The organism is Cyanobium sp. Cruz CV13-4-11 (assembly GCF_024346055.1).
GTDB lineage: Bacteria > Cyanobacteriota > Cyanobacteriia > PCC-6307 > Cyanobiaceae > Cyanobium.
This window is the reverse complement of sequence record NZ_JAGQCH010000003.1, coordinates 1-55,321: the sequence shown is the minus strand read 5'-3', so window position 1 is coordinate 55,321 and position 55,321 is coordinate 1. Positions and strand designations below refer to the sequence as shown.

The following is a 55,321-nucleotide window of genomic DNA, read 5'->3' as shown; positions in this document are numbered from 1 at the left end:
GACGCCACCAACTACACCGCTTACCAGGACTGCAACCTCTGGAAGGACCTGGCCAGCGACTTCGTGCTGCAGGTCTGGCGCACCTACAAGCTGGCCCCCGGAGGCCTGGACATCGCCTTCCTGGCGGACTGCTGGCCGGCGGCGGTGACCGCCCTGGATTATCTGAAGCAGTTCGACGTGAACGACGACGGACTGCCCGACAACGGCGGCGCCCCGGACCAGACCTTCGACGACTGGCCCCTGCAGGGGGTGAGCGCCTACTGCGGCGCCCTCTGGATCGCCGCCCTGGAGGCGGCCCTGGCCATCGGCCAGCAGCTGCAGCTGGAGCTGGGGCTGGACACCGCCGAGGAGCAACGGCGGTTCGGCGGCTGGCTGGAGCAGTCCCGAAGCCACTTCGATGCCCTGCTCTGGAACGGCGAGTATTACAAGATCGATGCCGGCAGCGGCACCCCGGTGGTGATGGCCGACCAGCTCTGCGGTGACTTCTACGCCCGCCTGCTGGGGCTGCCGCCGGTGGTGGCCGACGAGCGGGCCCTCTCGGCCCTTCAAGCGATCCGCCAGGCCTGCTTCGAGTCCTTCGAGGGGGGCCGCCTCGGGGTGGCCAATGGCCTGCGCCGCGATGGCACCCCCCTCGATCCCAACGGCACCCATCCGCTGGAGGTCTGGACCGGCATCAACTTCGGCCTGGCCGCCTACTACCGGCTGATGGGACAGAGCGGCACCGCCTTCGCCATCACCGGCGCCGTCGTGGGCCAGGTGTACGAGGGGGGCCTGCAGTTCCGCACACCGGAAGCGATCACCGCCGCCGGCACCTTCCGCGCCTGCCACTACCTGCGGGCCATGGCGATCTGGGCCCTCTGGGCCACCCACACCGGCTGGCAGCCGATCCCCGGGGCGGAGCGCCAGCCATGAGCGAAGCCGGCCGGTTCAGGCCACGGATGGCGGGCCTCCTGGCTCTGCTGCTGGGCACCCTGCTGATGCTGGCCGTGGCGCCGGCGCCGGCCCTGGCCCAGCTGCATGCCCATCCGGATGGCAACGGCACGCCGGTGGTGCGCAGCCTGGAGAGCCTGCGCGACCTCGACGACCAGAGCTGGCAGGTGGTGGCCTATCGGGAAGGGCCACCGGGGGGGGCGCTGCGGCTGCGGATTGTGGGCTACCCCGGCAAGGTGCGCCTCGACCATCCCACCGCCCTGGAGGTACGCAGCGGCCGTTTGCTCTGGGCGCTTGAGGATGTGACCCTCAGCAGCGCCGCCCTGGCCGGAGACACCCGTTCGGCAGCGGCCGAGTTCGATCTGGCGCCGCTGCTGGCCGATCTGGAGCAGAACCGTCCCCTGCGACTGCGGTTGCCGCGGGTGTTCAGCGAGCTGGCGGTGCCGCCCTACGTGGTGGCGGAATGGCGCAGCCTGCTGGACGCACCGGCCGCGTGAGCGGGGCCCCCTCCTGGCAGCCATGGATGGCCAGGGCCCTGCAGCTGGCCGCCCTCGCCCAGGGGCGCACCAGCCCCAACCCCCTGGTGGGCGCGGTGGTGCTCGACGCCGACGGCCAGCTGGTGGGGGAGGGCTTCCATGCCCGCGCCGGAGGGGCCCATGCGGAGGTGGGAGCCCTGGCCCAGGCCGCTGAGCGGGCCCGGGGCGGCACCCTGATCGTGACCCTGGAGCCCTGCTGCCACCACGGCCGCACACCCCCCTGCAGCGAGGCGGTGCTTGCCGCCGGCATCGCCCGGGTGGTGCTGGCCATGGCCGACCCCAACCCCCTGGTGGCCGGCGGCGGCATCGCCCGGCTGCGGGCGGCGGGCCTGGAGGTGATCGAAGGGGTGATGGAAGCCGAGGCCCGCCAACTCAACCGGGCCTTTCTGCACCGGATCGCCACCGGCCGGCCCCTGGGGATCCTCAAGTGGGCGATGAGCCTGGATGGCCGCACGGCCCTGCCCAACGGTGTCAGCCAGTGGATCAGCGGGCCCGACGCCCGTGCATGGGTGCACCGCCTACGGGCCCGCTGCGATGCGGTGATCGTGGGAGGCGGCACAGTGCGGGCCGACGACCCCCTGCTCACCAGCCGGGGACAGCGCACACCCGAACCGCTGCGGGTGGTGCTCAGCCGCGGCCTGGATCTACAGGCAGCGGCCCGACTCTGGGATACGGCGACGGCGGCGACGCTGCTGGTCCATGGGCCAGAGGCGCCACAGGATCGCCGCGACCGGTTCGATCGGCTGGGGGTGGAGCGCCTTGCCCTGGAGATCTGCGAGCCGGGGGCCCTGGCCCTCGCCCTGGCCCGGCGGGGTTGCAACCAGGTGCTGTGGGAATGCGGCCCCGAGCTGGGGGCGGCGGCCGTGCGCCAGGACTGCGTGCAGCAGCTGGCGGCGGTGATCGCGCCCAAGCTCCTCGGCGGCCTTCCGGCCCGCACGGCCCTGGGGGATCTGGGCCTGGAACGCCTGGACGGGCGCTGGGCCCTGCAGGGGTTGGAGCTCCGCTGGCTGGGCCCGGACCTCCTCTGGCAGGGGCGCTTGGACGGGGACGCGCTCAGCGCAGCTCCGGGTGCAGAGGATCCCCCTTGAAGGGCCCCTCGACGGCACTGGTGATCCAGCCGCCATAGAAGCCGCCGGGCTGGGGGATCACCAGCTCCCCATCCACCCAGCAGCCGTCCATCAACGCCGGATAGCAGGCCAGCCAACCGGCCAGGGGAGCAAAGGCCTGGGTTGGAGAGGGGTAGGACCAGAGGGCCCGGCGCAGGCGCCGCTCGGAACCATCCCCGCCAGGCGCCACGAGATCGAAGTAGCTGGCCACGCCCTTCCATTCGCAGAAGCTGGAGCCGGCCGCGGGCTCCAGCAGGGTCAGGTCCACATCCTCTGGAGACAGATAGAAGACCGGGGGGTGGAAGGTTTCGAGGACCCGCAGGCTGCGGTGGCTGTCGCATACCACCCGCCCCATGGCCTCCACCCGCACGTGCTGACGGCAGACCAGCAGCGCCGGGGGGCGGGGATAGGCGGCAACGCGCTCGGCCATGGGATCAGCCGGGAATGAAGTGGCGCAGCCGTCTGGCCTCGGCGCCGGCACGGGCCTGGAGCTCCTCATCACTGAGGCTGGCCTCGGCCCGCTGCTGGGCGGCGATCACATCCGCCTCGTCCACAGCGAAACCGGCGCCGCGGGCCAGGGCCAGGAAGGCCGCCAGATCAGGGGGGTCGGCCGGGTCGTGGAGGCGGCGATCGAGGGCGGCATCGGCCCGGGCGTGGGCCAGAAAGGCATCCAGCTGGTCGAGGCTCATGGGACCGGCATCAGGGCCTGTCCTCTCTAGCTGCCAGCGGGAGCGTCCGGGGCCAGACCGAGCAGATCCAGCTGCACCGTCGCCGCCGGGCTCGGCTCCAGCTTCACCGCCTCCCAGGCCGCCGGATCCCAGGGGGCCATCAGGGGTTCCAGGGCCCGCAGCTCCGGTCCGTCCGCGGAGGCCAGCCAGGCCTCCTCCAGCCCGTCGGGGATCACCACCGGCATGCGGTCGTGGACCCGGGCCAGCAGGTCGTTGGGGGCGGTGGTGAGCACCACGCAGGTCTCGAGTTCACCCCCATCACTCCCCAACCAGCGCTCCCAGAGCCCGCCGAGCCAGAAGGGGCGCTGGTCCCGGCGGCGGAACAGCCAGGGCTGCTTGAAGGGCCGGCCTTCCAGCGTCTTGGCTTGCCATTCGTAGAAACCATCGGCGGGGATCAGGGCGCGCCGGTGGCGCCAGGCGCCCCGGAAGAAGGGTTTCTCCCCCACCGTCTCGCTGCGGGCATTGATCGGCCGGCGGCGGGCCATCGGGTCGGGGCACCAGTCCGGCACCAGCCCCCACAGGGCCAGGGCCACCTCCAGGCGTCCATGTTCCTGGCGCTGCAGCAGCACCGGCTCGCCCGGCCGCACCTGGGGCCGGGGGGCGTAGTGGGCCTCCAGCCCCGGCGGCATCGGACCCTTCAGCCGGGGCAGCAGCCGATCGAGGCGGGTGGCCAGGGAGTAGCGGCCGCACATGGGGGAGGGGGGGGCCGAAGGGGCGGGCGTTCGGTTCTCCCGACCGGGGGGCGGAACGGCCGGTGACGACCAGACCTAGCTTGGACCGATACGCCGTTTTGCGCAGCATGGCCATCCGTCAGGACGACAACCGCCCCACAAGGCGGTTCGGAATTGTCAATCTGCTCCTGATCGGTTTCGGCGTGCTGTTGCTGTTCAGCAATTTCCTGCCCAATCCCGCCACCCAGGTGCCCCGGGTGCCCTATTCCCTGTTCATCGACCAGGTGAACGACGACAACGTCAAACGGGCCTACATCACCCAGGACCAGATTCGCTACGAACTCACCAAGGCCCCTGAGGAGGGGGCCCCCACGGTGCTCTCCACCACACCGATCTTCGACATGGAGCTGCCCCAGCGGCTGGAGCAGCACGGTGTCGAGTTCGCCGCGGCACCGCCGAAGCGCCCCAGCTTCATCACCACGGCCCTGAGCTGGGTGGTGCCGCCGCTGATCTTCATCCTGGTGCTTCAGTTCTTCGCCCGCCGCAGCGGCATGGGCGGCGGCGGCGCCCAGGGGGCCCTGAGCTTCACCAAATCAAAGGCGAAGGTCTACGTGCCCGATGAGGAGTCCCGGGTCACCTTCGCCGATGTGGCCGGTGTCGACGAAGCCAAGACCGAGCTCACCGAGATCGTCGACTTCCTCAAGACCCCCCAGCGCTACATGGACATCGGCGCCCGCATCCCCAAGGGCGTGCTGCTGGTGGGCCCTCCGGGCACCGGCAAGACCCTGCTCTCCAAGGCCGTGGCCGGTGAAGCCAGCGTGCCCTTCTTCATCATCTCCGGCTCCGAATTCGTGGAGCTGTTCGTGGGGGCCGGCGCTGCCCGGGTTCGCGATCTGTTTGAAGAAGCCAAGAAGAAGGCGCCGTGCATCATCTTCATCGACGAACTCGACGCCATCGGCAAGAGCCGCTCGGGCTCCATGGGCGTGGTGGGCGGCAACGACGAGCGCGAGCAGACCCTCAACCAGCTGCTCACCGAGATGGACGGCTTCACCGCCCAGGACAAACCGGTGATCGTGCTGGCGGCCACCAACCAGCCCGAAACCCTTGATGCCGCCCTGCTGCGTCCGGGCCGTTTCGACCGCCAGGTGCTGGTGGATCGCCCCGACCTCTCCGGGCGCAAGATGATCCTCGACATCTACGGCAAGAAGGTGAAGCTGGCCGAGGGCGTGGATCTCGACAAGATCGCCCAGGCCACCAGCGGTTTCGCCGGCGCCGACCTGGCCAACCTGGTGAATGAAGCGGCCCTGCTGGCAGCCCGGGTCTACCGCACCACGGTGGAGCAGGCCGACCTCAACGAAGCCATCGAACGGGTGGTGGCGGGCCTCGAGAAGAAGAGCCGGGTGCTGCAGCCCGATGAGAAGAAGGTGGTGGCTTACCACGAAGTGGGCCACGCCATCGTGGGGCACCTGATGCCCGGCGGCAGCAAGGTGGCCAAGATCTCGATCGTCCCCCGCGGCATGGCGGCCCTGGGCTACACCCTGCAGCTGCCCACCGAGGAGCGCTTCCTGAATTCCAAGGAGGATCTCGAAGGCCAGATCGCCACCCTGCTGGGCGGCCGTTCCGCCGAGGAGGTGGTCTTCGGTGAGGTGACCACCGGCGCCGCCAATGATCTGCAGCGGGCTACCGACATCGCCGAGCAGATGATCGGCACCTACGGCATGAGCGAGACCCTCGGCCCCCTCGCCTACGACAAGCAGGGCGGCAGCCGCTTCCTGGGCAGCAACTCCAACCCCCGCCGGGCTGTGAGCGACGCCACCGCCCTGGAGATCGACAAGGAGGTGCGCGGTCTGGTGGACCGGGCCCATGACCGGGCCCTGGCGATCCTGCACCACAACCGCGAGCTGCTCGAGACCATCTCCCACAAGATCCTCGAGAAGGAGGTGATCGAAGGAGATGAACTGAAGGAGCTGCTGACCTCCAGCCGCCTGCCCGATGCGCCGGTGCTCGAGGCGGCCGCCGTGTGACCCAGGACCAACCCGGCCGACAGGCTGTCTCCGACGAGCCGTGCGTCCAGCCATGAATCACCAGAGGATCCAGCTCGCCTTCATTGCGCTGCTGATCCTCTTTTTTGTGCTGGCCGCCGGTCACGGTCTCGGCGGCAATTCTTCCTACTGGTCAGATGAGCTCTGGTCGGTGTCCGCCAGCAGGGCCGACTGGGGCGTGCTGCTGCGGGACTGGCTGATCCCCGACACCCACCCGCCCCTATACCAGATCTTGCTGAAGCTCTGGATCGGGCTGAGTGGCAGCGGCGAAATGACCACCCGGAGCCTGAGCCTGCTGATGGCCGGCCTTGCCCTGGTGGCAACGGCCCTGTTCACGACGGGACGGGGAGCAGGAAGCCGGCTTGTGAGCGTGGCATTTCTGGGCACGAGCCCAGCGTTTCTCTTCTATGCGCAGGAATCCCGCAGCTACGCCACCTCCCTGGCCCTTTCGGCGGTGATGCTGGGGGCGGCCCTGGAACTCCGGCAGCGACGGCTGACTGGTTCCAGCAACAGTGCCCTGGCCCGCTGGAGCGACCCGGCCCTCCGAGCGCTGTTCAGCGGTGCCTGCCTTCTCCTCTCCCTCACCCACTACTTCTCCCTGCTGTTCGTCCTGGTGGTGGTGGGGTTGGGCTGCGCCGAGGGTCTGATCCCGCGTCGGCGCAGGGAGGTGCTGCCCCTGCTGCTGGCCCTGCTGGCGTGGCCCGTGGCCCATCTGCTGACCAGTTCGTTCTCGAACAAGCTGCAGCGTCTGGACTGGATCCAGGTGACGCCGATCAGCGGTACTTTCACCGAATTCACGAACGGCACCCTGCCGCTGCTGGCCCCGGGGCGGGCCGGGCAGGAGTTGCTGCTGCTGATCGCCCTGGGGGTGGTCGTCGCCCTGGTGTTCGTCGTCTCGGTGGTGCGTCGCCACCGCCCTTCCGTGGCGCCGGCGGCGCCAAGCCCGGCCCTGGGGGAAGCCCGCTTCCTGCTGCTGTCAATCGGTGTCTTCCTCGGGCTCATGCTGCCCATCGACCTGATCAAGCCGCTGTCCCAGGCCAGGTACTACATCGTGCTGCTCCCTGCCGTGGCCTACCTCTTTGGCAATGGCTGGGAGCTGAGCCGGCGACTCGGCCATGGACAGCGGCTCGCCCTGGCCAGCCTGCTGGCGGTCTGGCTGCTGCTGCAGTGGCAGCTGGGCCAGCGGGAGCTGGCCCATAAACGGGTCCCCCTGCAGAACTACAAGCTGATGGCCGCCTTCGTCGAGCGCAGTGGCATCTGCGACGGGGGCTGCCGCAGCCACGGCTGGCGGCTGGACGCCCTCAGCCCCCTCTACTTCCGGCCCGGCCAACTGCGGCCGATGCCGGACGGCTGGCGGGACTCTGGTGAACCCCTTGAGCGACCCTTCCTGGGCTTTCAGCTTGCCCTCGACGACCTGCCCGTCCTTCGTGCCGCCAACCCCAACCTGGCCTGCTGGGAAGCACCCGGAGCCTGGCGGTCCTCCCCCTTCATCCTGCTGCCCCGCACCAGCCCGGTGCAGCCCGCGCGCCACGGCCTGCGCCCCTGCCCTTGACGTCGGGGGGGTCGATCTCGCATAAGGGTTCTTTGGGACGTGGGCCATGGTGTCCCCCTCAGCCCCGCTCGCCGCCCTCAAGGGCCGCGATCTGCTCTCCTCGGCCGACCTCGACGGCCCCCAGACCTTCGCCCTGCTCGAGCTGGCCCGCCAGCTGAAGGGCGGCGAACGACGCATCGATCTGGCCGGGCGGGTGCTGGGGCTGATCTTCTCCAAGGCCTCCACCCGCACCCGGGTGAGCTTCATCGTCGCCATGGCCAGGCTCGGCGGCCAGACGATCGACCTCAACCCGGCCGTCACCCAGGTGGGCCGGGGCGAGCCGATCGCCGACACCGCCCGGGTGCTGAGCCGCTACTGCGATGCCCTGGCGATCCGCACCTTCGCCCACGACGACCTGGCCGCCTACGCCCACTGGGCTTCGATCCCGGTGATCAACGCCCTCACCGACCTGGAGCACCCCTGCCAGGCCCTGGCCGACGCCCTGACGATCCAGGAGCGCTTCGGCCACGGCCTTACCGACCTGCACGGCCTCACCCTGGCCTACGTGGGCGACGGCAACAACATGGCCCATTCGCTGATGCTCGTCGGGGCCCTGCTGGGGATGGACGTGCGCATCGGCAGCCCGGACGGTTTCGTCCCCAGCCCGGCGGTGGTGGCGCAAGCCCAGGCCCTCGCCGGCGGGCGCAGCTCGATCACGGCGCTGCAGGACCCGGTGGCGACGGCCCGGGGGGCCCATGTGCTCTACACCGATGTGTGGGCCTCCATGGGGCAGGAGGAGGAGCAGGCCCAGCGGGAGCAGGCCTTCGCCGGCTGGTGCCTCGACGAGGACCTGCTGGCCGAGGCCGATCCGCGGGCGATCGTGCTGCATTGTCTGCCTGCCCACCGGGGCGAGGAGATCAGCGCCGGTGTGATCGAGGGGGCCGCCAGCCGGGTGTTCGACCAGGCGGAGAACCGCCTGCACGTGCAGCAGGCCCTGCTCGCCACCCTGCTGGGGGGCGCCGGCGGCTGAGGGCGGCTGCGGCAGGCTCCGGACGGCGGCGGCAGGCCCGGCCCTGGACAAACCGCGCGCGGGATGGCAGAAAGGGACTGGTTCATCCGTACTGCCCGTGGTCGCCACCACCCAGGAGCTCACCAAGGCTCAACGTGAGCTCTATGCCTGGCTCGCCGACTACATCGGCAGTCACCGCCACAGCCCGTCGATCCGCCAGATGATGGAGGCCATGGGCCTGCGCTCGCCGGCGCCGATCCAGAGCCGCCTGCGCCACCTGCAGCAGAAGGGCTGGATCACCTGGCAGGAAGGCCAGGCCCGCACCCTGCAGCTGCTCGGCGAGAGCCGGCTGGGCATCCCGGTGCTCGGGGCCGTGGCCGCCGGCGGGCTGGTGGAAACCTTCGATGACGTCCAGGAGCACCTTGATCTGGCCCCGGTGCTCGACACCCGCGGCCTGTTCGCCCTCACGGTCAACGGCGACTCGATGGTGGAGGCCCACATCGCCGATGGCGACGTGGTGCTGATGGAGCCGGTGGCCGACCCCTCCCGGCTGCGGGAGGGCACGATCGTGAGCGCCCTGGTGCCGGGCAGCGGCACCACCCTCAAGCATTTCCACCGCCAGGGATCCCAGGTGCGCCTGGAGGCCGCCAATCCGGCCTACGCACCGATCCTTCTGCCCGCCGACCAGGTGAGTGTCCAGGGCCGCCTGGTGGCGGTCTGGCGTCAGGTCTGAAGGGATCGGGCCCGCACCACCACGTTGTAAGCTCCACAAGCATCGGTTAGCCGGTGCATCAATGGGGCCATAGCTCAGCTGGTAGAGCACCTGCATGGCATGCAGGGGGTCAGCGGTTCGAATCCGCTTGGCTCCATCCCCTGAAAACCCCGGCCCTGCTGGGGTCTTCTTATTTTTGGGATGTCTCTCCCATGGCGAGATTCTCTATGCGGTCGTATAGGCGGTCGGAAAGCAGCTCGTACGCCTCTCAGCGCTTCGGGGCCGTCGAGCCCCGCTCAATCACCAGCTCCACCCCCATCCGCGGCCATCGGGGCCCCTCGACCGGTGGACCCTTTCCATTGGGAGCTCTCCGTGTTGTTGCTCATGGCCGACACGACAAAGCCCGTCGACGAGGGCCACCGGGCTTGGATCGTGTGGTTGTGGGGTCGGAGCCGCTGGCACTGGCGTGGTTACGCAGGCCGGTGAGCTGCAGATCGGCGTTGGCCGGATTAGCGTTTTCCTGCAGCCGCTGGGCCTGGGTTGTCCCAGCAGGCGGGGGCTGACAGGTGCCTTTTCATCATGCAAGCTGAGCGCCATGACTCAGGCCACCCCCACCGCTGCAGCGCCCTCGCCCCGCGGCCCCTTGCAGCGGTTGCAGTCGCGTTGGCACGGGCTGAGCGATCACAGCCAGGTGGGTGTGAGCCTGGCGGGGGTGGGTGGCGTGCTGGTTCTGTGGGCCCTGTTCTGGCCAGTGCCCACAGAGGTGGAAGGCATGGGCGTGTTGATCTATCCCGACAACGCCGGCATCCTCAACGCCCGTGCAGGCGGCCAGGTGCGGGAGGTGTTCGTCAAGGAGGGACAGTCGGTGGCGCGCGGCCAGGTGCTGATGCAGCTGTATCTGCCGGTGCTGGAGCGCCAACTCGACCAGCAGCGCGGCAACTTGCGCCAACTGCAGCGGCACAATGCCCAGCTCGATGAGCGCGATGCCCTGCGGCTGCTCACCGAGAAGCGGGCCCTGGAGACGTCCCTGGCCAAGTTGTCCGACGATCGCCGCCGCTACGGCGAACTGCAGTCGACCTACTCCAGCAAATTGCGCAACCTCGATTGGCTGGCCCAGCGCGAGGTGGTGGCCCCGCTGTCTTCTGAGGTGGTGTCGGCAGAGCAGGGGCTCACCAGCACCAGCGTGAATCTCGATGACGTGAAGATCAAAGAGAAGAACGTGGTGACCAACTATCAGCAGGTGAAGCTCAATATCGAAACCCAGGCCCTGCAGCGTCGTTATCAGATCGACGATCTCAAGCGTCAGATCCAGGTGACCGAAGCCAAGATCGCCTACGACGGCAAGGTGCATGCCGACCGGGACGGCACGATGTTGGACCTGCAGGTGATCGCCGGCCAGACCGTGGGCACCGGCCAGCGGCTGGGCACGATCGGTCGGCCTGAGCAACCCAGTGCCAAAGACCGCCCGCTGCGGGTGGTGTCCTACTTCGCGCCCGCCGATGCCCGCCGGCTGCACCTGGGGCTGCCCGTGGAGGTAGTGCCGCAGTGGAACCAGCGCGGCCGCTTCGGCGGCATTGTGGGCAAGGTGACGCAGGTGCTCACCCTGCCCGCCACCGAAGACGACATCTCCACCACCACCGGCAACGCGCAACTGGCCCAGGCGCTGACGAAGAACGGTCCGGTGATGCGCACTGAAATCGAGCTGGAGCGCGATCTCTCCAGCGTGGATGGCTACCGCTGGACCCTCTCGGGGGGGAGTGGCGTGTTCCCGATCCGCGACGGCCTCACCGTGTCCACCCATGCGTACGTGGAGTGGCGCTCGCCGATCAGCTATGTGATTCCTGGCCTGCGCTCCCTCACCGGTGGCTTCCGCACCCGTTGGATCGACCTGCGCTGGGACCAGCCCTCCCTGCGCCAGCCCAACACCGTTCCATGAGATCCCCTGTGAAGTCGCCGTCCCTTCCCCGGATCCGCAATCCCTTGCTGCGCCAGGAATTTCCCTGGCTGGTCAGCGAGGTGGTGCTGCTGCTGATCCTGTTCAACTCCAACCCACCGGAACTTTGGTTCTGGCTGGTGGTGCTGCTGGTGATGCTACTCTATCGCGTCGAGCGTTGGTGGTCGTCGCGCCCAAACGCCTGAACCCTGAGCTCACACGGGTATCAGCCCACAATGGCGCGCCATTGGCGTTCGGTGCTCTCCATGGTGTGATCCATGCGGTTGAGCACCATCAACTGAGCGGCCACCCGTTGCAGTTGCTCGGGGCTTAGCCGCCTGTAGGCAGCCTTGGATTCGGGCGACTGCAGGGCCTCCAAGGACAGCGTCGAACGCGGCTGGCTCGGCGGTGGCTGTAGTTGGGTTGAATCGCTCAGTTGCTGTCGCCAGCTCAGCAAACGCTCGACCACACCCTGCACAAAAGCCAGGCCTGCGTCGTAGTCGCCCTGGAGACCCCAGCCCTGCCAGTCGGCATTCGGTTGGCGCCGCAGCTCGTCGAGGTCCAGGATCAGGGCCTCGCTGGCCTGGTCCAGCAGCGCCCACATCCGTGCCACTGGATGCTGGCTCGCCAGGGTGCCCAGTTCCAGCAGGGCACCCTGGCGTTGGTCGCGCAGGCCCTGCAGGCTGGTGCGCAGGCCACGGATCTGCTGCCCCAGCTGGCGGCGGCGTAGCGCCTGGGATTGGATCGCTTCGGGCGGGTGCTGAACCACCTGCAACAGGGTGTGTCCCAGATCCACCAGCAGCTGCAGCAGCCCCTCGCGCTGCTGGATCCGGGCTCTGGACGGCCAGAACAGACGCAGGCTGAGCAGGGCCATCAGGATGCCGAACGCGGTCCATAACAGGCGCAGGGGGATCCAGCTGTCGAGCTGCTGGTCATGCGTCAGCCAGCCCATCACCACCACAAAGCAGCAGACCCCGTAGCCCACGGTGAGCCGCAACGAGCCGGCGATCAGCCGGGCCAGCAGCAGGGCCAGTGGCAGGCCCACCACCAGCGGCAGCGGCCCCAAGGCCCGGTAGCCGAAGAACACCACCATGGCGCCAATGGCGGTGCCAACCAGGCGCTGACGGCCGAGTTCGAGGGTGTTGCCGTAGTTGCCCACGGTGACGCTCAGCACGGCGAGGGAGGCGTAGAGCGCGAAGGGCACTCCGGTGAGATTGGCGAAGCCGTTCACCACCGTCACAGTGGCAGCGAGGCGCAGGGTGTCCCGCAGGGCTGGGCTGGTCATCCCTGCGGGGCCGAGAGCTGGGTCAGGCCCGCGCTGAGCAGTGCCCGGCTGTGGAGGAGCTGTTCCAACACATGGCACTGCTGGCCGATGGCCAGCAGCAGGGGCTGGGGGGCGCCCAGATGCCCGGCTTCTTCCAGCCAATCTTGAGCTGGGCTCGAGAGGGTTGGCGCTGGAGCGGCGGTGGGCTTGGTTTGCAAGGTCCCGGCGAGGCTGGCGAGCGCGCTGCGGAGCAGGGGCTGGGGGTTGCCTGCCGGCAGGGGCGTGTCCAGCTGCCGTAACAGGGGCTCCAGCAGCAGCCACTGGCGTAACACCTGTCGCCAGATGCTGCCGGCCTGGGCCCAGCGCGACAGCCGGTGTTGGGTGTGGGCGGGCCTGGGATGGCCCTGGTTTTGGTCGCGGAGCTGTTGCAAAAGCTGAATGCTGGGCAGCAGATCCTGGGAGCGCAGGACAGCTGGGGGCTCACCGCCGCGATCTAGCCACTGCTGCATGGCCAGGATCTGGGCCTCGAGTTGGCTGGCGATCCGGGCTTCCAGGGCAGGGAGCTGTTGCAGGGGGCGGCGCGGCCAGAGGGCCCAGGTGGCGATCTGCGCCATCAAGATGCCCACCACTGCCGCGAAGGCCAGCTCAAAAATCGTCGCCCAGTTGAACTGGTTGCCGCGGTGCATCAGTTCCACGGCCCAGCAGCTCAAATACCCCGTACTCAGGCCTTTGAGCAGCCCCAGGCTGCGCACCAGCACGCCGGTGAGCAGGATGGCCAAGCCCAGCACGACCCAGCTGGTGGATATCTCTTGCAGCACGATGGCCGTGAGGAGGCCGATCAAGGCGCCGGCCACCAGCTGGCCGATGCTGCGGGCGGGGGTGAGGTCATTCTCATTCACGGACAACACAGCCATCACCAGAGCCAGGGGAAGCAGCTGGTTGCGCCCTGACCAGAACATGATCCCGATCGTCAGGGTGCTGGCCAGCCAGATGCGCAGACTGTTGCGCCAAAGAGGGCTCAGGGAGGGCCGGGCGGCAGCCATGGGGTGTCGCCCGTTCAAGGTTGGGTGGCGGGGCTGCTGCTGAGTTGCAGCTGCAGTTGGGGCTGGATCGGCAGATTGGGATCGCGCGGCATCGGCAGCAGTTCCTTCAGCAACTTCGCATAGGTGATGTTCACGTTGACCGTGGCATTGATCCGCCGCACCAGGCTGTTGATCAGGCGGTCTTGGGTATTGGAGAGATTGAGCTCGCTGTCGAGGCCGGTTACGTAGCGCAGACGCACATCACGGAAAGCCTCCAGGGCAGCCGCCACGCCGCGGCGGGCCGAGCTGAGCTTGGCCAGGCTGGCTTCGTGGTTGAAGAAGGCCTGCTCGATTCTCAGGCGGATGTCGTTGCGGCTGGCGGCGAATTGCTGGGCGGTGGCCTCCGCCTGCTTGGTGAGCGCCCGGGCCTGGCCGGCCGTGGTGCCGGCGTCAAACAGCAGCCAGGTGAAGGTCAAACCCACCGACCAGTCCGAGCCGCTGGTGGTGCTGAGGGGCAGGGCGGTGGAGCCGCAGCAGCCGCCGCCGCCAAGATCAAAATTGCTCAGGCTGGTTTGGGAGCTGCTGCCGCCGCCGCTGGCAAACAGGGAAAGTTTCGGCAGCAGACCTGCCGCAGTGGCCTGGCTCTGCTGGGCCAGGGCCGTGCGGGTGGCCAGGATCGCCTCCAGCTCCGGATTGCCCCGGTAGGCAGCCAGCAGGCTGGCTTCGAGATCGAGCGGCCAGCGGGGCTGCACCACGATCGGGTCGCTGGGGGTGGGGGTCACGTTGGCCGGCAGGTTGAGCAGCACCGCCAGCTGCCGGCGTGCCACTGCCCGATCAGCCAGGGCCTGGATCAGGGTTTCTTCATCGGCGGCCTGGATGGCGCGCCGCCGCAGCACATCGAGCCTGGGCACCAGGCCGGCCTGCTTGAGGTCGAGGGTGTCCTGCAGGATCACCATGTCGTTGCGCAGGTTGGCGTCGTAGACACGCACCAGCTGCTCGTCCTGCTGCAGGGAGTAGTAGGCCTCACTCACCTGCAGCTGCAGGGAGCGCAGTTGGTTGGCGTAGGTGTTGCGCTGCTGTTCCAAGCTGGCGCGAGCCGCGCGAACCGTGGGCGTGCGGGCGAAATCCAGCAGGGCGTAATTGAGCTGCAGGCCGCCCTCCAGGCCCCATTCCCCTGAGGTGGCTGCCACGGAACCGCCGTTGGGCACGTAGAAGGGGCCGGCGGTGGGAATGGATGTGCCATTGGGACCGGGGGTGAGCAGCCCATTGGGTGCAAACAGCGGGCCAAAGCCCAGGTTGTCGTTGGGTTTGTTGGAGGTGGTGGTGCTGCGGCTGCCCTCGTAGCCACCATTGGCAAAGGCGCTGATCGTGGGCCAATAGCTGCCCATGGAGGCCTGGAAGCGGGCCAGGGCAGCGGCCACCTGCTCCCGCTGGGCTTGCAGGCTGGCGCTGTTGGCAAAGGCGATGGCCAGGGCCTGTTCAAGGCTGAGGCTGGCGACGCTGCCGGCCTGGAGTTGCTGGGGGGAGGGCAGATCCAGGGGCGGACCGGCCACGGCGTCGGCCGGTTGGATCGGGCCGGTGGCGGGTTGGTTGGCCCGGATCAGGTTGGCGGGCAGCTCAGGAGTGCTGAGCACGTTTCCCACCGGGGGCTCGGGCTCACTGGGGAGCAGCTGATCGAGCGCCCGCAGTTGCGCATCCAGCTTTTGCCAGCTGCGCTCCAGCAGCTTGGTGCTCTGGGGCTGGCCTGGGGGCCGAGCCAACGCAGCCGGGGCCAGCTGGGCAGGGATGAGACCGAGCCACAACAGGACCAGGACGCGGTTGCGCATTGCCACGGTGATGGTGATCAGCGCCTTGGTCGACGTAGTTTGATTGGCGCAGCGGCTCTGCTGAGCTGGCGGTGTTCGGCTTCAGGGGCGGCAGCTGGCTGGCCCGGTTTGCCCAGCGTCCTCGGCTTGCCCAGCACACCGGCGATCAGGATGGCCAGATAGAGCTGGCCCACGATCGTGATGCCCACGCTGGCGGTGAGGCTGGTGAGGTTTCCGTTCTTCAGCACAGGGCTGCCGATGGTGGTGAGACTGGCGAAAGCGGCCCCGAGCATGGCCAGCGCATGGCCGATGCCATCGGGCAGGGCGTGCCCATGGTCCTGCAGGTTGAAGGCCGCCGGGTCGAGCACCAGCAGGGAGTTGAGCACGATGCCGCCGGTGAATCCAACCAGCAGATAACCGGCCGTGGCCCCCAACAGCAGGTCGCCAGTGAAGGTCGGTTCTTCGGCCAGGGCATTCACCAGACCCCACAGCACCATCAGCATCAGGCTGAGCCATGTCACCAGATGGATCACGCTCAGCTGCACGGCCAGGGTGGGGTTGAGCACCAGGGCCGCCTGCCAGATCAGTTCCATGCCCAGGGCCAGGATCCAGTAGTTGACTAACCGCTTCCGGCGCAGCAGCACCTTCTGGACGCGGCGTTCGAGGGCACGGGACATCGATTCGGTTGGCGTTGGCGGGAGGCGGTTGTGCGGGAGCAGGGGTGAATCCAGCAAGACCCCCACCCCGGAGATCACGAGGTAGAGCACGCTGACCAGCCGTGGTGCCTGTTCCAGGAGGCGCAGGCCCACCAGGGCCAACACCTGAACGGCCAGAAGGCCTCGGTAGAAGGCATGGCGCTGTTGCAGCAGGCGGCTGATCAGGGCCATCGGCTTGGTTCAGGTCCTTCCCAGAATTGTCGACCAGTGCGCTTCGCCATCGCGGATGCGGTGCTGCTGGGCCCAGGCCGTGTCGGAGTGAAAGGCCAGCTGCGGGGCGGCGTGGTGATGGAGGGGCGGGTCGATGGCGTGAGCAGCCTGTAGGGCTGAAGCGTTGGGCCATCCAGCCTGCGATCGATGGGCAGCGGAGTGAGGCGCGAAACAGTCAGTGACAAGCAGTCATTGACTGATGAGCGATGAAACACTGCGCTCAGAAGGAATGGGCGTTGTGATGTGATGACGACGAGCCAGAAAGCCCGGATGGGATGGTCTGAAGGGCCAGGTTGGTTCCGTGCCCTGCCATGGGCCCCTGCTGGCTGTTCCCTTGGCGGATGGGGCGTGGGCGGAATCTGGGCGGTACTGGCGGCCCGTCAACCCCCTGCCCGTTGCCTCTTGGCCACCCGACCCCTCTGGCCCCGATGGTGGCAACCCTGTGCCAGCGGCCTCGCCGCAGCCCTGGCGCTGCTCGCCCCATCCATGGGCCGGGCTCAGGGGATCGTGGAGCCAGGCAACAGCTCCCTGGCGCCGATCGATCGGGAGGCCTTCCGCCAGCAGTACGGCCAGGAAGGCCTGTTCCGGCTGCGGCTTGGGGTAGAAGCGGCCGAACAGCCTCCCAAGGCTGGAGCCGCTCCCCAGCCCTGCCCCGCAGCCAGCTGGGCCGGCTCATTGCAGAAGCAGCGCTATGCCGCAGCGATGGGCCTGCGCAAGTACTACGCCGCCGGCGAGGCCCTGGGGGAATGGCGGCGGCTGTGTCCCGCCACGCCCTGAATCACATTGAGGTTGTGGAACCCCGCCTCACTCACTCGCCGCCTTGGTGCGCATGGCGGCCTCCAGGCTCCTGATCTCTTCCGGCGACAGCTTGGGCCGATCGAGCTTGATGGTGAGCTTGTCGAGGTTGCCGGTGAAGCGGAACGGCGGTTTGTAGTCGGCGTCGTTGACGCCGGTGAGGGTGTCTGAGCCGATATCAAAGCTCTCGTCCCACTGGAGGATCATCGGCAGGGTTTTGGCCATGGTCTTGGTGGCCACCACCTTGCCGTCCACCTTGAGGGTGCCGGTGCCGGGGCGGCCAACGCCGCTGAAGTCGTTGAAGGCCAGGGTGCCGGCCCCCTTGCCGTCATAGACAAAATCGAACTCCACCTTGTGTTTGCCGGGCGTCAGCGGCGCGGTTCCCTCCCACTTGAGGCGCTCCAGATCCACCATGTTCCAGACCCACACGGGCTTGCTGTTCTTCAGGTAGAAGCCGTAGCCGCCGAAGCGGCCGCCGGAGGTCAGCAGCATGCCCTCGGCGCCGCTGGCCGGCACCTCGATGTCAGCCGTCACGGTGTAGGACGTGTTGAGCAGGATGGGCGAAGCGCCCTGGGGCAGCCCCACCATCGGATGGGTGTAGACGAATTCGCTGCGGCCGGCGGTGATGTTGGGCCGGGGGGCCACAATCCGAGCCGCCACCGAAGCATCGAGCGGGAACACCTGGTACTTGTTGGCCTCGGTGATGAAGGCCGCCTTCATCTCCTTCAACTTGCCGGGGTTCTGGGCCGCCAGGTCGGTGGTCTGGCTGAAATCAGTGTTGAGGTTGTAGAGCTCCAGGGTCTGGTTGTTGAGCGGATCCGGGTTGGCAGGGCCGAAGGCGTCCCAGGGGGCCCGGTTCACCTTGGTGCTCAACAGCCAGCCCTTGTCGTAGAGGGCCCACTGGCCGAACATCTCGAAGTACTGGCGCTCGTGCCTTGAGGGCGCCTTGGCATTCTTGCCATCGAAGGTGTAAACGAAGCTCGTACCCTCGATCGGTTTCTGGGGGATCCCATCCACCACCTCGGGCGCCCGCAACCCCGCCGCCTCCAGGATCGTGGGCACCACGTCGATGACGTGCACGAACTGCTCCCGCAGGCCGCCCCTGTCCTTGATGCGCGCCGGCCACGCCACCACCATGTTCTGGTTGACGCCACCGAGACGGGAGGCGTTCTGCTTGAACCAGCTGAACGGGGTGTCGAACGCCCAGCTCCAGCCCGCCGACATGTGGTTGTAGGTGAGATCGGTGCCCCACACGTCGTAGAACTTCATCTGCACCTCGAGCGGCAGCTTGTTGAGGCCGTTGAAGAAGGCCACCTCGTTGGGGGTGCCCAGGGGGCCGCCTTCGGCGCTGGTGCCGTTGTCGCCGTTGATGTAGATGATCAGCGTGTTGTCGAGCTTGCCGAGGTCATCGAACTGCTGGATCACCCGACCGATTTCGTAGTCGCTGTAGGCGGCGTAGGCGGCGAACACCTCCACCTGGCGGATGAACAGTTTCTGGGCCTCCGGGCTCAGTTTGTCCCAGGGCGTGATCACATCGGCGGGCCAGGGGTCGAGCTTGGCGTCCTTGGGAATCACGCCGAGTTTCTTCTGGTTGGCGAAGATGCGCTCCCTCAGTTTCTCGTAACCGTCATCGAACAGATGCATCGCGTGGATCCTGTCCACCCACTCCTTGGTGGGATGGTGGGGCGCGTGGGTGGCTCCGGGGGCGTACTTGATGAACAGCGGCTTGCTGGGGTTGATCTGGTGCATCCGCGCCATGTAATCGATGGCGTCATCGGCCATCTCTGTCACCAGGTTCCAGGTGCCGGGCTCCTTGCCCTCAAAGGGATAGATCTGGGTGGTGTTGCGGAACAGGTTGGGCTGCCACTGGTTGGCGTCGCCGCCCACGAAGCCGTAGAAGTATTCGAAGCCCATCCCCGTGGGCCACTGGTCGAACGGGCCGCTCTGGCTGGCCTGGAAGGCGGGCACGTTGTGGTCCTTGCCGAACCAGGCGGTGGAGTAGCCGTTGTCCTTGAGCAGGCGGCCGATCGTGGCCTTGTCGCGCTCAATGATGCTGTTGTAGCCGGGGAAGCCCGTCGACTGCTCCGAGATCACCCCGAAGCCGGCCGAGTGGTGGTTGCGGCCGGTGATCAGGGCGGCGCGGGTGGGGGAGCACAGCGCCGTGGAGAACATGCGGTTGTACCGCAGCCCGGCCTTGGCCACGCGCTCCATCGCAGGGGTGGGGATCACGCCGCCGAAGGTGCTGGGTACGCCGAAACCGGCGTCGTCGGTGATGATCAGCAGCACGTTCGGCGCGCTCGCCGGAGGCGTGATCCGTGGCGCCCACCAGGGCTTCGACTGCAGCGCCCCGTCCTTGATCACACCACCGAAGGGGGGCGCCGGGGCCGGCAGCTGGTTGCCGGGAATCGTGGTGGTGCCATTGGGGGCTCCGGGCGTGCCGGTGATCTTCTGGGCCAGGGCCGGCACGGCGCTGAACGACCAGCCCACCAGGGCCACGGCGAGGCACGCCGGCACCAGCCGCCGCAGCAGGCGGCCGAACGTGATGCCGAGGTTGCTCAGGGGACGCTCAGGCATGGGTCGTCAGGGCAGGGGAAACGAGTCGGAAACCGATGTGGGAGGTGCCGGTGTCGGGGCTTTCGGCCTCCCGGGCGGCGGGCCGGTAGCGGCTGCAGAAGTTGGGGGCGCACAGGAAGGATCCCCCCTTGATGACGTGCTTGGCCACCCCGGGCTCCCGCGGATCGCTGCTGGCGATGCGGTCGGCCAGCAGCGGATCGTCCTGGCCGGCGAGGCGCTCGTGGCCAGGGAGGTACCAGTCCGCCGTCCACTCCCAGACATTGCCGGTCATGTCCTGGAGTCCGTAGCCATTCGGGGGGAAGCTGCCCACCGGAGCCGTGCCGAGGTAGCCATCCTCTGCGGTGTTGCTGACGGGGAACTCCCCCTGCCAGGTGTTGGCCAGGCCCGCTCGCCAGCGGTCGCCCCAGCTGAAGGCCCGATCCCGCAGTCCGCCCCTGGCGGCGAATTCCCACTGGGCCTCGCTGGGCAGGGCGGCACCGGCCCAGGCCGCGTAGGCCTCCGCATCCGCCAGCGACACCTGCACCACCGGATGGTCGAGCCGGTCGTCGATGGAACTGCCGGGGCCCTCGGGGTGGCGCCAGTCGGCCCCCGGCACCCACTGCCACCAGCTGAGCTCACCCAGGGGCTCGCCGGGGGAGGGCGGCCGGAACACCACCGAGCCGGGGCGGCGCTCGGCGGCGGAGAGATCCGGAAACTGCTCCTGCGGCAGGGGCCGCTCCGCCTGGGTCGTGTAGCCGGTGGCGGCCACGAAGGCGACGAAGGCGCGGTTGGTCACCTCCGTGCGGGCGATGCAAAAGGGCTGCAGCCGCACCGGCGCCTTCGCTTCCGCCTCCTCCGGCAGGCGGCCCGCCGCACCGATCCGGTAGCTGCCGCCCGGGATGGGGGCCATCGACGGCGGACAGCTGTCCGACGCCAGGGCAGGGGCGGGCCCCAGCAGCAGGACTCCCATCCCCATCGCCAGAATCAGCAGGAAGGCCAGCGCCAGAGAGCTGACCTCAGGACGATGCACAAGCACGGATTCGCTGGGCCCTGCGGATGGCTCACGACCCGCATTGTGGGGGCGTCATTGAGCGCTCCAGGGTCGCATCGATCACCTTCGACACACTCGTTGGCTGATCGATCGGCCTTCCGGCCGCCGATGACTGCAGGACGGCAAGACTGTCGCAGCAGCGCAGAAGTACCTCCCGGAACTTGTCAGGGAAGACACCAGGCTGTTCCCTGTCCACCAGGGTCATGGCAAGCCAGCATGGTGCGCTGGCCTGCCAAGGGCCAACGCGCCGGAAGAGGAGACTCCCCGGCTGTTGCGTCCCCCCTCCATCCAGCTTCCAGGATTTCCTCTCCCCCACCCATGACCTCCCCCCTCTTCCGCCACGCCCGCCCGACGCTGCTAGCCAGCCTGGTCGTGGCCATCGCCGCAGCCTGCCCCGGGGTCAAGGCGCAGACGCAGGCGAGTCCTGATCAGAAGGCGGCGCTCAACGCCGTGGCCCGGATGATGGAGGGCCAGCGCACGTACTACCAGAAGAACGGCGCCTTCCGGGCCACGGTCTCGACCATCCAGCAGGATTTCGGCATCACCCTGCCGGCGACCTTCAACTACGCCGTTCGCACCACCACCGAAGCGGCCTACAGCTATGTGATCCCGGCCCAGTCGCCCAAGGTGGGCCAGCTCAATGCCTATGTGGGAGCCGCCTTCCTGACGCCCACCCAGAATCCCAGGATCACGACGATCATCTGCATGAACGTCCAGCCAGGCCAGATTCGCCCGGCGGACCCCCAGCTCGTGCTCGGCAGCCTGGTGGCCAATCCCACGGGCCGGATTGTGCAATGCGGCGACGGCTCAGTCGAAGTCACGGCCTCAATCGTCAACGAATGACGGCCACGGCTCCGCCCACGCGGCTGCAGCAACGGTGCCACCCATGCGAGGAGCCGATCGCTACCGACAAGCCCCCCCTCGCAGACTTAGAGCGTTGTCACTGTTCTTTCCCTGCGCACGCCGATGTCCCCCTCCTTCACCCAGGCGGTCGAGGCCCTCTCGGCCCAGGCCCAGACGCTGATCGCCGTCACCACCGCCGAAGTCGACGCCCTGCGCGAGGAACTGGAGCAGGAGCGGCGCTTCCGGCGCCACCTGGAGGCCAACGCCGCCGCCAGGGCCCATGAGGTGGCCGCCCAGCAAGAGGAAGCCCGTCGGGAGCGGGAACGGCTCGAGGCCGAACTGACCGAGGCCCGGGAGGGCAGGCACCTTGCCGAAGCGGAGGTGGAGCGCTTCCACGAGGCCGTGCGCCAGCAACTGGCCATCGCCGAACAGGAACAGGCGGCCCTGGAGGAGGCCGAGCGTGAACGGGATCGCCTGCGCCAGGAGGCCGCCGACCGGCAGTGCCGGGTGCTGACCCAGGAGCTGGAGCAGGAGCAACAGTCACGCCTCAGGCTGGAGCGACGCCTTTCCGGGGTGCGTCAGGCCGTGCTGGATCTGCTCGAACCCCAGGACGACGCGGGGGATGGTGCGGGCCCCTCGATCGCTGCTGACCTGGAGCAAGCCGACGCGGCCGCGCGCCTCTCCCTGCGCAAGATCCTTGTGCCCCGCTCCACCAGCCAGGACCCCCAGCCGGTCCTCAGCTGAGACTTGCCCTGCCGCGGTGCAGCTGGTCCTGTCGCGGCGGATGGAAGCATGAACGGAAAGCCCTGGCCAATAGGGTCTCGGAGGTTTCAGCAGCCACCATCCATCCAGCTGTCACCCGATCACCATCCACTCCCTTGCCTTGGCGGGCCCGCTCTTGAACCCATCGCTGCAGACCGCGGGATTCGCCCTGCTGATGGCCCTCGCCAGGGTGGTGCTGGGTTCGCTGGCCGTGTGGCTGCTGGTGCGGTTGCTGCACCGTTGGCTGCGGCGGGCCGGCCCCCGCCCCGGCAGCCTGCCCGATGGCCTGATCGCGCCCCTGCTGCTGAACAGCCTGGCGTCGCTCGGCTATCTGGCCATGGTGGTCTGGGGCTGGCGCTCGCTGGTGCGCGGCTGGCAGGTGCTGCGCATCGATCCTGGACCCGATCGGCTGGTGGAGGGCGCCGCCCTGCTGGTGGCCGTCGTGCTGGTGGTGCGGCTGATCAACCGCAGCCTGCTGCTGCTGCTGGAGCGCTCCCTGCAGCGCCTGGGTCGGGAGGAGCAGACCAGCACCCTTCAGGCCCTGGCGCCGATGATCCGGGCCCTGGTCTGGGGGCTGGGCAGCCTGGTGTTCCTGCAGAAGCAGGGGGTACCACTCGGCGCCATCTACGCCTCCCTGGCGGGGGCCGGCATCGGCCTGGGGCTGGCCCTGCGAGGGCCATTGAGCCACTTCATCAACTACCTCACGATCGTCATCGACAAACCCTTCCAGATCGGCGATCTGATCGGTTTTGTCGATGTCCTCGGGCCGGTGGAGCGGGTGGGGATCCGCTCCTCCTCCATCCGCAGCCTGGGCGGCGAGCGAATCGTGATCGGCAACGAGGAACTGCTGCAGAAGACGATCCGAAATTTCGGCGATCTGCCCCGGCGCCGGGTGGCCCACACCCTGCGCCTGTCCGACCAGCTGCCGGCGGAGCAGGCCGCCGCCATCCCTGGGCTCGTGGAAGAGGTGGTCCGGGCCCATCCACCGGCCAGCTTCGACCGGTGCCACTTCACCCGCTTCGCCGACGGCGCGCTCGAATTCCAGTTCGTGTTCTTCGTCCCCGACAGCAGCGTCGTGGTGTATCTCGATCTGCAGCAGGCCATCAACCTGGGCCTCCTGCAAGCCTTCCAGCACCAGGGCATCGCCTTCGCCGCCGCTCCCCCGGAACCGGCTCCGCCCCGGATCAGCCCGGCTCCCGGCTGATCCAGCGCCAGGCGGCCGCCAGCAGGGCGAGGCCGATCAGGGGGCCCTCACCCCAGCGGTCGTAGGGGGTGAGCTGGGCGCGCTGCTCCACGGTGAGCAGGCCGGTGGCGGGACGGCCGGCGGGCAGTCGCTCCAACACCTGTCCAGCGGCGTCCACCAGCAGGCTCGGCCCGGTGTTGGCGGAACTGACCAGCCAGCGGCCGGTCTCGATCGCGCGCAGCTGGGCCAGGGCCGCGAACTGACCTTGCAACTGCTCGGGATAGGGATCGAGGTTGGCGCTGGCCAGCAGCCAGCGGGCCCCCTGGCGGGTGGCGGCGGCCAGGGCCGTCCCATCAGAAAGCTCATAACAGATGGCCACGGCCACAGTCCCCCCGGGCCGCGACAGCAGCCGGGAGGCGGGACCCGGTTCCACACCCCCCACCGCCGAGAGGCCGCTCCAGCGCCACAGGTCGGCCAGGGGCACCCATTCGCCCAGGGGCACGACCCGGTGCTTGTCCACCCAGCCGCCAGCCTGACGCTCACCGGGGGCAAAGCGCAGCAGGCTGCTGCGCAGCTCCACGCCGTCGCGGCGGAAGCCACCGCTGAGCACCTCCACCGGCGCCGCCTCCGGCAACGGCTGGCCGAGGGCCAGGGAGCCCTCGGGCAACAGCACCCCCTGCAGCGGCGGTTGGGCCGTGGCGGCCCGCCGCTGGGCTTGCGCCAGCCGCTGCAGCAGTAGCCGCTGCTGATCGGCCTCGAATTTCTGGCGGGTGGGGATGGCGGGCTGCAGCACCAGCCAGCGCTCGGCCCTGTCACCGGGAGCTGCGGCCTGGCTGAGCAGGGCCAAACCGGCCAGATGGCAGGCGGCCACCAGCAGCAGCGTGATCAACAGCCAGCGGCTGCGGCGGGGGGGCACGGCCAGCAGGGTCCGCCAGAGGCCCCAGCTGATCAGCAGCTGAACAGCGGCCAGCAGCCCGGCTCCCCCCAGGGCCGCCAGTCCCGCCAGGGCCCGATCCCCCGGCAGCGCCGCGGCCCCCAGACCCAGCCAGAACAGGGGACCCTTGGCCAGCAGCACCTCGGCCAGCCCCCACACGGTCGCCGCCAGCAGCGCCGTGCTGGGCCGCGCCGGATCGAGCCGGCCCACCAGCGCCGTCCAGGTCCCCACCAGCAGAGCGGCGGCCAGGCCGACGGCCAGCCACAGCGCCAGGCAGATCGGCAGGCTCAGGGGGCCGGGAACGCCGATCCAATCGAGGGGATGGAGCCACAGCAGCCAGCGATGGCTCACTAGCACCGCCGCCAGCCCCCACAACCCGCCGCGCCAGAACCTTGGCGGCGCGGTGCCACCGCGACTCCCCGTCAGGGACCAGAGAACCACCAGCGCCGGCCAGAGCAGCCACGGCCAGCCCACCGGCGGCAGGGCCACCCCCGCCAACAACCCACCGGCTGCGGCGGCGACCCAACCGGCACGCCGGTCATTGCCCATGGTCGCCGGGCGCAGGAGGCGCCAAGGTCAGAGAAGAGTCACGCCGTTTCCCCAAGGAAACCTCTTTCATGGACCAGGGCAATCTGCTGCAGATGCTGCTGCTGCGCGGCCTCGGCACCACCTCGCTGGTGGCCGACCGACTCAAGTACGTCAGCCAGGAATGGGTGAGCAGCGGCCGCCTCGACCCCAACCACGCCTCCGCCCTGGTGGAGGACGTCATGCGCGCCCTGCGGGGCGAGACGCCGGAGGTGGAACAGCAGGCGGAACGCCAGCTGGAGCGCAACCGCGACCAGCTGCTGCAGGATCTGGGCCTGGCCCGCCAGCGGGAACTGGATGAACTGCGCGGCCGCATCGATCGACTCGAGCAGGCCCTGCGCCAGCGGCAGGCCAACGGCGAAAGCAGCGACTGATCGCACTGGCAGAATCCCCCCATCCGGGTCCTTCCGCATGCGCGACATCCTGATCAGCTCGTTCGTCTGCGTGGCCTGTCTGATGCTGGCCTTCGTGAGCCAGCTGGTCTCCCCCTCGGTGGTGGAGGCGGCGTCGCCGGCTCCCGCCGACACCGGTGTGCAGCAGGCCCTGGCCCGCTCCGGCCCTGCCCCCACCGCACCGGAGGCCAGCCCCGCTGTCGCGGCCCCGCTCGAACTCGACCCCGACGTCCCCAACCCCACCCTGTTCACCATGGCTCCCGATTCCTCCAGCGCCGAAGTGGCCTCCAGCGGCGCTTCGGCCCTGGGCGGAGAGCTTGTCTCACCCACCGAGCGCACCACCCCCAGCGGCCTGCGCATCACCGACCTGGCCCTGGGCGAGGGCGCCGAGGCCAGGAGCGGCCAGACCGTGGTGGTCAACTACCGCGGCACCCTCACCAACGGCAAGGAGTTCGACAGCAGCTACGGTCGCGGCCCCTTCAGCTTTCCCCTTGGCGCCGGCCGGGTGATCCGGGGCTGGGACGAGGGCGTGGCCGGGATGAAGGTGGGCGGCAAGCGCAAGCTGGTCATTCCCCCTGATCTGGCCTACGGCGAGCGCGGCGCCGGTGGCGTGATCCCCCCCAACGCCACCCTGGTGTTCGAGGTGGAGCTGCTGGAAATCAAGGGCTGAGGCACGGCCCTCGGGCAGCCAGGATTCGGGTGACGATCGTTACAATGCCGCGTAACCCCAACCGTCTCCCATGGCTCACCAGCTGCCCGAACTGCCCTACGGCCTCGACGCGCTCGAGCCTCACATCTCCCGGCAGACCCTCGAGTTCCACCACGGCAAGCACCACGCCGCCTACGTCACCAACCTCAACAAGCTGATCGAAGGGACTGACCTCGACGGCAAGAGCCTGGAAGAGGTGATCCTGGCGGTGGCCGGTGACGCCTCCAAGGCGGGTGTGTTCAATAACGCCGCCCAAGTCTGGAACCACAGCTTCTACTGGCAGTGCATCATGCCCGGTGGCGGCGGCGCCCCCACCGGAGCTCTGGCCGACAAGATCGCCGCCGACTTCGGCAGCTTCGAAGCCTTCAGCGAGCAGTTCAAGACCGCCGGCGCCACCCAGTTCGGCAGCGGCTGGGCCTGGCTGGTGCTCGATGGCGGCACCCTGAAGATCACCAAGACGGCCAACGCCGATCTGCCCTTGGCCCATGGCCAGAAGGCCCTGCTCACCATGGACGTCTGGGAGCACGCCTACTACCTCGACTACCAGAACCGCCGTCCCGACTACATGACCACCTACCTCGACAAGCTGGTCAACTGGGACTTCGTGGCGGCGAATCTGGTTGCCGCCTGACCACCTCGGCTCCAAGCACCAGCCCCCGGGATCCCCGGGGGCTTTTTTTAGGCCGGCCTGGCCCCTGGCAGCACGGCCTCCGGCGCGATCCACATGGCATCGCCGTAGGAGAAGAAGCGGTACTGGCGCTCAATCGCCTCGGCGTAGAGGGCCAGCAGACGCTCGCGGCCGATCAGGACACTCACCAGCAGCAGCAGTGAGCTCTTCGGCAGGTGGAAGTTGGTGAGCAGGCCCTGCACCACGGCAAAGCGGTAGCCGGGCTGGATCACCAGGTTGACCGGACCGGTGTGGGGCCGGAGCTCACCGCCATGCAGCTGGGCCACGGCCTCCAGACTGCGCACCGAGGTGGTGCCGATGGCGATCACGCGGCCGCCACCCGCCCGGCAGGCCGCCACCGCCTCCACCAGCGCCGGGCTCACTTCCACCCATTCGCTGTGGAGCTCCAGAGCGCTCAGGTCTTCCGTTTCGATCGGCCGGAACGTCCCTAGGCCCACGTGCAGGGTGGTGGTGGCCACCCCGACACCATGCCCCCTGATCGCCGAGAGCAGCTCGTCGCTGAGGTGCAGGCCGGCGGTGGGGGCAGCCACGGCGCCGGGACGGGCGGCGTAGCGGGTCTGGTAGCGCTCGTTGTCGCTGGCGTCGTGTTCGTGGATGTAGGGCGGCAGCGGGATGGCGCCGTACTGCACCAGTAGGGGCTCGAGGGCCGCCGCATCGGCACATTCCGGCGGGAACTGCACGATGCGGCCGCCGGTGGAGGGATCGCTGCCCACCACCGCAACCGTCAAGGGCGGCTGGCCGCCGGCCACCACCTCCAGGCAGTCACCGGGCCGCAGCTTCTTGGCGGGCCGCGCCAAGCACAGCCACTGCCCCGCCCCAGCCGGCCAGGGCTCGAGCACCAGCAACTCCACCGCACCGCCGCCGGGCCGCCGCGCCTCCAGCCGGGCCCGCAGCACCCGGGTGTCGTTCACCACCAGCAGATCGCCGGGCCTGAGTTCGTGCTGCAGATCCCAGGCGCTGAGGTGGCGGGCGTGGGGGGCAGGGCCGGCCCCCGCCGGATCCACCACCAGCAGCCGTGCGGCGTGGCGGGGCTCCACCGGCCGCTGGGCGATCCGCTCCTGCGGCAGGACGAAGTCGTAGCTGGAGAGGCGCAGGTCAGCGGGATCCGGCACGGCGGGGGTGACCACGCGGAAGGGCAACGCCTCAGAGAGCCAGTCTTTCGGGGCGGTTCTCGATCAGGTCGGCGAGATCCTTGAGGAAGGCCGCCGCATGGGTGCCGTAGATGACGCGGTGATCGGCGGTGAGGTTGACCTGCATCTGGCGCCGCACGGCGATCGAACCGTCCTTGAGGGCCGCCACCACGGGCCGGGACGCCGCCACCGCCAGGATGGCGCCGGTGCCGGGCGGCAGGATCGCGTCGAAGCGATCGACGCCGAACATGCCCAGGTTGGAGAGGGTGAAGGTGCCGGTGGTGTATTCCTCCGGCTTGAGCTGCTTGGAGCGGGAGCGGGCCACCAGATCGGCCCAGTTGCGCGAGAGCGAATAGAGGTCGGTGCGGTCGGCGGAGGCCAGCACCGGGGTGATCAGGCCGCCGTCATCCATGGCCACCGCCACCGCCACGTTGACGGAGGCCGGGTAGGCCATGCCCGCGTCGCTGGCCGACGCGTTCAGCTGGGGGTGGCGGGCCAGGGTCATGCCCACGGCCTTGGCCAGCAGGGCCGTCATCGTGACCCCCTTGGCCTTCACCTGCTTGTAGAAGGCGTCGAGCCGGTCGGTGGTGATCGTGTAGCCGACGTGGAAGCAGGGGACCGCCAGGCTGGCGTTCATGTTGCGAACGACCGCCTGCTGCAGGGTGTTGAAGGCCACCGTCTCACCGGCACGGCCGAAGGACTGCCCGGCGGGGGCGGCGGGGGCTGCCGCCGCGCCATTGCCGGCCGGGGCGGCCATGGCCGGGGCGGTGCCCTCCGCCACCCGGGCCACGCTGACGGGCTGGCCGGTGGCCTGCTCCACATCTTCTGCCTGGATCCGGCCGTTGGGGCCGCTGCCGCGCAGGGCGGCCAGGTCCACCCCCAGCTGGGCGGCCAGCTTGCGGGCCCGGGGGGTGGCCACCACACGGCCGTCGCCGGCGCGGGGTGATACCGCCACCGGGACCGGGGCTGCAACCGGGGCCGGCACAGGAGCCGGTGGAGCCACGGGCGCCGGTGCAGGGGCGGCGGGGGCCGCCGCGGCTGGAGAGGGGGCCGCCGCCTTGGCCGCCGCGATCTCCGCTTCGGTTTCCACGATCAGACCGATCGTTTCACCCACCGGCGCGGTGCTGCCCGCCTCCATCAGCACGGCCGCCAGGAAACCTTCCTGGAAAGCCTCCACGTCCATGTCCGCCTTGTCGGACTCGACCACCAGCACCGACTCGCCCCGCTCGACGCGCTCACCGGGCTTCTTGAGCCACTCCACGATCTTGCCCTCCGTCATGGTGGAGCTGAGGGCCGGCATGAAGATTTCGTGGGTGGCCAACGGGGGACTGCCTCTGTGATGGGGGTGATTTTAGGTGGCGGAAGGATCACCCCCCCTCGATCGCCTCGATGACGCCGTCCCGCACCAGCACCGCCACCTGCAGCTTCTGCACCAGGTTGTCGCCCACCTGGACATCGCAGAAGCTCTCGATCTGCCCCTGCTCCACCACCTGCTCCATCTCCAGTTCCCGCACCTGGCGCTGCTGCTCCAGCACCTGGCGTTTCTGCTCCTCGAACTCGGCCCGCTTGGCCGCCACCTGCTGCTGCACCGAGCCCACCTGCTCCTGCACCCGGGGATCCAGGGGGTTGGCGCTCTGGCGGCGGATCTCGTCGACGAGCCGTTGGCCCTCCTGCTCCAGCTGGGCCAGCTGCTGATCGAAATTGGTGAGAGCACTGCTGAGCTCCCGCTCGGCATCCTCCTTCCAGCGCGGCGTCACCACGGCACGCACCGTGATCGATCGCTTGATGTTCAGGCTGTTGCCGTCGGCCATGGGAATGGTGGTGCAGAGGTCAGGCTGTCAGGCCACGGGCGGTCCGGTCAACCTTGGGGTGTGTTGGCGGCCACCGGGGCGGGGGAGGCGGTCCAGCCTCAGGCCTCGCCGTAGAGCGCCGCGATCGCGGCCCGGTCCCGCTCGGCGATGCGATCCCGCCGTTGCTTCAGGGTCTGCGTGAGCAGGCCGTTATCGATGCTGAAGGGCTCCACCAGCGTCACGGCGCCGAGGCGCTCATCCGGGCGGGATCCCGGGCGAGCCGCCAGCAGGCGGTTGCACTCGCGGCAGAGGGCCCGCAGCAGGGCCGGATCGGCACCCGGGTACGGCAGGTTCGCCGCGGCGGCAAAGGCCTCCAGGGTCTCCGCCTTCGGCACCACCAGGGCCCCGAGCTGCTTGCGGTCCTGGCCCACCAGCATCACCTGCTCCACCAGCGGCGAGGCCACCAGGGCCTCCTCCAGGGGGCCGGGCTCGATGTTCTCGCCGCTGCTGAGCACGATCGTGTCCTTGGCCCGGCCGGTCAGCACCAGGGTTCCATCCGCCAGCAGCAGACCCAGATCACCAGTGTCGAACCAACCCTCCCCATCCAGCACCTTGGCCGTGGCCTCGGGCTTGTTGTGATAGCCCGCCATCACCTGGGGACCCTTCGCCAGCACCAGCCCCCGCTCGCCCACCGGTAGGGGGGTCCTGCTGGCCGGGTCCACCACCTTCAGGCTGGTGTCCGGCAGGGGCAGCCCGGCGCTGCCGCGACGGTTGCTCCAGGGCCGCCGGCAGGCGAGCACCGGGCTGGTCTCGGTGAGCCCGTAGCCCACCAGCAGCTCGATGCCGACAGCCTCGAAGAAGCCGTCAACGTGGATGGCCAGGGCCCCGCCGCCGCTGATGGCGGTGCGCAGCCGTCCCCCCATCAGCTGGCCGCGCACCTTCGGCCAGAGCAGCGCCCCGGCCGTGGCGTGCAGCGGCCAGATCAGCAGGGCACCCGCCGCAGCCACCAGCCGGGTGGCCGGCGATTCCTGCTGCAGGGTGAGATCGAGGGCCACCCGCTGGCGCCGGTGGAAGGCCCGGCTGACGGCCAGGGCCCTGCCTAGCAGGCGCTGGCGGGAGGCCGGCATGGCCGCCAGGGCGTCCTCGAAACCGGAGAGCAGGGCCTCCCACAGCCGGGGCACACTGATCAGGTACTGGGGGCGCACCTTCTGCAGGTCGGCCCGCAGCTGCTTGAGGGTGGTGTAGGTCTGGCGGCAGCCGCAGCTCAGCAGGAAGTATTCGGCCGTGCGCTCGTAGGCATGCCAGATCGGCAGCACCGACAGCACGTGATCCCCTGGGCTCGGCGACACCGCCACCCCGAGGGTGCGCAGCTGGTGCAGCAGGTTGGCGTGGCTGAGGGGCACCCCCTTGGGCTGGCCCGTGGTGCCGGAGGTGTAGAGCAGGGTGGCCAGCCGCCCAGGCCCCCCCGTCGGGGAGGGCGGCAAGGGGCTGGAGGCGCCACGGGCCAGGAACGCCGCCCAGGTGAGGCAGGGCACGGCCACCGGGTTGGTGGGGGCCTCCCCCTCCAGGAGCAGCACGAAGCGCAACCGTTCCAGGGCCGGCCCATCGAGGGCCAGTCGCTCCAGCAGGGCGGCCGACTCCAGCACCAGGCCCACGGCGCCGGCGTCCTCGAGGATGTAGCGCAGCTCCTCGGCCGGCGCCGCGCTGCCGCGCACGGCATCGGCGGCCCCGGCCCGCATCAGCCCCTGGTCGGCCACCAGCCAGCGGGGACCGTTTTCGGCGAACAGGGCGACCACGTCGCCACAGGCCACACCCAGATCGGCGAAGGCCGCCGCGGCCCGGTCGATCGCCTGGCGCAGCTCATCGAACCGCAGCGTTTCCGGGTGGCGGCCATGGGGCGCGTCCAGCGCCATCTGGGGGCCATACAGACGCTCCAGTTCTGGCCAGAGGCCCTCGAGCCCCTGGAGCCAGCTCCAGTCGCGGCGGCGGAGAAGGGCGCGGCGGTCCTGGGCGCTGGCGCTCCAGTGGATCTCGGCTCTGGCGTTCATGGGCAGCCGGCGCAGCGCAACGGATGGTCAGGATTCTCCCAGTCCTTCCTCTGGCCCGGGCGGCCGCAGGGTCAGGCCAAAGCGGTGCGCGAAGGCCGCCAGCAGCAGCGGCGCCACCTGCTCTGGGGTGAGGCAGGGGCGCCAGTCCACCAGCCGTCCCACCGCCCGGCCGGCCAGACCGCAGGGAACGATCGCACCGAAACCCTCCAGGGAGCCGTTCACGTTCAGGGCCAGGCCGTGCTGGCTGATCCAGCGTCGGGCCCCCACGCCGATCGCCGCCAGCTTGCGGCCCTCGAGCCACACCCCGGTGAGGCCCTCGATGCGCTGCCCCTCGAGCCCCAGCTCCTGGAGCACGGCCAGCACCACGTCCTCGAGGGCCCGCAAATAGAGGTGCAGGTCGCCGCCGTGGCGCTGGAGGTCGAGCACCGGATAGAGCACCAGCTGGCCGGGCCCGTGGTGGGTGACCTCCCCCCCCCGATCGATGCGGTAGAGGGGCAGGGGCGGGTGGTCCGGGTCGAAGCCGAGATGGGACAGGCTGGCCCCCCGGCCCAGGGTGTAGCAGGGGGTGTGCTGCAGCAGCAGCAGGGCGTCGGGGGCGGAGGGGTCGTCGAACCGGCGGCGCTGCAGACGGCGCTGCCAGTCCCAGGCCAGCGGGAACGGCACCGGGCCCTGGGCTTCAAAAAGAATTGCGGGAGTGTTGGGGGCCATGCACCTGCGTTCCTAGCCTGGGGATGTCCCAGAGCCAGCATTCCTCTGGAGACGCGCACCCGAATGAAACTGCTGATCCACGGCCGCAACCTCGACGTCACACCAGCCATCAAGGAGTACACCGAAACCAAGCTCAACCGCGCCATCAGCCACTTCGATGGCCTCGTCAAGGAAGCCGACGTGCATCTGTCGGTGGAGCGCAACCCCAGGGTTCCGCAGCAGACGGCCGAGGTCACCGTTTTCGCCAACGGCGTGGTGATCCGGGCCCAGGAACGCAGCGAGAACCTCTACGCCAGCATCGACATGGTGGCCACCAAGCTGAGCCGCCAGCTGACCCGCTACAAGGACCGTCTGCAGGAGCGCACCCAGGGTCCGGTCCACCGTTCCGCCGCCGCCGAGGAGGCCGGAGCCGCCAGCCTGCCCAACCCCGGAGACTCACTCACCGATGGCCTTGAGCCCGCCGTGCCCCACCGCGGCGTGCGCCGCAAGTACTTCGCCATGCCGGCGATGGAGCTGGAGGAGGCCCTGCATCAGCTGGACCTGATCGACCACGACTTCTACATGTTCCGCGATGCGGGCACGGGCCAGATCCAGGTGGTCTACCGACGCAACCACGGTGGATTCGGCGTCATCCAGGCCCGTGACAGCTGAACGGGACGTCGAACGGCCCGATCTCGCCCCCCTGATCGACCACGCCCTCCTGGATCCGCACCAGGGCCAGGACGCGATCCTGCGCTGCTGCGATGAGGCTCGCCACTTCGGCTTCGCCGGCGTCTGCCTGGCCTCGCGCTGGCTGCCGCTGGCGCGCGAGCGGCTGCCGGTCGACGGGGCGGTGAAACTGATCGCCGTGGTGGGGTTCCCCTTCGGAGCCATCCCCGCGGCGATCAAACGGGCCGAGGCGGAGTGGGCCGCCGCCGCCGGTGCCGACGAACTGGACGTGGTGCCGGATTTCGGCGGCCTCGCCGATGGTGACGGCACCGCCGTGCTCGACGACCTGGCGGCCATCACCGATCTGGGCCTGCCGGTGAAGGTGATCCTGGAGGTGGGCCGGCTGGACCCCGAGGCCCTGGCCCTGCTGGTGGAGATCAGCATCGATGCCGGTGTGCGCTACCTCAAGACAGGCAGCGGTTTCGGCGCTCCGGTGACGACCGACCAGGTGGGCCAGCTGATGGCCCTGGCCAGGGGCCGCGCCGCGGTGAAGGCCTCCGGCGGCATCACCGATCTGGAGCAGGCGATCGCCCTGGTGGCCGCCGGGGCGAGCCGGCTGGGGACGAGCCGGGGCGTGGCCCTGATGCAGGCCCTGCGCGCCGGTGCCTGAACGCCATCTCGAGGGCCTGGCGCTCACCTGTCGCCCCCTGGGGGAACACGACCGGCTGCTCACCCTGCTCAGCGAGGCCGAAGGCCTCACTCGGCTGGCGGTGCCGGGGGCACGACGGCCGAAAAGCAGCCTGGCGGCGGCGGTGCCCCTGGCCCACCTGTTCCTTCAGGTGGGGGGCGGCAGCGGCCTGCGGCGGGTGCGCCAGCTGCGGGTGCTGCGCAACTACAGCGGCCTGGCCCAGCGGCTGGAGACCCTGGCCGCCGCCCAGGCCCTGGCCGAACTCTGCCTGAAGCTCGTGCCCACGGATGCTCCTGCCCCAGGCGTGCTCGCCGACCTGCTGCTCCAGCTCGGGCGCCTGGAGGCGGTGGTGACGGAGCGCGCCGAACGGGTGGAGGCCCTGGCGGTGGCGGTGCAGGGCAGCGTCCACCTGCTGGCCCTGGGGGGCTTCGCCCTGCCCCTGCAGCACTGCGTCCGCAGCGGCGCCGCGCTGGTGCCACCGATCGGCGACTGGACCTGGCGCTGCAGCCTGCTGCCCAGCGAGGGACTGGCGATCGGGCCCATACCCGGTGCCCGGGTGATGCTCAACGCCTCCGAGCTGGCCCTGCTGCAGCGGTTGACGCGTCCCGCCCCGCCTCGCCGCCGCGACGGCCAGCTGATGGGGCCGGAGGTGGTGTGGCTGCACCTGCTGGAACTGGTGGAGTCCTGGTGCGGGGAGCATCTCGGTCAGAGACCCCGAGCCTTCAGACTGCTGCGGACCGCCTGCGACTCCATGCCCTCCCAACCGTCCGAGCCAGCATGAGCCCGAGCGGCAAGACCGAGCGGGGACTGGCCGGAGTCCTGGCGCTGCCGGGGTTCCGGCGGCTTTGGATCGGCCAGGTGTTCTCCCAGCTGGCGGACAAGTTCTACATCGTGCTGATGGTGTTCCTGATCGCCCAGTACTGGGTGACGGACACGCCGCAGAGCAACGCGGCCCTCGCCGAGGCGGCCGCGGCCTTCCGGATGAGCTTCGAGACCCGGGCCCAGATGATCACCCTGCTGGCCACCGGCATCTACGTGGCCAACACCGTGCCGGCGATGCTGCTGGGGACGGTGGCAGGGGTCTGGGCCGACCGCTGGCCGAAGCGCACCGTGATGGTGGCCTCCAATGGCCTGCGTGCCGCCCTGGTGATGCTGGCCCCCCTGTGCCTGCTGCCGGGGCCGATGTGGCTGGGGCTCAGCTGGGGCTACTGGGCCCTGGTGGCGATGACGTTCTTCGAGTCGGTGCTGACCCAGTTCTTCGCACCGGCCGAGCAGGCGGCCATCCCGCTGCTGGTGAGCTATCCCCAGCTGCTCGCCGCCAACTCGGTGTACCAGGCCACCAGCATGGCCGCCACCATCGTCGGTTTCGCCCTCGGTGACCCGATCCTGCGCCTGCTGCGCACCCTGCTGGCCCAGGTGGGCATCCCCGGTGGAGAATTCGTGCTGTTGCCGCTCTGCTACGGCGCCGCGGCCGTGGTCATCGCCGGCATCGAGATCTCTGAACCGCCACGGGAGCCCCGCTCCATCTCCGTCTGGGAGGAGATCGGCGAAGGGGTTCAGGTGCTGCGGGAGCGGCCCAAGGTGCGCAGCGCCATGATCCAGCTGGTGCTGCTTTACAGCCTGCTGGCCGCCCTGTATGTGCTGGCGATCAGCCTGGCGGCCGCGATCGGCGGGCTCGGGCCCACCCGCTTCGGGGTGCTGCTGGCCATGAGCGGACTGGGACTGGCCGTGGGGGCCCTGGCCATGGCCCAGCTGGGCGAACGCTTCAGCAGGCGCCTGCTGGCCAGTGCGGGCCTCGGAACCATCGCCTGGTGTCTGGTGCTGCTGGGCCAGCTGCGCGGCAACCTGGTGTTCACCCTGCTGCTCTGCGGCCTGCTGGGGGTGGGCGCCGCCCTGCTGGCGATCCCCGCCCAGACCACGATCCAGGAGGACACCCCGGAGAACCAGCGCGGCAGGGTGTTCGGCCTGCAGAACAACCTGATCAACATCGCCCTCAGCCTGCCCCTGGTGCTGGCGGGCACCGTGGTGAGTCGCTACGGGCTGCTGCCGGTGTTGTGGGGGCTGGCGGCCATCGCCGCGATCGCCGCCCTGAGTGAACGCCCCTGGCGCAGCAGTTGAGTCTTCGCCGGGCGCTGCTAAATTCCGCTGTTGCGTGATGCCATACAGGTGATGCACATTGCCTGGTTGGGCAAGAAATCCCCGTTCTGCGGCAACGTCACCTACGGCCTGAGCACCACCGAAGCCCTCCGGCAGCGCGGCCACTCGGTGAGCTTCATTCACTTCGACACGCCCACACCCTCCCTGGGCCGGCCGGAAGCCGGGGCCAGTGAGCTGAGCGTGCTCGGGCGGCCGGATGAGAACCCCGAGGTGGCCCTGCCCTACCTGGTGAAGTCGCAGGTGTACACGATCCCCTCCCCTGGCGCCCAGAGGGAGTTGCGGGAGTCCCTGGAGCGGCAGCGGCCCGATCTGGTGCACGCCAGCCTCACCCTCTCCCCCCTCGATTTCCGTCTGCCCGACCTCTGCCAGCAGCTGGGGCTGCCGTTGGTGGCCACCTTCCATCCCCCCTTCGACGCCGGTCTGCGCAACCTCACCGCGGGCACCCAGCAGCTCACCTACCAGCTCTACGCCCCCTCCCTGGCGAAGTTCGACCGGGTGATCGTGTTCTCCGAGCTGCAGGCTGATGTGCTGGTGCGACTGGGGGTGCGTCGTGAGCGGCTGGCGGTGATCCCGAACGGTGTGGACACCGACGCCTGGGCACCGGCGGCCCCAGGCAGCGAACCGGAACTGGCCCAGCTGCGGCTGCAGGTGGGCGGTAGGCGCGTGTTCCTCTACATGGGCCGGGTGGCCACCGAAAAGAACGTGGAGGCCCTGCTGAAGGCCTGGCGACTGGTGCGTCCCCAGGGCTGCGTTCTTGTCATCGTGGGGGACGGCCCCCTGCGCTCCTCCCTGCAGAACGGGACGGAAGCCGATGTGATCTGGTGGGGCTACGAGGCCAGCCGGGCCCGGCGGGTGGCCCTGCTGCAGCTGGCCGAGGTGTTCCTGCTGCCTTCGCTCGTGGAGGGGCTCTCCCTGGCCCTGCTGGAGGCCATGGCCTGCGGCACCGCCTGTGTGGCCACCGATGCCGGCGCCGATGGGGAGGTGCTGGAGGGCGGTGCGGGCATCGTGATCAGCACCCAGGGGGTCACCACCCAGCTGCGCACCCTGCTGCCGGTGCTGCGGGACCAACCGGTACTGACGGCGGAGCTGGGACGGCGGGCCCGCACCAGAGCCCTGGAGCGTTACACCCTGACCGGCAACATCGACGCTCTGGAGAAGCTTTATCAGGAACTCTGCCCCCAACCGGTGGCGGCCTGATCAGCTTTTTCAGCCACTTGTTAAGTCCTGCCGATTCGCTCAGATCGCGTCAAGATGAAGCACGGTTTCAGGCTCCATGAACTCACCCCGTCCCCTTCAGGGACGTTCGGCACAGCGGGCGATCGTCCCCATCGCCACCCAGGTCATGACCTGCCCTGAACGGCCCACATCCGGACGCCCCACCGTCTCGATCGTTGACGATGATCCCCACATCCGGGCCATGGTGGCCGAGGAGCTGGCGGACTCCGGCTGCGAGGTCCACTCCCTCACCAACGGCCTGGCCCTTGAGGAGATGCTGGGGGAAGGGGGGACCGACCTCGTCTTCCTGGACGTGCAGATGCCCGATTGCGATGGCATCGAATGCCTGCGTGATCTGCGCGCCCACGGCTTCACCGTGCCGGTGGTGATCTTCACCTCCTTGAACGACCCCGAACGGCGCCGCCAGGCCCAGGAGGCCGGCGCCGACGCCTACGTGCTCAAGCACGAACTGCTCGACCGTCTCCCCGAGCTGCTTCAGAGCCTCCTGCCCAAGAGGACAGGGAACGGCCCCCTGTGACGACCCAGCCACCCGTTCCCCCCCAGGCTGGATCGCCTCCCCATGGCTGGCGACGACGCCTGTTCGGCAGCCTGCTCGGCCAGCTCAGGCTGGCGGCCTTCACGTCGGTGTTCCTGGGGTTCACGGCCGCCTCCGCCTTCACCCTGCTGATCAACCAGCAGGGTCTCCTGCGCCAGCAGCAGTCGGGGCAGCGGCTGGCGGCGGGCTCCCTGACGGTCTGGCTTGATCGGAGCAGCCGCGAGCCATCCCCCGTCAACGCCAGTCAACTGCGCCAGGAGCTGGATCGCCTCAGCGTCAGGGAGCGCTTCTTCTGGGTGCACCGCTACGACGGATCCCTGGTGCTGCCCGGACCGTTCTCCGGGGACCCCGTGGCGAACCCCGGCGTCATCCAGCGAGCCATGGCGGCGCCCCAGGGTTCCTGGTCAGGGCCGTCGATCACCCCGCTGCTGATCGGCACGGACTACCGCCTGGTGAGAGACGAGGCGGGCAACAGCTACCTCAGCCATCCCCTGCATCGCTCCGCTGAAGGCAGTCAGCTCTGGGTGGCGGAGGACATCAGCCCCAACATCGCGGCACTGCACACCATCCTGCTGGCGCTGCTCGGGGTCTGGATCCTTTGCCTGGGGCTCACCCTCGTCGCCATCTCCATCCTCACGCGCCGCATCCTCCAGCCCCTGCAGGATCTTCATCGCCTGGCGGCCGGCGTCACCTCCGAAAGTCTGGCCAGTAGCCACCTCAAACTGGGTCGGGCCCCCCTGGAGGTGGAAGAGCTGGCGGGGTCCTTCAATGGGCTCCTGGATCGACTGGCCCTGGCCTGGAGTCAGCAGCGCCTTTTCGTGGGGCTGGTTTCCCACGAGTTGCGCAACCCGCTGATGATCATCGGCGGCTACCTGCGCCGTCTGCAGTGCCGCGGCCAGAACCTGGACCCCGAGCAGATGCGCGCCCTGGCCACCACCGAGGCCGAGACCCACCGCATCACCCGCATGCTCAACGACCTGCTGGACCTCTCCCGCAGCGAACCCGGCCAGTTGCAGATGGTGCTGACCCCGGTGGCGGTGGATGAGGTGCTCACCACCGCCTGCGACCTCGCCCGCAGCCAGCTGTCCCGCCCCCTGCTCCTCACCCTGCCCAAGGAGGCCGCCGATGGGCCGATCAAGGCGGTGGCCGAAACCGACCGCCTGCAGCAGGTGCTGCTCAACCTGATCGAGAACGCCGACAAGTACTCGCCTCCGGGCCGACCGATCAGCCTCGACCTGTCCCAGGAGGCCGGCCAGTTGTGCATCAGTGTCCAGGACCAGGGCATCGGCATTGCCCCCGAGGACATTTCCAAGGTGTTCGATCGCTTCCACCGCGGGCGCAATGCCATCGAGCATGAGCGGGGCTCGGGCCTGGGCCTGTCGGTGGTGAAACTGCTGGTGGAGGCCATGGGGGGCTCGATCGACGTCGAGAGCGAGATCGCGGTCGGGAGCCGCTTCCACATCCACCTGCCGGCGGCTCAGTAACGCTCCGGCCTGGGCGCCTGCCAATCAGGGGTGAAGCCGTTCCGCCGCAGGTTCGCCACCGACGCCTCGAGCCGTCGGCGGTCGAGGCGCCAGAGCCGGTACACCCCGGCACTGGTGATCTCGCGGGCCCCTAGGTGGCGCCAGAAGAGGGCCCGTGCCGTGATCTGGTCGATGACGACCAGCACCGTGGGCTGGGCGTCCGGCGTGCTGGGCTGCTGGCCCACCCGGCGCTCCCGGCGCAGCCGGTCCGCCAGGTTGATGGGTCCCTCCACACCGATGCCCTCGTAGATCACCACCCGCCGCCCGTAGTAGTGCAGCGACGGCTTGAGAACACCCACCATCGCCACGGGCTCCCCGGGACGGCCCTCGCGCTGCAGGGCGGCCGCCATGCGGCGCACGGGCTCGCCCCGCAGGCGATCGCCGATGCTCCACAGGGGCAGCAGGGCCGTGGGGACGAACAGCACCAGGGGCAGCTGCAGGGCCAGCAGTCGCAGGGGCGCGCGACGGCGGCGGCAGAGCCAGCCCAGAAGGGCCGCCAGCAGCCAGCAGGCGGCCACCAGGGGCACCAGGGGGCTGCCCTGGAGCTCCGTTGCCAGGGTGGGCATCTCCGGATCGTTGATCAGAGGCAGCCACAGGCGGGCCAGCAGGAACCCCAGTCCAAGCCCTGTCACCAGCAGCAGGCTCAGGCCCCAGGCCCAGCGCTCCCAGGGGCGGCCGCCAGCCTCTCCGCCACCGCCGGCCCAGCCCCCCTGGGCCGCCAGGGCGATCAGCAGGGCGGCGGCGGGCGTGGCGGGCAACCAGTAGCTCGGCAGCTTGGTGGCGGCGGCGGTGAAGAACAGCAGCACCGCCAGGAGCCAGCAGGCGGCGAAGCGGGCCAGGGAGGCGGCGGGCGGCTGCGGCAGGGTGGGGCACCAGGAGCGGCGCAGCGGGCCGATGGCCCGGGCCAGCCCCACCAGCAACAGCGGCGACACCGGCAGGCTGGCCACCAGCATCACCGGCAGGAAGAACCACCACGGCTGCAGATGGCGGTTCACCACCTCGGTGAAGCGCTGCAGGTTGTGGTAGCCAAAGAAGCTGTCCCAGAACGGTTGGCCTTCGCTGTGGAGCGCCAGGAGATACCAGGGCAGGGCCACGAGGGCGGTGAGCACCAGGCCCCGCAGGGGCCGCAGCCGCCGCCAGAGCCCCCCGATGTCGGCCTGCAGCCAGCCGAACAGCAACAGGGTGATCCCCAGCAACACCACCGCCACCGGGCCCTTGGTCAGCACGGCCAGCCCCAGCACGGGCCACGGCAGCCACCAGCGCCGCGCCGGGTCGGCGTAGGCCTGCCAGCAGAGCAGCAGCGCCAGGGCCAACAAGCCGCTGAACAGGGAATCACTCACGGCCGTGCGGCCCCAGGCCAGGGCCAGGGGAGAGAGACCGAAGGCCAGGGCGGCGGTGAGGGCCGTCAGGCCCGGGCGCACCGACAGAGGGGCGGCGAAGGGTGGCTGGGGCCAGCGCAGCAGGGTGTCGGCCAGGGCCAGCATCACGCCGATGGCGGCCAGGGCGGAGGGGAACCGGGCGGCCCAGGTGCCCAGGGGATTCCACTGCTCCTGGCCCGGCAGGGCGTAGACGAGCCCCATCAGCCAGTACACCAGCGGTGGCTTGTCGTAGCGGGGCAGGCCGTTGACCCGGGGGATGAGCCAGTCGCCCGTCTCCGCCATCGCCCGCGCCGAAGCAGCGAACAGCGGCGGCGTTTCATCCACCAGGCCCGTGCTGCCCAGCTGCCAGGCGTAGAGCACCAAGCCCAGCAGCAGGGTGATCAGCAGCAACCGGCGGCGCTGGGGGCGGGGCAGGGCGGGCAAACCGGCGGGGCGAATCGGAGGGAACCTATCGCTCCCCACTCTGCCGGGCCTGTGACGGCCGTCAGGCCATGAGCCTGTCCACAAGCTCGAGCTGGCGGGGCAGGCAGACCCGGGCCAGATCGAACCGCTCCACCACGGTCCGGCGCGCCTCCCGCCGCAGCCCGCCATGGGTCGATGGATCGGCCAGCACCGCCGCCAGCCGCTGGGCCAGGGCCCGGTGGTCGAAGAAGTCCACCAGCAGGCCGTTATGGCCATCGACGATCACGTCCTGCACCGGGGCCGTGGCCGAGCCGATCACCAGGGCGCCACAGCTCATCGCCTCCAGCAGGCTCCAGCTGAGCACGAAGGGAACGGTGAGATACACGTGGCAGGCGGTGACCCGGAACAGCTCATGCAGCACCGGGTGCGGCACGCGGCCGACGAAGTGGACCCGCCGGCGATCGAGGTCATCGCCCAACTCCCGGAGCATGGCCTCCTTCCAGCTGCCCCCGCCTGGGGGAGCGGCTCCGTAGCTCACCCCCTCCCCGCCCACGATCACCACCTGGGCCCTGGGCCGCAGCCGCTGCAGCAGGGGCAGCATGCGCATGAAGGTGTGGAAGCCGCGGTAGGGCTCCAGATTGCGGGCCACGAAGCTCACCAGTTCGTCGCCGGGGGCGAAGCTCAGACCGGCCCGCTGCAACTGCAGCCGGGCGGACCCCTGCGGAGCGATGGCGGCGGTGTCGATGCCCTCGTGGATCACGCTCAGCCTCTGGCGATAGGGGGCCGGCACGGTGCTGGCCTGCCAGGGGGTGGGGGCCAGCCCCCAGTCGAGGTCCTGGAGGGCCAGCAGCTGGGGGGCCCGCCGCAGGCGCAGCCGGGCCCGTTGCCGCCAGTCGGCATCGGCGAACTCCGGGTCGAACCCCACATCCGCCCCCTGCAGCTGGTAGATGAACTCCACCTGGTGCAGGACCGGGACGTCCGGCAGCAGGTCCTTCACCACCAGCAGCTCGCCCCAGCCGGGATGGCCGATGACCAGATCGGGCCGCAGGCCTGCCTGCAGCAGGGACTCCAGGCAGCGGGCCACCGCCTCGGCCCGCAGCACCTTGGTCTGGAAATCAGCCGTCCAGGGGTGACAGGGGGGCACCCCACCGGCCGGCAGCGGGTCGTAGCGATGCAGCGGCACGCCGGGCAGGGGCTGGCTGGTGGGACCGCCGATAGCCACCAGCTGATCGCCGCGGGCCTGCAGGGCCGGCGCCAGGTGCCGGTACTGGCCGGGAAAGTTCTGGTGAACGAAGAGAACCGTGCGGCTCATGGCGCCACCGGCTCCGGTCTGCCCCCCGCCTGCCACAGCCGGCCACGCTGGTTGATCAGCAGCACCGAGATCAGGGCGAGCACGGCACCCAGCCATTGCAGCGGACCGAGCCGTTCCTCCAGCAGCAGCACGCCGCAGAGCACCGCGAACACGGGCGTCAGGAAGGTGAGGGCGGTGAAGCCGGTGAGATCGCCGCTGCTGGCGAACCAGAAGAACAGGCCATAGGCCAGGGCGCTGCCGAGCAGGGCCGCATAGGCCATCAGGCCCCATTGACCCAGGTTCCAGTGGGGCCAGAAGGCCACAGCCTCAGGCCGCAGCAGGGACTCGCCGCCGGCCACCAGCAGCAGGGGCACCCCGCCGAAGAGCATGTGCCAGCCGGTGATGGCGACGGGGTCGCTGCGACGGGTGGCGTAGCGGCAGAGCACCGTGCCCACCGCCATCGCCCCGGCCGCGGCCAGCATCCAGGCCTCGCCATGGCTCCAGGCCTGCCCCTGCAGGGCCGGAGGCCCCTGCAGCCACCAGTGACGCAGCACCTCCCCCGGCAGTCCCAGGCAGAGGATGCCGAGCAGGCCGATCAACAGGCCCAGCCAGCCCACCGGATTGATCGCTTCGCCGAACAGGGTGCGGGCCAGCAGGGCCACCAGCAGGGGCTGGGAATCGATCAGCACCGAGCCGAGACCTGCCCCGGTCTGGCCGAGACCCCGGGCCAGCAAGCCCTGGAACAGGCTGCCGTCGACGGCGGCGAACAGCAGCAGCCAGGGCCAATCCACGGGATCGATGCGCCAGGAGCGCCCCAGCAGGCGTGCCGCCAGCAGCAGCACCAGCCCGGCGGGCAGCAGCCGCAGGCTGGCCAGCATCGCCGGGGAGGCCCCCAGCAGCAGCGGCTTCATCGCCGCCATCGCTGTGCCCCACAGGGCGAAGGGCAGAAGCATCAACACCCAGCGCAGGGTCCGGGGCATGGGGAGTGCGGCCTGGGGCGTCGGTGGAGGTGGAGGGGTGGGCGGCGCGGGGGCAGGCCTCTCCAGGCCTTCTTTTTAAGATCCAGCCACCGCGCATCTCCACAATGCCCTGGCCCTGGCGCCGCAAGTCCCGACGAACCCTGGCGCGCATCGCCATCGAAGGGCCGATCGCCGGGGGCACCCGCGTCCGGGTGCTGAAGGCCATCGAGCAGGTGCAGCAACGGGAGTGCCCCGCGCTGCTGCTCCGCATCGACAGCCCCGGCGGCACCGTGGGCGACAGCCAGGAGATCCATGCGGCCCTGCTGCGCCTGCGGGAGAAGGGCTGCCGGGTGGTGGCCAGCTTCGGCAACATCTCCGCCTCCGGCGGGGTCTACGTGGGGGTGGCGGCGGAGAAGATCGTCGCCAATCCCGGCACCATCACCGGTTCGATCGGTGTGATCCTGCGGGGCAACGACCTCTCGCGGCTGCTGAAGCGGATCGGCATCCGCTTCGAAACCGTCAAGAGCGGCCTCTACAAGGACATCCTTTCGCCCGACCGCGCCCTCTCAGAGGCCGAACGCCAGCTGCTGCAGGAGCTGATCGATTCCAGCTACGGCCAGTTCGTCGCCGCGGTCGCCACGGGGCGGGGGCTGGAGGAGGAGGTGGTGCGCGGTTTCGCCGACGGGCGGGTCTTCAGTGGCGCCCAGGCCCTGCCCCTGGGCCTGGTGGACGTCCTGGGGGACGAAGAGAGTGCCCGCCGGCTGGCGGCGGAACTGGCGGGGTTGGATCCGGAGAAAACCCGGGCCATCACCTTCGGCAAACCGCCCAGAAAGCTGCTCGGCCTGCTGCCGGGGGCCACACTGCTGCTGCAGCTGTCCCAGTCCCTGAGCCTGGAACTGGCCTGGAACGGCCAGCCCCTCTGGCTCCATCGCCCCTGATGTCATGAAGCCTGGTCTCGAGCTGAGGGCCCTGCGGGGAGCCACCACCGCCAGCGCCAACACCGGCGACGCGATCGCGGAGGCCGTGGCTGAACTGATCGAGGAGTTGCTGCAGCGCAACGATCTGGTGGGGGATCGGCTGCTCTCGGTGACGTTCTCCGTCACCGCCGACCTGGATGCCTGCTTCCCGGCCGCGATCGCCAGGCGCCGTGCCGACTGGGGCCGGGTGGCCCTGCTGGACTGCCAGCAGATGGCGGTGGCCGGAGACCTGCCCCGCTGCATCCGGCTGCTGGCCCACGCCTGGATGGACACCGGTCGGGAGGTGGTGCATCCCTACCTGCGGGACGCCGCCCGGTTGAGGCCCGATCGGGCCGATCGCGGTGAGCCTTCGGCCCCAGCCAGCTCCCCCTCCGACCACTGAAGACCCGACAGGCGCATGGGCGTGTTGAGACTTTCATGATCACGTTTCCTCCAGCCATGCCCTCCTTTCCGCGTGAGCGGTCCCATCACCTCAGCCTGATCGGCCGTCTGGGCACCGCCGGCCTCGGAGCGCTGGCCGTGGCCACCGCCACCGGCCTCTCCCCTGTCGCCACCGCGCCTTCCCTCGCCCAGGGCACGCCCGGGCTGATGGAATTCCGCTGGGAAAACAACAAGGACTACCGCAAGCTTTACTTCTTCACCACCGACACTGTCCGCATGCAGCGGGCGGAGTATTACCTGATGCTGCGGCCGAAGGACCGCAAGACGGCGATCCTCAAGTTGAGCATCAGCATTCCCAGTCACTTTGACACCACGATCGATCCCAAGCAGGTCAAGCTCTGCAGGATGAGTGAAGGGGGGATGCTGAAGAGGACCCGCTGCCTGGAAACAATCCCTGCGACGATCGAGGTGTCTGCCAATGGCAGATCCATCGACATTTTCCCGGAAACCCCTGTCTCCGACAAGGACACGATCGGGGTCTACATGAACGTGTTCAACCCGTTCAACGCCGGCATGTATCAGTTCAATGCCCTGGCCCAGGCCCCCGGCGACATCCCGGTTTCGGGCTACCTGGGCAGCTGGCTGATCCAGATCGTCCCCAACAACACCAACTGATAGGGTGATCCACTGAGCAAGCAGCAGCATGACGAAGCGCACACTGGAAGGGACAAGCCGCAAGCGCAAGCGGGTTTCGGGGTTCCGGGTGCGGATGCGCACCCACACGGGTCGTCGCGTGATCCGCACCCGCCGTCGCCGGGGTCGGGCCCGCTTGGCGGTCTGAGGCCGACCGGGAAGGGCCGTGGCCCTGCCGCAGCAGCACCGGCTCAGGGGCCGGCGGGTGTTTGATCGCCTCTACCGCCAGGGTCGCCGTTTCCAGGGTCCAGCCCTGGTACTGCGCATCCTTGCCGCCGACCAGTCCCTGCTCCCTCCGGGCACTCCTCCGGTCGCCAGCCCCTGGCGTTGTGGCATTGTGATCAGCGGCAAGGTCAGCAAGCTCGCCGTGCGCCGTAACCGGCTGCGGCGCCTCTTCCACGACCAGCTGCTGCGCCACCCACCGGCGCCGGCCAGTCCCCTCTGGCTGCTGATCACGCTCAAGCCCGGCTGCCTGGAACGCGGCGAGGCTCAGCTTCTGGGAGAATTCACCTATCTGCTGCGCCAGGCAGGATTGCTCCTTGACCCCGGAGGACAGGGTGGAGAACAAGCTTGAGATCAATGAAACGGTCTTCTATGAAGGAGGACCCGCCAAGGGCGACCTGGTCATCAACCTGCTGTTCGGCCTCACGCTGATCGGCATTCCCTTCGCCGTGGGGGCCATCGTGCGGGCCCTGTGGCTGCGGTTCCGCATCACCAGCCGGCGCATCAGCGTCAGCGGTGGTTGGCTCGGCCGCGACCGCACCCAGGTGGTCTATAGCCAGATCCGCGAGGTGCGCTCCGTGCCGCGGGGCTTCGGCGCCTGGGGCGACATGGTGCTCGTCCTCAACGACGGCGCCAAGCTTGAAATGCGTGCGGTGCCGCGCTTCCGCGAGCTCGAGACCTACATCGAGGAGCGCCGCGAGAGCCGCGGCAAGGCCGCCCCACGCACCCCCGGGGCCACCGGTCCCGCCGGCTTCGCCCCCCCGGCCCGTGAAAGCGCCTGACCACCTGACCCCCATCCGGTCTCCCCGGTCGGGCACACTGGCAGCCGAGAGTCCCCACCCCAGCGCACCCTTGCCGTGATCGGCTACATCTCCGACAACCTGCTGCTCCCGATCCTCGACTTCTTCTACGGATTGGTTCCCAGCTATGGGCTCGCGATCGTGGCCCTCACCGTGGTCATCCGCCTAGCCCTGTTCCCCTTGAGCGCCGGCTCGATCCGCAGCGCCCGGCGCATGCGCATCGCCCAGCCGGTGATGCAGCAGCGCCAGGCGGAGATCAAGGCCAAGTACGCCAACAACCCCCAGAAACAGCAGGAGGAACTGGGCGGCCTGATGAAGGAGTTCGGCAGCCCCCTGTCGGGCTGTCTGCCCCTGCTGGTGCAGATGCCGATCCTGTTCGCCCTGTTCGCCACTCTGAGGGGATCGCCGTTCGCCGATGTCCCCTACCCGATCAACCTGAAGGTGCTGCCGGCCGAGGAGATCGCGGCCGTGGAGACCAAGCCCTTCAACAGCGCCAGCCATTCCATCTTCATCAGCGAAACCGAGCACGTTCCCGTGATCGCCAGCCTCGACGGGGGCACCAAGCTCGGCGTCGGTGACAGCACCCAGGTGGCCCTGCACGGCAAGGACGGCACCAGCTTTGCCTCCCTGCTGGGCACGGTGGAGCACGGCGACAGCTTCACCCCCAGCTGGGTGGTGACCAAGGGCGAGGGTGTGGTGCAGGTGGATGACCAAGGCAAAATCACGGCCCTGGCCCCCGGCGACGCCACCGTCGAGGCGCGCATCCCCGGGCTGGCCGCCCGCAGCGGCTTCCTGTTCATCAAGGCCCTCGGCCAGGTGGGCTTTTACACCGATGGGGCGATCAACTGGGACATCGCCATCCTGGTGGGGGCCTTCGGCGCCTCCCTGTTCGCCTCCCAGCTGCTCTCGGGCATGGGCATGCCCGCCAACCCCCAGCAGGCCACCGCCAACAAGATCACGCCGGTGATGATCACGGCGATGTTCCTGTTCTTCCCGCTGCCGGCCGGGGTGCTGCTCTACATGGTGGTGGCGAACGTGTTCCAGGGGGTCCAGACCTTCCTGCTCACCCGTGAGGCCCTGCCCGACAACCTGCAGGCGATCCTCGACAAGCAACTCGCCCAGACGCCGGCCACGGCCACGGCCGGCGGCGGCAACGGTGGTGGCCGCCTGCCCTTCGAGCCCAAGGCCAAGAAATGATTCCCCGGCTGCAGCCGCTGCCCCTGCAGGAGCTGCGGCTGCTGAGCGAAGGCCGCAGCTGGACGGTCGAGCAACCCATCGCCGGTCTGGCCAGCCTCACCCCGGTGCGGGGCCAGATGCGCGCCCTCCATCACGGCACCGTGCTCGAGGTGGAGGGCACGGCCGAAACGATCATCACCCTCTGCTGCGACCGTTGCCTGCAGACCTACAACCACGCCCTGGCGACCCAGGCCCGCGAGCTCCTGGAGATCAAGGTGGCCGGCCCCGAGGAGGAGGAGGTGGTGTTCGCCGCCGAGGATCCGGTGGAATGCCTCGATCCCGGCGACAGCTTCGATCCGGAGCGCTGGCTGTTCGAGCAGCTCAGCCTGCAGCTGCCCCTGGTGAACCGCTGCGGGGCCGACTGCCCCGGGCCGCCGCGGCCCAGCGGCGACGCCGGCGGCGAAGGGGGCGGTGACCCCCGCTGGGCGGCCCTTCGCTCCCTGCGCTGAGCCATGGTCCACGACCTGGGCGATCAGCTGGATCTTCTGATCCGCTCCCGCACGCCGATCCTCTGGATCCGCAGCCTGGAGGAGGAGCGGGTGGAGGGGCTGCTGGAGCGGGCCGCCGAGCGCCTGGGGGGGCGCACCCTGCTGCGCTGGGACTTCATCGGTGGCCTTACCGGGGCCCCCAACCTGCAGGGCCAGGCGGTGCGTCAGCCGATGGCGGCCCTGGGCGGCCTGGATGGGCTCCCCGCCGAGCAGGGGGCGATCCTGCTGCTCAAGGACTTCCACCGCTATGCCGACGATCCGGGGATCTGCCGCCGGCTGCGCAACCTGGCCGTGAGCCTGCGGCAGGTGCCCCACACCCTGGTGATCAGCGCCCCGGAATGGCAGATGCCGCGGGAACTGGAGGACAGCGTCACCCTGCTGGACCTGCCCCTGCCAGAGGCGCGGGAGATCGGCCGGCTGCTGCGGGCGATCGCCGGGGCCAGCGGCCAGCCCCTGGCCCCGGGAGTCCTGGAGCAGCTCACGGCCGCCTGCCACGGGCTGAGCGAGCAGCGGGTGCGTCAACTGGCGGCCCGGGCCCTGGCCCAGCGGGGCCAGCTGGGGATCGAAGACCTGAGCGAGGTGCTGGAGGAGAAGCGCCAGGCCATCGCCCGCAGCGAACTGCTGGAGTACTGCCCCACCGAGGCCACCCCCGCCGACATCGGCGGCCTGGAGACTCTCAAGCACTGGCTGGAGCAACGCCACCGGGCCTTCAGCGAGGAGGCCCAGCGCTACGGCCTGCCCCTGCCCCGGGGGGTGCTGCTGATCGGGCCCCAGGGCACGGGCAAGTCGCTCACCGCCAAGGCGATCGCCCACAGCTGGGCCATGCCGCTGCTGCGGCTCGATGTGGGGCGCCTGTTCGCGGGCTTGGTGGGGGCCAGCGAGGCGCGCACGCGGGAGATGATCCAGCGGGCCGAGGCGATGGCCCCCTGCGTGCTCTGGATCGATGAGATCGACAAGGGCTTCGGCGGCGGCGACGGCCGCAGCGACGGCGGCACCAGCCAGCGGGTGCTGGCCAGCCTGCTGACCTGGATGGCGGAGAAGAGCAGCGCCGTGTTCGTGGTGGCCACCGCCAACGCGGTGGAGCGGCTGCCGGCGGAACTGCTGCGCAAGGGCCGCTTCGACGAAATCTTCCTGCTGGAACTGCCCGACGCTGAAGAGCGCCGGGCGATCCTGGATCTGCAGCTGCGGCGGCGACGGCCGGCCCACACGATTCCGCTGGAGGTGCTGGTGGACCGCACCGCCGACTTCTCCGGCGCCGAACTGGAGCAGACCGTGATCGAGGCCATGCACCTGGCCTTTGGCGAGGGCCGCGAGCTGGGGGAAGCCGATCTGATTGCCGCCGCCAGCCAGGTGGTGCCCCTGTCGCGCACGGCCCGGGAGCAACTGGAGGCCCTGCGCAGCTGGGCCAGCAGCGGCCGGGCCCGGCCGGCTTCAGGCGCCGGGCAGCCTTCCTGAGGCGAATCAGCACGAAAGTGGAAGACTTTCAATGCATCGAAGCGGCCCGATGTAACGGCTTCATGAAGAACAACCACGCCTGGTAACAGCTTGGAGGGGGCGGTGGTGACGAACGATTCATCGCCCGTAGCGTCTGACGATCAATCGTGAAGAAGCCGCCGTGACCCCGAGCCCCAGCCCCCGCACCGGCAGCGAACTCACCTCCCAGCTCGCCGTGGCCAGCCTCGGGGCCGGCGTGATCACCACCCTGGCGGTGGCCCAGGGCCAGAGCCCCCTGACGGCGCTCGGCATCACCCTGTTCTCGGCCGTGGCGGCCGTGGTGGTGGGTCAGGTGATCTCCAGCAACTGAGAGGAACAACGCCAGTTTCCCAGGGCTGAATCTTTCATCTGATGCCTTCAGCCCAGAAGCCTTCAACGCTGAGGGGTGATGTTCCGGTTGGTGTGAGCTTCCAGCTTGAAGCGTCCACTGCCATGCTTCACCGGCGCCACCACCCCTGCCCTTGCCTGCCGAGCTCCCCATCCCCCTGCGGGATCTGATGTCCGCCCTGGCCAACAAGACGTTCTTCAACCAGGTAAGCCCTACTCCAGAAGTCAGTCACCGCAGCGGGTTTAGGGCCGTCAGAGAGCAGGCTTGGGACACACCTTGGGCCACGCTCCCTGGCCCAGTTGCATGAACGCCTGTGCCCCTGACCGGGGAAACCAGATAGCTACAAGGCCCAAGTCGAAACAATCGGCTGTCGGAAGCTCTTCGCCATGGAGAAGGGATGGGGAGAGTTGCCTGAAGCAAGCAGCGTTGAGAAGCAGATCATGGTGGGCCTGGGTATGGTCCAAGGGCATGCACTGGCGATCTGATTTGTCTGGACAAGACTCATTGTTGTCCTGTCAAGCGCCCCCCCTGATAGGTGGACGCCCACCCATGAGCTAACGCAGCACCCATAGCCCCGAGTTCAAGACCAAGCTCGCCAAGGGTGTCCCCAGCTGGCTCGATCGGGTCCGATGGCAAGCTCGCCATTCATGTCACATCGGCGCCATGCTCCAAGGGAGTCGCAGAAAAGGACCCGATGCTCAATCCAGGCCCAGCTGTTTCTTCAGCTTGCGAGGGATATTCCTTGCGCCCTCGAAGGCTGACTTGTCAGGCCATTTTGTTTTCTGGTCCCATTTGACCTCGTAGAGGTCAGCCCCGCTGAGGTCAGCCCCACTGAGGTTGGCGCCTCTGAGGTCGGCTTCATGGAGGTAGGCCCCGCTGAGGTCGGCCTTTCGGATGTCGGTACCTCTGAGGCCTGTAGATTTAAGGTTGGTCTGCCTCAAGTCGGCAAAGCTGAGGTTGGTTCCCTGATGCATTTCATTCCCTCCAAGGATCGGGAGATTTGATTCTCTCAGGAATTGAAATAGCAAGTCCCTCCGTTCTTGCCTCTCACCCCTTAACTGGACTAGGGCGGTAACTGCAAGAGCACGAGCAAGGCTATTCTCCTCAGAGCCAATGACCGTGACTTCTTCAGCCACCTCCTTTTTCAAGAGTATCCCCTGCATATCCCTGATGTATTCACGGAGGACTGAGTCCTTCTTATTGTTCTCGGCGAATTGATTTTGGTGCTTGTTATTCAACCAAGGAAGAACCACGCCGAGGATCGAAATTGTCACCGGGATGGAGAGCCTTAGCGAAAGGTCCATCCAGTCCCAGCACGTCTTCTCAGACGCGCCTAAACAGCGCAGAAGACGTGGCCGCCACCGGAGGAGGAATGGACTATTCAGCTCCAGGCTGGCATCTACCCAGTTCTGCTCATCGGTGCACCAGGGGCGGCGTTGAGCAAGTTGTTCAGCGCGGGCTCTGATCGCGTCATCCGCCGGGGGTGGCTTTCGTTGTGATGCACCTGGCGGCCATGGCCCCCACAAACTCCAGCGCCAAGGAGGGATGCGGCCAGACAATGGTTTGGCAGGTTCAACCACGCCCAAGCGCCCGTTACTGACTGACATTAGGCCCAGTCCCAGTCGGCCACCCATGAAGCCCTCGGAAAGATGCACGCCTATGGGCGCCCACCATGCTGAGGGAGGTGCCTCTCGTCAGTCCGAGGGAAGAAGACCGGGACGTGCTCGCCGGAAACTGTGCCGATGCGTTCGTGGGGTCCGCCGTCGGCGTCGAAGTGCCAGAGGCAGGGGTTCATGGTGATGGAGTGACTGCCTACAGGGTTCCCCTGAGCGGTGAAGTCAGCGAGAATGCCGCAAGACAACGTCTGAACGATGCGCTTCTCAGTTCTGGCTGCGACGGCTTTGGCCACCCTCACCCTGGTTCCGCTGCCAGCCGATGCAAAGGTGGTTGCCGAAGGAAAGCCCAGTCCCGGCGGCTTCTATTGGCAGAAGGTACAGAAAAGCGACGGCAGCACCCAGTACCTCTGCCGGTCGACCAAAGGTTCAGCGGTCAAGAAGAACGCGAAGTGTGATGGGGCAAAAGCTGCCAAGCCTTAGTCGAATCCCTGGTCTGTACGCCTCAGGGCCGCTCCTGGCTGGCCCTGCGGCAGCGGCCAATGTGATCTCGGTCGGTGATGGCGACACCCTGCGGGTTGAGGAAGCCGGACGGAAGCTCACGATCCGAGTGGCCTGCATCGACGCCCCCGAGATGGCGCAGCCGCCCACGGTCAGCAGGCAAGGCAGGCACTCCAGGCTCTTCTCCCAATCGGCTCCACAGTCACCCTCAAGGTGCAGACCAGAGACCGCTACGGGCGGACCGTTGCTGAGGTGTTCGCACCTAACGGAGCCAACGCAGGGCTGACCCTGGTCCAACAAGGCCACGCCTTCGCATAACGCCAGTACCTGCAGCCATGCGACGAGTGGGCGTGTCTCGATCGGGAGAAACTCGCTGAGCGTTACCGGCTCGGTGTCTGGAGGTCTGCCGGGGGAATCAAGCGCCCATGGGATTTCAGGGCAGCCCAGAGTAGAGACCGGAGCCAGCCGGAAGCCAGACCGCAGCGGGTGGTGAGCCTCACGATCATCAATGGTGGATCGAGGCTAAGCTCAGGAAGGCGGTGCTTCTGCCGAAACGTGCGCTCGTGGGAGCATGCTCAGCAGCTGCTGGGGGAGAGGCATACCTATTTGGATGGAAATGGAGACGGAGAGGCTTATGAGGCGTTGAGATGAACTGAAGACCTCAAGGAATTCAGGCAGTATCCATAACGTCCAGGCGATTCCAAGCCTTCAGCTTTTCTGTCTTTGAAAATCAATGAAAAGCAGAGTCTCAGCTTAGTGTCAGCAGGTCCATGAATCAAACAACAAGTCCGCTGAGTCTTGCCAATCCAGCCAGCTCAAAGTCACCTCTTGAAAGCAAGCCGAATCACCCACATGCTGACTTGGGAATTCCTTGAGATTCCAAGCCAAACTCATGACCTACAACCATGAGAACAAAGATCCATCGAACAAAGATAAGCAGAGCTGATGCCAACGTTCCGTTTTCGACTGTATCGGATATATTGGCCGACAAGAAGTCAAGCCCTTATCGGTAGCAATGGAAAACATCCCGATGGCATTAGAAGACCTCGCTGCCGCTTTCAACCTAACGAAGCAGTCCCAGATTATTGGCAAGCCTGAAAGCGGTTTACCTAACGAGTTCGCAAAGGCAGGCCTAGATGCCCGACTAATACCAATATCTCTACGGTATTGTGCATTTGAATCGGCATTAAATCGGCAAGAAACGGCTCGTTACTACTTGAGTATTGGGCTCACACCGACCATTGTCGGATTCATCTTTATACTCGCGACGAATTCATGGCTACGGTTCGCGAGCAATTTGGGATTTAGCGTATTGCTGATTGGGCTTTTCTTTGTATTCAAAGGGTCGATGCATCTATCGAAAATAGATGTGAAGGCATTGGATGCATCAACCCTTCCATACCCCTGGGCGTCCCTTCTAACGAGCGAAGAACTGATCAATAGAGAACGCGCCAAACGGATGACAAGAACAACCGTCCTGAACTTGTCCAAGGTGTACGGAATCGTTACGGGATTCGCCACTTTCATTGTCGTCCTAAACGCAGCCGGTCAGGATCCTGAATATCTCTTTGTTCTGTTAGCAGCCGTCCTAGCTGGGAATGCAGCCTTTCTTGGTTCACTATTCGTCATGCGCAAAGCGATTGACCGACCAATCGATCCGTACGCGCCTAAAACGGCAAACAAGATCTATCCATACAATGAAAGCTACTCCATTCCCATGAGCACATTAAAAGAGTACCGCCTATCAGAATCCGAGATAGCATCATCCGATTTGGTTGAATCAAGCTGGGTGTGGACAACCAATGGAGGTCGAGTCGACATGACTGAGAATGAGGGTATTATTTACATTGCAAAAGAAGGTATTGTCTTCTTGCCAGCAGATCCAGACAATCAAGGGTCACTAGGTAAAGAGATATCGACCAAGGCTGTAGCGACTTTCGTTGGTCAAGCCTTGCCTATATTAGGTGAAGCAATAGGCGGATTTGGGAGATCTGAAGATGACTCGCCACTGGTACTCGAAGCATTCTCGTCAGAGAGTTTGAAGCATCCAGCACATTTTACGATTCCCTGGAGACGGCTGGTGAAAGCCAGCTCTGAGGAGTCCACTAACAGAATTTTTGTAGTGAGGCAGGAAGTTGATGGCACAGAATCGCCTTTCTTTTTTGAGCTCAGCGGGCATCCGCAGTTTCCTAGGGAATTAATGATTCAAAGATTTCACAAGGAAGTTAATGACGCTGCTAATGCTGTGAAGATTCCCATTATGCTCAAGTACCATGAGGAATTGACACCCAAGTACCGAGAGATTTACGGAGATCGTATTCAAGACTACACTTTTTCACTCACCAAAGAGGCGCATACTCGAATGTTAAAAGATCTCCAACAGGACCCCACTCTGCTCCACAGGCGCGTTCGAGAAGAACTAAGTTCAATCCTGACACATTTTGCCGAGATAGAAATCTTGCGGGAGACTTACCCCAAGCCTTTTTCCCTGAGTCTCCCTAGAGTTCCGCCCCGTTGCCTTCATCGCCAACGGGGAATCCACAGCCAAGCCACTGGGCTTGACGGTGCGACCGCCACTAGATGATTTCCCCCTGTATCTAACTTCGACAGATGAACTCGTCCAACCAACACGGAACCAACCATCTTGAGGCACTGAAGCTAGTAAGAGATTGGAGTAGCGGCCTAATTCTTGTTGAAAGTGCTGCCATCGGCGTTGTCGGAACTCTGCTTCGACAATCTCCGACAGGCTGGTACGGTTTGCTGACCGCGCTCCTATTGGTCTCATTGGTAGGTTCTATATGGGTAGGTGCTGTTTGGGTTGTTGGGACAATTCCATCCATTGCTGAGAAGCTGCCCATGCTCTTGCAAGCGGAGCCACACTTAAGGGCACCTCGAAAATTGCTAAGTGGACTTGATTCTGATGGAATCACGGCTATAATTACTAAGTGTGATCTGATTGCCACAGTGGGCCAACGAGGTTTCTGGGATGAGCAACAAAGAGTTTCAAAACTCCAAGAGAAGAAGCCCGTTCTGAAGCGACTGTCTGAGTCGATCCCATGGGAATCATTTCGTCCTCTTCTTGATCAAGGCTACATACTGGAGCGGAAGAGCAGCGCAGGGCGAAAGAGGATTGATCCGCTGATCCTTTTCAAGATGCTTGTACTCCAGCAGCTTTTTAATATTAGCGATGAGGAGCTTGAATTCCAGGTGAATGATAGGCGCTCCTTCGAGGAGTTTGTTGGTCTTGGTGTGATGAACAGCATTCCGGATGCAACTACAGTCGCCTTCTTTAGGGAGCGGCTGCGTAAAGCGGGAGTGATTGAAGAGCTCTTCGAGATGTTCGAGACATACCTCCGCTCCCAAGGGCTCCAGGCCCGCGGCGGC

At 68.0% G+C, this 55,321-nt stretch carries 56 protein-coding genes and 1 tRNA gene (1 of these 57 cut by a window edge); 38 read left to right on the top strand and 19 right to left on the bottom strand.

All coding sequences use genetic code 11. The features are described 5' to 3' along the window. The 3 genes in view from KBZ12_RS03355 to ribD are tightly spaced (each overlapping or abutting the next) and all read left to right on the top strand, a layout consistent with a single transcriptional unit that may run on beyond the window. Window positions 1-912 carry the end of a GH116 family glycosyl hydrolase gene (locus KBZ12_RS03355; protein WP_254956316.1) on the top strand. It extends 1,596 nt beyond the left edge of the window, so only the last 912 of its 2,508 coding nucleotides appear in the window; the start codon falls outside the window, past its left edge; its stop codon occupies window positions 910-912. Continuing rightward, complete coding sequence (locus tag KBZ12_RS03350; protein ID WP_396100539.1) at window positions 909-1,427, top strand: DUF3122 domain-containing protein; 519 nt, start codon at window positions 909-911, stop codon at window positions 1,425-1,427. Before KBZ12_RS03355 ends, KBZ12_RS03350 begins: the two co-directional genes overlap by 4 nt. Further along, window positions 1,394-2,554 carry a bifunctional diaminohydroxyphosphoribosylaminopyrimidine deaminase/5-amino-6-(5-phosphoribosylamino)uracil reductase RibD gene (gene ribD, locus KBZ12_RS03345; protein ID WP_396100537.1) on the top strand — a complete coding sequence of 387 codons (1,161 nt, stop codon included), beginning with the start codon at window positions 1,394-1,396 and terminating at the stop codon, window positions 2,552-2,554. Before KBZ12_RS03350 ends, ribD begins: the two co-directional genes overlap by 34 nt. Here the strand turns inward: ribD and KBZ12_RS03340 are convergent. From KBZ12_RS03340 to KBZ12_RS03330, 3 genes are read right to left on the bottom strand one after another with little or no spacing between them, the layout of a single operon-like run. Further along, window positions 2,520-3,002 carry a DUF427 domain-containing protein gene (locus KBZ12_RS03340; protein WP_254956315.1) on the bottom strand — a complete coding sequence of 161 codons (483 nt, stop codon included), beginning with the start codon at window positions 3,000-3,002 and terminating at the stop codon, window positions 2,520-2,522. The genes ribD and KBZ12_RS03340 overlap by 35 nt on opposite strands. Before the next feature lie 4 nt (window positions 3,003-3,006). Then, on the bottom strand, window positions 3,007-3,261 hold the full coding sequence (locus KBZ12_RS03335; protein ID WP_254956314.1) for a Nif11-like leader peptide family RiPP precursor: 255 nt from the start codon (window positions 3,259-3,261) through the stop codon (window positions 3,007-3,009). 26 nt (window positions 3,262-3,287) lie between these two features. Then, window positions 3,288-3,992 (bottom strand): SOS response-associated peptidase, encoded by a 705-nt coding sequence (locus tag KBZ12_RS03330; protein ID WP_254956312.1) that lies wholly within the window; start codon window positions 3,990-3,992, stop codon window positions 3,288-3,290. A 107-nt stretch (window positions 3,993-4,099) separates the two neighbouring features. Here KBZ12_RS03330 and ftsH point away from each other — a divergent pair, with 107 nt between their 5' ends. The 7 genes from ftsH to KBZ12_RS03295 all read left to right on the top strand — a co-directional run bounded on the left by ftsH (window position 4,100) and on the right by KBZ12_RS03295 (window position 11,404). Next, window positions 4,100-5,995: an ATP-dependent zinc metalloprotease FtsH gene (ftsH, locus tag KBZ12_RS03325; RefSeq protein WP_254956311.1), complete on the top strand. Its 1,896-nt coding sequence runs from the start codon at window positions 4,100-4,102 to the stop codon at window positions 5,993-5,995. 52 nt (window positions 5,996-6,047) lie between these two features. Then, the gene (locus KBZ12_RS03320; RefSeq protein ID WP_254956310.1) at window positions 6,048-7,565 is read left to right on the top strand and encodes a hypothetical protein; all 1,518 of its coding nucleotides are present in this window, start codon (window positions 6,048-6,050) and stop codon (window positions 7,563-7,565) included. Between the two features lie 46 nt (window positions 7,566-7,611). Continuing rightward, window positions 7,612-8,574, top strand: a complete 963-nt coding sequence (argF, locus tag KBZ12_RS03315) for an ornithine carbamoyltransferase (RefSeq protein WP_254956309.1) — start codon at window positions 7,612-7,614, stop codon at window positions 8,572-8,574. Between the two features lie 97 nt (window positions 8,575-8,671). Beyond that, window positions 8,672-9,286 carry a transcriptional repressor LexA gene (lexA, locus tag KBZ12_RS03310; protein ID WP_396100534.1) on the top strand — a complete coding sequence of 205 codons (615 nt, stop codon included), beginning with the start codon at window positions 8,672-8,674 and terminating at the stop codon, window positions 9,284-9,286. Between the two features lie 63 nt (window positions 9,287-9,349). After that, window positions 9,350-9,422: transfer RNA gene (locus tag KBZ12_RS03305), tRNA-Ala, on the top strand. A 438-nt stretch (window positions 9,423-9,860) separates the two neighbouring features. Beyond that, the gene (locus KBZ12_RS03300; RefSeq protein WP_254956308.1) at window positions 9,861-11,201 is read left to right on the top strand and encodes an NHLP bacteriocin system secretion protein; all 1,341 of its coding nucleotides are present in this window, start codon (window positions 9,861-9,863) and stop codon (window positions 11,199-11,201) included. Beyond that, the gene (locus KBZ12_RS03295; RefSeq protein WP_254956307.1) at window positions 11,198-11,404 is read left to right on the top strand and encodes a hypothetical protein; all 207 of its coding nucleotides are present in this window, start codon (window positions 11,198-11,200) and stop codon (window positions 11,402-11,404) included. The genes KBZ12_RS03300 and KBZ12_RS03295 overlap by 4 nt, the downstream gene beginning before the upstream one ends. Before the next feature lie 20 nt (window positions 11,405-11,424). Here KBZ12_RS03295 and KBZ12_RS03290 read toward each other — a convergent pair whose 3' ends face one another. From KBZ12_RS03290 to KBZ12_RS03275, 4 genes are read right to left on the bottom strand one after another with little or no spacing between them, the layout of a single operon-like run. Further along, window positions 11,425-12,483 carry an FUSC family protein gene (locus KBZ12_RS03290; protein ID WP_254956306.1) on the bottom strand — a complete coding sequence of 353 codons (1,059 nt, stop codon included), beginning with the start codon at window positions 12,481-12,483 and terminating at the stop codon, window positions 11,425-11,427. Next, complete coding sequence (locus tag KBZ12_RS03285; protein WP_254956305.1) at window positions 12,480-13,505, bottom strand: hypothetical protein; 1,026 nt, start codon at window positions 13,503-13,505, stop codon at window positions 12,480-12,482. Before KBZ12_RS03285 ends, KBZ12_RS03290 begins: the two co-directional genes overlap by 4 nt. A 14-nt stretch (window positions 13,506-13,519) precedes the next feature. Further along, window positions 13,520-15,310: a TolC family protein gene (locus KBZ12_RS03280; protein ID WP_254956304.1), complete on the bottom strand. Its 1,791-nt coding sequence runs from the start codon at window positions 15,308-15,310 to the stop codon at window positions 13,520-13,522. 17 nt (window positions 15,311-15,327) lie between these two features. Next, complete coding sequence (locus KBZ12_RS03275) at window positions 15,328-16,176, bottom strand: hypothetical protein (protein ID WP_254956303.1); 849 nt, start codon at window positions 16,174-16,176, stop codon at window positions 15,328-15,330. A gap of 441 nt (window positions 16,177-16,617) precedes the next feature. On the opposite strand from KBZ12_RS03275, the gene KBZ12_RS03270 reads away from it, so the two are divergent. Next, window positions 16,618-16,992 (top strand): hypothetical protein, encoded by a 375-nt coding sequence (locus KBZ12_RS03270; protein WP_254956302.1) that lies wholly within the window; start codon window positions 16,618-16,620, stop codon window positions 16,990-16,992. 27 nt (window positions 16,993-17,019) lie between these two features. Here the strand turns inward: KBZ12_RS03270 and KBZ12_RS03265 are convergent, their stop codons facing one another. Both KBZ12_RS03265 and KBZ12_RS03260 read right to left on the bottom strand, forming a co-directional pair. Further along, complete coding sequence (locus KBZ12_RS03265; protein ID WP_254956301.1) at window positions 17,020-19,584, bottom strand: arylsulfatase; 2,565 nt, start codon at window positions 19,582-19,584, stop codon at window positions 17,020-17,022. Beyond that, the gene (locus KBZ12_RS03260) at window positions 19,577-20,593 is read right to left on the bottom strand and encodes a formylglycine-generating enzyme family protein (RefSeq protein ID WP_396100529.1); all 1,017 of its coding nucleotides are present in this window, start codon (window positions 20,591-20,593) and stop codon (window positions 19,577-19,579) included. The genes KBZ12_RS03265 and KBZ12_RS03260 overlap by 8 nt, the downstream gene beginning before the upstream one ends. Window positions 20,594-20,932: 339 nt before the next feature. Here KBZ12_RS03260 and KBZ12_RS03255 point away from each other — a divergent pair, with 339 nt between their 5' ends. The 3 genes from KBZ12_RS03255 to KBZ12_RS03245 all read left to right on the top strand — a co-directional run bounded on the left by KBZ12_RS03255 (window position 20,933) and on the right by KBZ12_RS03245 (window position 23,423). After that, a complete protein-coding gene (locus KBZ12_RS03255; protein WP_254956300.1) occupies window positions 20,933-21,457 on the top strand; it encodes a type IV pilin-like G/H family protein in 525 nt (174 codons plus the stop codon). A gap of 123 nt (window positions 21,458-21,580) precedes the next feature. Next, window positions 21,581-22,201: a hypothetical protein gene (locus KBZ12_RS03250; protein ID WP_254956299.1), complete on the top strand. Its 621-nt coding sequence runs from the start codon at window positions 21,581-21,583 to the stop codon at window positions 22,199-22,201. 154 nt (window positions 22,202-22,355) lie between these two features. Continuing rightward, on the top strand, window positions 22,356-23,423 hold the full coding sequence (locus KBZ12_RS03245; protein WP_254956298.1) for a mechanosensitive ion channel family protein: 1,068 nt from the start codon (window positions 22,356-22,358) through the stop codon (window positions 23,421-23,423). Here the strand turns inward: KBZ12_RS03245 and KBZ12_RS03240 are convergent. After that, window positions 23,404-24,885 carry an apolipoprotein N-acyltransferase gene (locus tag KBZ12_RS03240; protein ID WP_254956297.1) on the bottom strand — a complete coding sequence of 494 codons (1,482 nt, stop codon included), beginning with the start codon at window positions 24,883-24,885 and terminating at the stop codon, window positions 23,404-23,406. The genes KBZ12_RS03245 and KBZ12_RS03240 overlap by 20 nt on opposite strands. Window positions 24,886-24,953: 68 nt before the next feature. On the opposite strand from KBZ12_RS03240, the gene KBZ12_RS03235 reads away from it, so the two are divergent. From KBZ12_RS03235 to KBZ12_RS03225, 3 genes are all read left to right on the top strand, one after another. Then, window positions 24,954-25,295, top strand: a complete 342-nt coding sequence (locus KBZ12_RS03235; protein ID WP_254956296.1) for a phasin family protein — start codon at window positions 24,954-24,956, stop codon at window positions 25,293-25,295. A 37-nt stretch (window positions 25,296-25,332) separates the two neighbouring features. Beyond that, window positions 25,333-25,983 (top strand): FKBP-type peptidyl-prolyl cis-trans isomerase, encoded by a 651-nt coding sequence (locus KBZ12_RS03230; RefSeq protein ID WP_254956295.1) that lies wholly within the window; start codon window positions 25,333-25,335, stop codon window positions 25,981-25,983. 70 nt (window positions 25,984-26,053) lie between these two features. Beyond that, the gene (locus KBZ12_RS03225) at window positions 26,054-26,653 is read left to right on the top strand and encodes a superoxide dismutase (RefSeq protein WP_254956294.1); all 600 of its coding nucleotides are present in this window, start codon (window positions 26,054-26,056) and stop codon (window positions 26,651-26,653) included. Window positions 26,654-26,700: 47 nt separating this feature from the next. Here the strand turns inward: KBZ12_RS03225 and queA are convergent, their stop codons facing one another. The 5 genes from queA to lipB form a co-directional block, all read right to left on the bottom strand. After that, window positions 26,701-27,822: a tRNA preQ1(34) S-adenosylmethionine ribosyltransferase-isomerase QueA gene (queA, locus tag KBZ12_RS03220; RefSeq protein WP_254956492.1), complete on the bottom strand. Its 1,122-nt coding sequence runs from the start codon at window positions 27,820-27,822 to the stop codon at window positions 26,701-26,703. Between the two features lie 31 nt (window positions 27,823-27,853). Next, a complete protein-coding gene (locus KBZ12_RS03215; protein WP_254956293.1) occupies window positions 27,854-29,161 on the bottom strand; it encodes a dihydrolipoamide acetyltransferase family protein in 1,308 nt (435 codons plus the stop codon). 46 nt (window positions 29,162-29,207) lie between these two features. Further along, window positions 29,208-29,651, bottom strand: coding sequence for a YlqD family protein (locus KBZ12_RS03210; RefSeq protein WP_254956292.1), 444 nt, complete (start codon window positions 29,649-29,651; stop codon window positions 29,208-29,210). 98 nt (window positions 29,652-29,749) lie between these two features. After that, complete coding sequence (locus KBZ12_RS03205) at window positions 29,750-31,678, bottom strand: AMP-binding protein (protein WP_254956291.1); 1,929 nt, start codon at window positions 31,676-31,678, stop codon at window positions 29,750-29,752. 27 nt (window positions 31,679-31,705) lie between these two features. After that, on the bottom strand, window positions 31,706-32,386 hold the full coding sequence (gene lipB, locus KBZ12_RS03200) for a lipoyl(octanoyl) transferase LipB (RefSeq protein WP_254956289.1): 681 nt from the start codon (window positions 32,384-32,386) through the stop codon (window positions 31,706-31,708). Window positions 32,387-32,449: 63 nt separating this feature from the next. On the opposite strand from lipB, the gene hpf reads away from it, so the two are divergent. The 7 genes from hpf to KBZ12_RS03165 all read left to right on the top strand — a co-directional run bounded on the left by hpf (window position 32,450) and on the right by KBZ12_RS03165 (window position 39,134). Then, on the top strand, window positions 32,450-33,037 hold the full coding sequence (gene hpf / locus KBZ12_RS03195) for a ribosome hibernation-promoting factor, HPF/YfiA family (RefSeq protein ID WP_254956288.1): 588 nt from the start codon (window positions 32,450-32,452) through the stop codon (window positions 33,035-33,037). Further along, window positions 33,027-33,704, top strand: coding sequence for a deoxyribose-phosphate aldolase (deoC, locus tag KBZ12_RS03190; RefSeq protein WP_254956287.1), 678 nt, complete (start codon window positions 33,027-33,029; stop codon window positions 33,702-33,704). The genes hpf and deoC overlap by 11 nt, the downstream gene beginning before the upstream one ends. Further along, window positions 33,697-34,503, top strand: coding sequence for a DNA repair protein RecO (recO, locus tag KBZ12_RS03185; protein WP_254956286.1), 807 nt, complete (start codon window positions 33,697-33,699; stop codon window positions 34,501-34,503). Before deoC ends, recO begins: the two co-directional genes overlap by 8 nt. Beyond that, on the top strand, window positions 34,500-35,840 hold the full coding sequence (locus KBZ12_RS03180) for an MFS transporter (protein ID WP_254956285.1): 1,341 nt from the start codon (window positions 34,500-34,502) through the stop codon (window positions 35,838-35,840). Before recO ends, KBZ12_RS03180 begins: the two co-directional genes overlap by 4 nt. A gap of 48 nt (window positions 35,841-35,888) precedes the next feature. Further along, window positions 35,889-37,076, top strand: coding sequence for a glycosyltransferase family 4 protein (locus tag KBZ12_RS03175; protein ID WP_254956491.1), 1,188 nt, complete (start codon window positions 35,889-35,891; stop codon window positions 37,074-37,076). A 145-nt stretch (window positions 37,077-37,221) separates the two neighbouring features. Next, window positions 37,222-37,632, top strand: a complete 411-nt coding sequence (locus tag KBZ12_RS03170; protein WP_254956284.1) for a response regulator transcription factor — start codon at window positions 37,222-37,224, stop codon at window positions 37,630-37,632. Beyond that, on the top strand, window positions 37,629-39,134 hold the full coding sequence (locus tag KBZ12_RS03165; protein WP_254956283.1) for a cell wall metabolism sensor histidine kinase WalK: 1,506 nt from the start codon (window positions 37,629-37,631) through the stop codon (window positions 39,132-39,134). The genes KBZ12_RS03170 and KBZ12_RS03165 overlap by 4 nt, the downstream gene beginning before the upstream one ends. On the opposite strand, the gene KBZ12_RS03160 is transcribed toward KBZ12_RS03165, so the two are convergent. From KBZ12_RS03160 to KBZ12_RS03150, 3 genes are all read right to left on the bottom strand, one after another. Next, window positions 39,128-40,975 (bottom strand): glycosyltransferase family 39 protein, encoded by a 1,848-nt coding sequence (locus tag KBZ12_RS03160; RefSeq protein WP_254956282.1) that lies wholly within the window; start codon window positions 40,973-40,975, stop codon window positions 39,128-39,130. The genes KBZ12_RS03165 and KBZ12_RS03160 overlap by 7 nt on opposite strands. Before the next feature lie 61 nt (window positions 40,976-41,036). After that, entirely contained in the window at window positions 41,037-42,266 is a 1,230-nt protein-coding gene (locus KBZ12_RS03155; protein ID WP_254956281.1) for a glycosyltransferase, read from the bottom strand. Next, complete coding sequence (locus KBZ12_RS03150) at window positions 42,263-43,225, bottom strand: DMT family transporter (protein WP_254956280.1); 963 nt, start codon at window positions 43,223-43,225, stop codon at window positions 42,263-42,265. Before KBZ12_RS03150 ends, KBZ12_RS03155 begins: the two co-directional genes overlap by 4 nt. A gap of 104 nt (window positions 43,226-43,329) precedes the next feature. Between KBZ12_RS03150 and sppA the strand changes: the two genes are divergently transcribed. From sppA to KBZ12_RS03100, 10 genes are all read left to right on the top strand, one after another. Then, complete coding sequence (gene sppA, locus KBZ12_RS03145) at window positions 43,330-44,142, top strand: signal peptide peptidase SppA (RefSeq protein WP_254956279.1); 813 nt, start codon at window positions 43,330-43,332, stop codon at window positions 44,140-44,142. A 4-nt stretch (window positions 44,143-44,146) separates the two neighbouring features. Further along, window positions 44,147-44,563 (top strand): chorismate mutase, encoded by a 417-nt coding sequence (aroH, locus tag KBZ12_RS03140; RefSeq protein ID WP_254956278.1) that lies wholly within the window; start codon window positions 44,147-44,149, stop codon window positions 44,561-44,563. A 56-nt stretch (window positions 44,564-44,619) separates the two neighbouring features. Further along, window positions 44,620-45,237 (top strand): DUF2808 domain-containing protein, encoded by a 618-nt coding sequence (locus KBZ12_RS03135; RefSeq protein ID WP_254956277.1) that lies wholly within the window; start codon window positions 44,620-44,622, stop codon window positions 45,235-45,237. A gap of 28 nt (window positions 45,238-45,265) precedes the next feature. Then, window positions 45,266-45,403 carry a 50S ribosomal protein L34 gene (rpmH, locus tag KBZ12_RS03130; RefSeq protein WP_015108935.1) on the top strand — a complete coding sequence of 46 codons (138 nt, stop codon included), beginning with the start codon at window positions 45,266-45,268 and terminating at the stop codon, window positions 45,401-45,403. Between the two features lie 18 nt (window positions 45,404-45,421). Continuing rightward, entirely contained in the window at window positions 45,422-45,829 is a 408-nt protein-coding gene (gene rnpA, locus KBZ12_RS03125) for a ribonuclease P protein component (RefSeq protein ID WP_254956276.1), read from the top strand. Further along, window positions 45,795-46,259 carry a PH domain-containing protein gene (locus KBZ12_RS03120; RefSeq protein ID WP_254956275.1) on the top strand — a complete coding sequence of 155 codons (465 nt, stop codon included), beginning with the start codon at window positions 45,795-45,797 and terminating at the stop codon, window positions 46,257-46,259. Before rnpA ends, KBZ12_RS03120 begins: the two co-directional genes overlap by 35 nt. 75 nt (window positions 46,260-46,334) lie before the next feature. Further along, window positions 46,335-47,474 (top strand): membrane protein insertase YidC, encoded by a 1,140-nt coding sequence (gene yidC, locus KBZ12_RS03115; protein WP_254956274.1) that lies wholly within the window; start codon window positions 46,335-46,337, stop codon window positions 47,472-47,474. Then, window positions 47,471-47,962, top strand: a complete 492-nt coding sequence (locus KBZ12_RS03110; protein WP_254956273.1) for a DUF177 domain-containing protein — start codon at window positions 47,471-47,473, stop codon at window positions 47,960-47,962. Before yidC ends, KBZ12_RS03110 begins: the two co-directional genes overlap by 4 nt. Before the next feature lie 3 nt (window positions 47,963-47,965). Then, entirely contained in the window at window positions 47,966-49,456 is a 1,491-nt protein-coding gene (locus KBZ12_RS03105; RefSeq protein WP_254956272.1) for an AAA family ATPase, read from the top strand. Between the two features lie 160 nt (window positions 49,457-49,616). Then, a complete protein-coding gene (locus KBZ12_RS03100) occupies window positions 49,617-49,805 on the top strand; it encodes a hypothetical protein (protein ID WP_216905632.1) in 189 nt (62 codons plus the stop codon). Window positions 49,806-50,521: 716 nt separating this feature from the next. On the opposite strand, the gene KBZ12_RS03095 is transcribed toward KBZ12_RS03100, so the two are convergent. Next, on the bottom strand, window positions 50,522-51,127 hold the full coding sequence (locus KBZ12_RS03095; protein ID WP_254956271.1) for a pentapeptide repeat-containing protein: 606 nt from the start codon (window positions 51,125-51,127) through the stop codon (window positions 50,522-50,524). Window positions 51,128-51,724: 597 nt separating this feature from the next. Between KBZ12_RS03095 and KBZ12_RS03090 the strand changes: the two genes are divergently transcribed. The 4 genes from KBZ12_RS03090 to KBZ12_RS03075 all read left to right on the top strand — a co-directional run. Beyond that, the gene (locus KBZ12_RS03090; protein ID WP_254956270.1) at window positions 51,725-51,919 is read left to right on the top strand and encodes a hypothetical protein; all 195 of its coding nucleotides are present in this window, start codon (window positions 51,725-51,727) and stop codon (window positions 51,917-51,919) included. 132 nt (window positions 51,920-52,051) lie between these two features. Further along, window positions 52,052-52,255, top strand: coding sequence for a thermonuclease family protein (locus tag KBZ12_RS18365; protein WP_261359775.1), 204 nt, complete (start codon window positions 52,052-52,054; stop codon window positions 52,253-52,255). A 697-nt stretch (window positions 52,256-52,952) separates the two neighbouring features. After that, window positions 52,953-54,521: a hypothetical protein gene (locus KBZ12_RS03080; RefSeq protein ID WP_254956269.1), complete on the top strand. Its 1,569-nt coding sequence runs from the start codon at window positions 52,953-52,955 to the stop codon at window positions 54,519-54,521. 26 nt (window positions 54,522-54,547) lie between these two features. Beyond that, window positions 54,548-55,321 (top strand): transposase (locus KBZ12_RS03075; protein WP_254956268.1); only part of this gene is annotated, 774 nt, incomplete at its 3' end.

What these genes read in the sequence shown, in the direction of transcription:
- KBZ12_RS03330 (WP_254956312.1), bottom strand. Translation starts at nt 3,992, where the DNA reads ATGTGCGGCCGCTACTCCCTGGCCACCCGCCTCGATCGGCTGCTGCCC.
- KBZ12_RS03320 (WP_254956310.1), top strand. Translation starts at nt 6,048, where the DNA reads ATGAATCACCAGAGGATCCAGCTCGCCTTCATTGCGCTGCTGATCCTC.
- KBZ12_RS03155 (WP_254956281.1), bottom strand. Translation starts at nt 42,266, where the DNA reads ATGAGCCGCACGGTTCTCTTCGTTCACCAGAACTTTCCCGGCCAGTAC.
- KBZ12_RS03180 (WP_254956285.1), top strand. Translation starts at nt 34,500, where the DNA reads ATGAGCCCGAGCGGCAAGACCGAGCGGGGACTGGCCGGAGTCCTGGCG.
- KBZ12_RS03275 (WP_254956303.1), bottom strand. Translation starts at nt 16,176, where the DNA reads ATGGCCCTGATCAGCCGCCTGCTGCAACAGCGCCATGCCTTCTACCGA.
- KBZ12_RS03205 (WP_254956291.1), bottom strand. Translation starts at nt 31,678, where the DNA reads ATGAACGCCAGAGCCGAGATCCACTGGAGCGCCAGCGCCCAGGACCGC.
- KBZ12_RS03135 (WP_254956277.1), top strand. Translation starts at nt 44,620, where the DNA reads ATGCCCTCCTTTCCGCGTGAGCGGTCCCATCACCTCAGCCTGATCGGC.
- ribD (WP_396100537.1), top strand. Translation starts at nt 1,394, where the DNA reads ATGGCGCAGCCTGCTGGACGCACCGGCCGCGTGAGCGGGGCCCCCTCC.
- argF (WP_254956309.1), top strand. Translation starts at nt 7,612, where the DNA reads ATGGTGTCCCCCTCAGCCCCGCTCGCCGCCCTCAAGGGCCGCGATCTG.
- KBZ12_RS03335 (WP_254956314.1), bottom strand. Translation starts at nt 3,261, where the DNA reads ATGAGCCTCGACCAGCTGGATGCCTTTCTGGCCCACGCCCGGGCCGAT.
- lipB (WP_254956289.1), bottom strand. Translation starts at nt 32,386, where the DNA reads ATGGCCCCCAACACTCCCGCAATTCTTTTTGAAGCCCAGGGCCCGGTG.
- KBZ12_RS03170 (WP_254956284.1), top strand. Translation starts at nt 37,222, where the DNA reads ATGACCTGCCCTGAACGGCCCACATCCGGACGCCCCACCGTCTCGATC.
- KBZ12_RS03095 (WP_254956271.1), bottom strand. Translation starts at nt 51,127, where the DNA reads ATGGACCTTTCGCTAAGGCTCTCCATCCCGGTGACAATTTCGATCCTC.
- KBZ12_RS03290 (WP_254956306.1), bottom strand. Translation starts at nt 12,483, where the DNA reads ATGACCAGCCCAGCCCTGCGGGACACCCTGCGCCTCGCTGCCACTGTG.
- KBZ12_RS03340 (WP_254956315.1), bottom strand. Translation starts at nt 3,002, where the DNA reads ATGGCCGAGCGCGTTGCCGCCTATCCCCGCCCCCCGGCGCTGCTGGTC.
- hpf (WP_254956288.1), top strand. Translation starts at nt 32,450, where the DNA reads ATGAAACTGCTGATCCACGGCCGCAACCTCGACGTCACACCAGCCATC.
- KBZ12_RS03255 (WP_254956300.1), top strand. Translation starts at nt 20,933, where the DNA reads ATGACCTCCCCCCTCTTCCGCCACGCCCGCCCGACGCTGCTAGCCAGC.
- KBZ12_RS03150 (WP_254956280.1), bottom strand. Translation starts at nt 43,225, where the DNA reads ATGCCCCGGACCCTGCGCTGGGTGTTGATGCTTCTGCCCTTCGCCCTG.
- KBZ12_RS03105 (WP_254956272.1), top strand. Translation starts at nt 47,966, where the DNA reads ATGGTCCACGACCTGGGCGATCAGCTGGATCTTCTGATCCGCTCCCGC.
- KBZ12_RS03230 (WP_254956295.1), top strand. Translation starts at nt 25,333, where the DNA reads ATGCGCGACATCCTGATCAGCTCGTTCGTCTGCGTGGCCTGTCTGATG.
- KBZ12_RS03300 (WP_254956308.1), top strand. Translation starts at nt 9,861, where the DNA reads ATGACTCAGGCCACCCCCACCGCTGCAGCGCCCTCGCCCCGCGGCCCC.
- KBZ12_RS03210 (WP_254956292.1), bottom strand. Translation starts at nt 29,651, where the DNA reads ATGGCCGACGGCAACAGCCTGAACATCAAGCGATCGATCACGGTGCGT.
- ftsH (WP_254956311.1), top strand. Translation starts at nt 4,100, where the DNA reads ATGGCCATCCGTCAGGACGACAACCGCCCCACAAGGCGGTTCGGAATT.
- rpmH (WP_015108935.1), top strand. Translation starts at nt 45,266, where the DNA reads ATGACGAAGCGCACACTGGAAGGGACAAGCCGCAAGCGCAAGCGGGTT.
- KBZ12_RS03350 (WP_396100539.1), top strand. Translation starts at nt 909, where the DNA reads ATGAGCGAAGCCGGCCGGTTCAGGCCACGGATGGCGGGCCTCCTGGCT.
- KBZ12_RS03225 (WP_254956294.1), top strand. Translation starts at nt 26,054, where the DNA reads ATGGCTCACCAGCTGCCCGAACTGCCCTACGGCCTCGACGCGCTCGAG.
- KBZ12_RS03265 (WP_254956301.1), bottom strand. Translation starts at nt 19,584, where the DNA reads ATGCCTGAGCGTCCCCTGAGCAACCTCGGCATCACGTTCGGCCGCCTG.
- KBZ12_RS03280 (WP_254956304.1), bottom strand. Translation starts at nt 15,310, where the DNA reads ATGCGCAACCGCGTCCTGGTCCTGTTGTGGCTCGGTCTCATCCCTGCC.
- KBZ12_RS03250 (WP_254956299.1), top strand. Translation starts at nt 21,581, where the DNA reads ATGTCCCCCTCCTTCACCCAGGCGGTCGAGGCCCTCTCGGCCCAGGCC.
- sppA (WP_254956279.1), top strand. Translation starts at nt 43,330, where the DNA reads ATGCCCTGGCCCTGGCGCCGCAAGTCCCGACGAACCCTGGCGCGCATC.
- KBZ12_RS03110 (WP_254956273.1), top strand. Translation starts at nt 47,471, where the DNA reads ATGATTCCCCGGCTGCAGCCGCTGCCCCTGCAGGAGCTGCGGCTGCTG.
- KBZ12_RS03240 (WP_254956297.1), bottom strand. Translation starts at nt 24,885, where the DNA reads ATGGGCAATGACCGGCGTGCCGGTTGGGTCGCCGCCGCAGCCGGTGGG.
- aroH (WP_254956278.1), top strand. Translation starts at nt 44,147, where the DNA reads ATGAAGCCTGGTCTCGAGCTGAGGGCCCTGCGGGGAGCCACCACCGCC.
- KBZ12_RS03295 (WP_254956307.1), top strand. Translation starts at nt 11,198, where the DNA reads ATGAGATCCCCTGTGAAGTCGCCGTCCCTTCCCCGGATCCGCAATCCC.
- KBZ12_RS03235 (WP_254956296.1), top strand. Translation starts at nt 24,954, where the DNA reads ATGGACCAGGGCAATCTGCTGCAGATGCTGCTGCTGCGCGGCCTCGGC.
- KBZ12_RS03285 (WP_254956305.1), bottom strand. Translation starts at nt 13,505, where the DNA reads ATGGCTGCCGCCCGGCCCTCCCTGAGCCCTCTTTGGCGCAACAGTCTG.
- KBZ12_RS03080 (WP_254956269.1), top strand. Translation starts at nt 52,953, where the DNA reads ATGGAAAACATCCCGATGGCATTAGAAGACCTCGCTGCCGCTTTCAAC.